This window comes from Pseudomonas sp. R151218B TE3479, from assembly GCF_053629195.1.
The window spans coordinates 2,398,209-2,455,686 of the sequence record NZ_JBRJHV010000001.1 but is presented as its reverse complement, the minus strand read 5'-3'; the positions used below and the strand labels follow the sequence as shown (position 1 = coordinate 2,455,686).

Annotated in this window: 51 protein-coding genes (2 of these 51 only partly in view); 25 read left to right on the top strand and 26 right to left on the bottom strand. The window is 61.4% G+C overall.

The window, feature by feature from the left end; all coding sequences use genetic code 11:
• A protein-coding gene (locus tag AB7M32_RS10990; RefSeq protein WP_072409711.1) for a YihY/virulence factor BrkB family protein crosses the window boundary here: on the bottom strand, nt 1-221 show its start. The gene continues 730 nt to the left of window position 1, outside the view; 221 of the gene's 951 nt are visible here — the first part of the coding sequence; the start codon lies at nt 219-221; the stop codon falls past the left edge of the window.
• A gap of 173 nt (nt 222-394) precedes the next feature.
• The gene (locus AB7M32_RS10985; RefSeq protein ID WP_025212262.1) at nt 395-586 is read right to left on the bottom strand and encodes a CsbD family protein; all 192 of its coding nucleotides are present in this window, start codon (nt 584-586) and stop codon (nt 395-397) included.
• A gap of 195 nt (nt 587-781) precedes the next feature.
• Between AB7M32_RS10985 and AB7M32_RS10980 the strand changes: the two genes are divergently transcribed.
• Nucleotides 782-1,159, top strand: coding sequence for a hypothetical protein (locus AB7M32_RS10980; protein WP_060738853.1), 378 nt, complete (start codon nt 782-784; stop codon nt 1,157-1,159).
• A 208-nt stretch (nt 1,160-1,367) separates the two neighbouring features.
• Here the strand turns inward: AB7M32_RS10980 and fadD1 are convergent, their stop codons facing one another.
• Both fadD1 and fadD2 read right to left on the bottom strand, forming a co-directional pair.
• The gene (gene fadD1 / locus AB7M32_RS10975; RefSeq protein WP_454249899.1) at nt 1,368-3,059 is read right to left on the bottom strand and encodes a long-chain-fatty-acid--CoA ligase FadD1; all 1,692 of its coding nucleotides are present in this window, start codon (nt 3,057-3,059) and stop codon (nt 1,368-1,370) included.
• Between the two features lie 364 nt (nt 3,060-3,423).
• On the bottom strand, nt 3,424-5,112 hold the full coding sequence (gene fadD2, locus AB7M32_RS10970; RefSeq protein ID WP_454249898.1) for a long-chain-fatty-acid--CoA ligase FadD2: 1,689 nt from the start codon (nt 5,110-5,112) through the stop codon (nt 3,424-3,426).
• 224 nt (nt 5,113-5,336) lie between these two features.
• On the opposite strand from fadD2, the gene AB7M32_RS10965 reads away from it, so the two are divergent.
• Together AB7M32_RS10965 and AB7M32_RS10960 are read left to right on the top strand one after the other, a co-directional pair.
• Nucleotides 5,337-6,281: an alpha/beta hydrolase gene (locus AB7M32_RS10965; RefSeq protein WP_454249897.1), complete on the top strand. Its 945-nt coding sequence runs from the start codon at nt 5,337-5,339 to the stop codon at nt 6,279-6,281.
• A 40-nt stretch (nt 6,282-6,321) separates the two neighbouring features.
• Nucleotides 6,322-6,792 (top strand): MaoC family dehydratase, encoded by a 471-nt coding sequence (locus AB7M32_RS10960; protein WP_060738857.1) that lies wholly within the window; start codon nt 6,322-6,324, stop codon nt 6,790-6,792.
• 107 nt (nt 6,793-6,899) lie between these two features.
• Here AB7M32_RS10960 and AB7M32_RS10955 read toward each other — a convergent pair whose 3' ends face one another.
• The 4 genes from AB7M32_RS10955 to AB7M32_RS10940 all read right to left on the bottom strand — a co-directional run bounded on the left by AB7M32_RS10955 (nt 6,900) and on the right by AB7M32_RS10940 (nt 10,674).
• Entirely contained in the window at nt 6,900-7,763 is an 864-nt protein-coding gene (locus AB7M32_RS10955; RefSeq protein ID WP_060738858.1) for an efflux RND transporter periplasmic adaptor subunit, read from the bottom strand.
• Between the two features lie 9 nt (nt 7,764-7,772).
• A complete protein-coding gene (locus AB7M32_RS10950; RefSeq protein WP_003198565.1) occupies nt 7,773-7,979 on the bottom strand; it encodes a DUF1656 domain-containing protein in 207 nt (68 codons plus the stop codon).
• Nucleotides 7,966-9,966 (bottom strand): FUSC family protein, encoded by a 2,001-nt coding sequence (locus AB7M32_RS10945; protein WP_454249896.1) that lies wholly within the window; start codon nt 9,964-9,966, stop codon nt 7,966-7,968. The genes AB7M32_RS10950 and AB7M32_RS10945 overlap by 14 nt, the downstream gene beginning before the upstream one ends.
• 240 nt (nt 9,967-10,206) lie before the next feature.
• Nucleotides 10,207-10,674: a PA2169 family four-helix-bundle protein gene (locus AB7M32_RS10940; protein ID WP_072409698.1), complete on the bottom strand. Its 468-nt coding sequence runs from the start codon at nt 10,672-10,674 to the stop codon at nt 10,207-10,209.
• A gap of 206 nt (nt 10,675-10,880) precedes the next feature.
• On the opposite strand from AB7M32_RS10940, the gene AB7M32_RS10935 reads away from it, so the two are divergent.
• Both AB7M32_RS10935 and AB7M32_RS10930 read left to right on the top strand, forming a co-directional pair.
• Entirely contained in the window at nt 10,881-11,117 is a 237-nt protein-coding gene (locus AB7M32_RS10935; protein WP_454249895.1) for a DUF3820 family protein, read from the top strand.
• A gap of 12 nt (nt 11,118-11,129) precedes the next feature.
• Complete coding sequence (locus AB7M32_RS10930) at nt 11,130-12,317, top strand: aminotransferase class V-fold PLP-dependent enzyme (protein ID WP_454249894.1); 1,188 nt, start codon at nt 11,130-11,132, stop codon at nt 12,315-12,317.
• Between the two features lie 114 nt (nt 12,318-12,431).
• On the opposite strand, the gene AB7M32_RS10925 is transcribed toward AB7M32_RS10930, so the two are convergent.
• From AB7M32_RS10925 to zwf, 3 genes are read right to left on the bottom strand one after another with little or no spacing between them, the layout of a single operon-like run.
• Nucleotides 12,432-13,097, bottom strand: coding sequence for a bifunctional 4-hydroxy-2-oxoglutarate aldolase/2-dehydro-3-deoxy-phosphogluconate aldolase (locus AB7M32_RS10925; protein ID WP_060738863.1), 666 nt, complete (start codon nt 13,095-13,097; stop codon nt 12,432-12,434).
• Between the two features lie 17 nt (nt 13,098-13,114).
• Nucleotides 13,115-13,828 (bottom strand): 6-phosphogluconolactonase, encoded by a 714-nt coding sequence (gene pgl / locus AB7M32_RS10920; protein ID WP_072409692.1) that lies wholly within the window; start codon nt 13,826-13,828, stop codon nt 13,115-13,117.
• Nucleotides 13,815-15,284, bottom strand: a complete 1,470-nt coding sequence (gene zwf, locus AB7M32_RS10915; RefSeq protein WP_060738865.1) for a glucose-6-phosphate dehydrogenase — start codon at nt 15,282-15,284, stop codon at nt 13,815-13,817. The genes pgl and zwf overlap by 14 nt, the downstream gene beginning before the upstream one ends.
• Nucleotides 15,285-15,480: 196 nt before the next feature.
• On the opposite strand from zwf, the gene AB7M32_RS10910 reads away from it, so the two are divergent.
• Complete coding sequence (locus AB7M32_RS10910; protein ID WP_170842276.1) at nt 15,481-16,341, top strand: MurR/RpiR family transcriptional regulator; 861 nt, start codon at nt 15,481-15,483, stop codon at nt 16,339-16,341.
• Between the two features lie 125 nt (nt 16,342-16,466).
• On the opposite strand, the gene AB7M32_RS10905 is transcribed toward AB7M32_RS10910, so the two are convergent.
• From AB7M32_RS10905 to edd, 11 genes are all read right to left on the bottom strand, one after another.
• A complete protein-coding gene (locus AB7M32_RS10905) occupies nt 16,467-17,321 on the bottom strand; it encodes a D-hexose-6-phosphate mutarotase (protein WP_072409690.1) in 855 nt (284 codons plus the stop codon).
• 266 nt (nt 17,322-17,587) lie between these two features.
• The gene (locus AB7M32_RS10900; RefSeq protein ID WP_454249893.1) at nt 17,588-18,934 is read right to left on the bottom strand and encodes a carbohydrate porin; all 1,347 of its coding nucleotides are present in this window, start codon (nt 18,932-18,934) and stop codon (nt 17,588-17,590) included.
• 132 nt (nt 18,935-19,066) lie between these two features.
• Nucleotides 19,067-20,227 carry an ABC transporter ATP-binding protein gene (locus AB7M32_RS10895; RefSeq protein WP_060738868.1) on the bottom strand — a complete coding sequence of 387 codons (1,161 nt, stop codon included), beginning with the start codon at nt 20,225-20,227 and terminating at the stop codon, nt 19,067-19,069.
• 2 nt (nt 20,228-20,229) lie between these two features.
• Nucleotides 20,230-21,075, bottom strand: coding sequence for a carbohydrate ABC transporter permease (locus AB7M32_RS10890; protein WP_003198539.1), 846 nt, complete (start codon nt 21,073-21,075; stop codon nt 20,230-20,232).
• Nucleotides 21,068-21,976 (bottom strand): carbohydrate ABC transporter permease, encoded by a 909-nt coding sequence (locus tag AB7M32_RS10885; protein ID WP_092203916.1) that lies wholly within the window; start codon nt 21,974-21,976, stop codon nt 21,068-21,070. Before AB7M32_RS10885 ends, AB7M32_RS10890 begins: the two co-directional genes overlap by 8 nt.
• Before the next feature lie 148 nt (nt 21,977-22,124).
• Entirely contained in the window at nt 22,125-23,426 is a 1,302-nt protein-coding gene (locus AB7M32_RS10880; protein WP_060738870.1) for an ABC transporter substrate-binding protein, read from the bottom strand.
• Between the two features lie 116 nt (nt 23,427-23,542).
• Nucleotides 23,543-24,802 carry a D-mannose isomerase gene (locus tag AB7M32_RS10875; protein ID WP_454249892.1) on the bottom strand — a complete coding sequence of 420 codons (1,260 nt, stop codon included), beginning with the start codon at nt 24,800-24,802 and terminating at the stop codon, nt 23,543-23,545.
• Nucleotides 24,803-25,030: 228 nt separating this feature from the next.
• Nucleotides 25,031-26,500 (bottom strand): ATP-binding protein, encoded by a 1,470-nt coding sequence (locus AB7M32_RS10870; protein ID WP_072409680.1) that lies wholly within the window; start codon nt 26,498-26,500, stop codon nt 25,031-25,033.
• The gene (locus AB7M32_RS10865; RefSeq protein WP_212797267.1) at nt 26,490-27,221 is read right to left on the bottom strand and encodes a response regulator; all 732 of its coding nucleotides are present in this window, start codon (nt 27,219-27,221) and stop codon (nt 26,490-26,492) included. Before AB7M32_RS10865 ends, AB7M32_RS10870 begins: the two co-directional genes overlap by 11 nt.
• Nucleotides 27,222-27,406: 185 nt before the next feature.
• A complete protein-coding gene (locus AB7M32_RS10860) occupies nt 27,407-28,366 on the bottom strand; it encodes a glucokinase (protein ID WP_454249891.1) in 960 nt (319 codons plus the stop codon).
• Nucleotides 28,363-30,189, bottom strand: a complete 1,827-nt coding sequence (gene edd / locus AB7M32_RS10855; RefSeq protein WP_092166020.1) for a phosphogluconate dehydratase — start codon at nt 30,187-30,189, stop codon at nt 28,363-28,365. Before edd ends, AB7M32_RS10860 begins: the two co-directional genes overlap by 4 nt.
• Before the next feature lie 230 nt (nt 30,190-30,419).
• Between edd and gap the strand changes: the two genes are divergently transcribed.
• The 7 genes from gap to AB7M32_RS10820 all read left to right on the top strand — a co-directional run bounded on the left by gap (nt 30,420) and on the right by AB7M32_RS10820 (nt 38,596).
• Nucleotides 30,420-31,421, top strand: coding sequence for a type I glyceraldehyde-3-phosphate dehydrogenase (gene gap, locus AB7M32_RS10850; protein ID WP_072409674.1), 1,002 nt, complete (start codon nt 30,420-30,422; stop codon nt 31,419-31,421).
• Between the two features lie 202 nt (nt 31,422-31,623).
• Entirely contained in the window at nt 31,624-32,130 is a 507-nt protein-coding gene (locus AB7M32_RS10845) for an RNA polymerase sigma factor (protein ID WP_092166018.1), read from the top strand.
• 142 nt (nt 32,131-32,272) lie between these two features.
• Nucleotides 32,273-33,178 (top strand): FecR family protein, encoded by a 906-nt coding sequence (locus AB7M32_RS10840; RefSeq protein ID WP_454252122.1) that lies wholly within the window; start codon nt 32,273-32,275, stop codon nt 33,176-33,178.
• Between the two features lie 118 nt (nt 33,179-33,296).
• A complete protein-coding gene (locus AB7M32_RS10835; RefSeq protein WP_454249890.1) occupies nt 33,297-35,891 on the top strand; it encodes a TonB-dependent receptor in 2,595 nt (864 codons plus the stop codon).
• 169 nt (nt 35,892-36,060) lie between these two features.
• Nucleotides 36,061-36,651 (top strand): biliverdin-producing heme oxygenase, encoded by a 591-nt coding sequence (locus AB7M32_RS10830; RefSeq protein ID WP_454249889.1) that lies wholly within the window; start codon nt 36,061-36,063, stop codon nt 36,649-36,651.
• Nucleotides 36,652-36,771: 120 nt separating this feature from the next.
• Entirely contained in the window at nt 36,772-37,215 is a 444-nt protein-coding gene (locus AB7M32_RS10825) for a YbaN family protein (protein WP_454249888.1), read from the top strand.
• A gap of 34 nt (nt 37,216-37,249) precedes the next feature.
• Nucleotides 37,250-38,596: a CoA transferase gene (locus AB7M32_RS10820; protein WP_454249887.1), complete on the top strand. Its 1,347-nt coding sequence runs from the start codon at nt 37,250-37,252 to the stop codon at nt 38,594-38,596.
• A 117-nt stretch (nt 38,597-38,713) separates the two neighbouring features.
• Here AB7M32_RS10820 and arcD (AB7M32_RS10815) read toward each other — a convergent pair whose 3' ends face one another.
• Nucleotides 38,714-40,141, bottom strand: a complete 1,428-nt coding sequence (arcD, locus tag AB7M32_RS10815) for an arginine-ornithine antiporter (RefSeq protein WP_454249886.1) — start codon at nt 40,139-40,141, stop codon at nt 38,714-38,716.
• Nucleotides 40,142-40,533: 392 nt separating this feature from the next.
• On the opposite strand from arcD (AB7M32_RS10815), the gene arcD (AB7M32_RS10810) reads away from it, so the two are divergent.
• From arcD (AB7M32_RS10810) to AB7M32_RS10785, 6 genes are all read left to right on the top strand, one after another.
• Nucleotides 40,534-41,961 carry an arginine-ornithine antiporter gene (gene arcD / locus AB7M32_RS10810; RefSeq protein ID WP_454249885.1) on the top strand — a complete coding sequence of 476 codons (1,428 nt, stop codon included), beginning with the start codon at nt 40,534-40,536 and terminating at the stop codon, nt 41,959-41,961.
• Between the two features lie 30 nt (nt 41,962-41,991).
• Complete coding sequence (arcA, locus tag AB7M32_RS10805; protein ID WP_454249884.1) at nt 41,992-43,248, top strand: arginine deiminase; 1,257 nt, start codon at nt 41,992-41,994, stop codon at nt 43,246-43,248.
• Between the two features lie 70 nt (nt 43,249-43,318).
• Nucleotides 43,319-44,329 carry an ornithine carbamoyltransferase gene (locus AB7M32_RS10800; protein WP_454249883.1) on the top strand — a complete coding sequence of 337 codons (1,011 nt, stop codon included), beginning with the start codon at nt 43,319-43,321 and terminating at the stop codon, nt 44,327-44,329.
• 149 nt (nt 44,330-44,478) lie between these two features.
• Nucleotides 44,479-45,408 (top strand): carbamate kinase, encoded by a 930-nt coding sequence (gene arcC, locus AB7M32_RS10795; RefSeq protein WP_454249882.1) that lies wholly within the window; start codon nt 44,479-44,481, stop codon nt 45,406-45,408.
• 63 nt (nt 45,409-45,471) lie between these two features.
• Nucleotides 45,472-45,831 carry a DUF5064 family protein gene (locus AB7M32_RS10790; RefSeq protein ID WP_072409642.1) on the top strand — a complete coding sequence of 120 codons (360 nt, stop codon included), beginning with the start codon at nt 45,472-45,474 and terminating at the stop codon, nt 45,829-45,831.
• Nucleotides 45,832-46,065: 234 nt separating this feature from the next.
• Entirely contained in the window at nt 46,066-46,242 is a 177-nt protein-coding gene (locus AB7M32_RS10785; RefSeq protein WP_162843733.1) for a hypothetical protein, read from the top strand.
• 7 nt (nt 46,243-46,249) lie between these two features.
• Here the strand turns inward: AB7M32_RS10785 and AB7M32_RS10780 are convergent, their stop codons facing one another.
• A complete protein-coding gene (locus AB7M32_RS10780; protein ID WP_454249881.1) occupies nt 46,250-47,143 on the bottom strand; it encodes a helix-turn-helix domain-containing protein in 894 nt (297 codons plus the stop codon).
• A 175-nt stretch (nt 47,144-47,318) separates the two neighbouring features.
• Here AB7M32_RS10780 and pobA point away from each other — a divergent pair, with 175 nt between their 5' ends.
• Together pobA and AB7M32_RS10770 are read left to right on the top strand one after the other, a co-directional pair.
• On the top strand, nt 47,319-48,509 hold the full coding sequence (gene pobA / locus AB7M32_RS10775; RefSeq protein ID WP_454249880.1) for a 4-hydroxybenzoate 3-monooxygenase: 1,191 nt from the start codon (nt 47,319-47,321) through the stop codon (nt 48,507-48,509).
• Nucleotides 48,510-48,560: 51 nt separating this feature from the next.
• Entirely contained in the window at nt 48,561-50,096 is a 1,536-nt protein-coding gene (locus AB7M32_RS10770; RefSeq protein ID WP_454249879.1) for an MDR family MFS transporter, read from the top strand.
• A gap of 133 nt (nt 50,097-50,229) precedes the next feature.
• Here AB7M32_RS10770 and AB7M32_RS10765 read toward each other — a convergent pair whose 3' ends face one another.
• Nucleotides 50,230-51,579 carry a spinster family MFS transporter gene (locus AB7M32_RS10765; protein WP_454249878.1) on the bottom strand — a complete coding sequence of 450 codons (1,350 nt, stop codon included), beginning with the start codon at nt 51,577-51,579 and terminating at the stop codon, nt 50,230-50,232.
• A gap of 359 nt (nt 51,580-51,938) precedes the next feature.
• Here AB7M32_RS10765 and AB7M32_RS10760 point away from each other — a divergent pair, with 359 nt between their 5' ends.
• Complete coding sequence (locus AB7M32_RS10760) at nt 51,939-54,116, top strand: hypothetical protein (RefSeq protein ID WP_072409632.1); 2,178 nt, start codon at nt 51,939-51,941, stop codon at nt 54,114-54,116.
• A gap of 288 nt (nt 54,117-54,404) precedes the next feature.
• Here the strand turns inward: AB7M32_RS10760 and AB7M32_RS10755 are convergent, their stop codons facing one another.
• The gene (locus tag AB7M32_RS10755; RefSeq protein WP_053119051.1) at nt 54,405-54,710 is read right to left on the bottom strand and encodes a DUF2288 domain-containing protein; all 306 of its coding nucleotides are present in this window, start codon (nt 54,708-54,710) and stop codon (nt 54,405-54,407) included.
• Nucleotides 54,711-55,050: 340 nt separating this feature from the next.
• Between AB7M32_RS10755 and AB7M32_RS10750 the strand changes: the two genes are divergently transcribed.
• The 3 genes from AB7M32_RS10750 to AB7M32_RS10740 form a co-directional block, all read left to right on the top strand.
• Complete coding sequence (locus AB7M32_RS10750; protein WP_072409628.1) at nt 55,051-56,178, top strand: branched-chain amino acid ABC transporter substrate-binding protein; 1,128 nt, start codon at nt 55,051-55,053, stop codon at nt 56,176-56,178.
• 230 nt (nt 56,179-56,408) lie between these two features.
• Nucleotides 56,409-57,332: a high-affinity branched-chain amino acid ABC transporter permease LivH gene (gene livH, locus AB7M32_RS10745; protein ID WP_014336891.1), complete on the top strand. Its 924-nt coding sequence runs from the start codon at nt 56,409-56,411 to the stop codon at nt 57,330-57,332.
• On the top strand, nt 57,329-57,478 hold the 5' portion of the coding sequence (locus AB7M32_RS10740) for a high-affinity branched-chain amino acid ABC transporter permease LivM (RefSeq protein ID WP_454249877.1). It continues 1,107 nt past the right edge of the window; only the first 150 of its 1,257 coding nucleotides appear in the window; the start codon lies at nt 57,329-57,331; the stop codon falls past the right edge of the window. Before livH ends, AB7M32_RS10740 begins: the two co-directional genes overlap by 4 nt.

Sequence of the window (57,478 nt, the reverse complement as noted above, 5' to 3'; positions counted from 1 at the left end):
GGCAGCACCAGCTCCGATTGCAGGCGCAACCACGAGAAGAAGTCCGGCAGGTGCAGGAAACCGATCAAGGCAATCAGGAAGAGAATGAAGGGGAACAGCGAAAACAGCATCTGGTAGGCCAGTGCCGAGGCGTAGGTCGACATCTCGTCGTCGAGAAACTCGGTCACGGTACGCATCATCACACGATGCAAAGGTAAGCCTTTCAAGGCCGGAAACATCATGTGCGTCTCCTTTCGCCGCAAAAAAGGAAGGTCGCCTGGCGACTCATGGGGTTGTTATCCAAGACAAAGTAACCTGTTTGGCGACTTTGGAACAATTTCCCCGGCGCAAGTTCGAGCCGACATGAAAACGGCCACCCGCAGATGACCGTTCCAATCGCGTTACTACAGGCAGGTTATGCCTCGTCGACGCCTTTCTTGACCGCATCCTTGGCCTTGCCCACGGCTTGTTGGGCCTCGCCTTTTTTCTCCTGGACCACGCCCTCGGCGCGCATGCGGTCATTGTCGGTGGCCTTGCCGACGCCTTGCTTGATGTTGCCAACGGCTTCGTTGGCAACGCCCTTCACTTTATCGCTCGTGCTACCCATGATGTCTCTCCTGTGAAAAACAGTACGAAAACTCATTACATAAGGGTTGACCGGGGCCGTTCGCGGGGAGTTTCATTTTTTTAGCGGCACATTTCATCGTCGAATGCAGGTTGCACTTTATGTTTGTCGATCAACCCCCGAGAATGCCCCACGTATTCAAGCTGCGGCTTGAAGCTCCAACCCCGTAGGAACGTTATGAAACTCGATAAAAAACAGGCCATCGCCCGCAGGAACCAAGAACTGGGCGGCGCCGTACTGGGCGTCAACAACTGCCACTTCAGCGAATTGAACCGCAACCGCAACATCTTCTGGTTCGATATCCCGGTGGCGCGCCTGGCCATTGGTCAATATGAATGGATCCACCTGCTGCTGCACACGCCGGCCACCGATGAGCTGCTGCACTTGAAGGTGCCGACCGTGTTCCTGCGGGAAAAAATGGAAGGCCTGGAAGTGCGCAACCAAGGCAAGCGCAAGGCAGCCCTGAGCCTGGAACTGAGCGCCGACAAGGACGCCTACCTGCAGGACATGCGGCCGGGTGGCACCAACCTGGATTTTGCGCAGTTCCGGTTGTAACCGGACCTGGGAAGCACCGGTTCCCTGTGGCGAGGGAGCTTGCTCCCGCTGGGCTGCGCAGCAGCCCCCTTCGATCTGACTGACACACCGCAAGGGGCCGCTGCGCGTCCAGCGGGAGCAAGCTCCCTCGCCATACAAGCTTTCTTGCCCAGGAAATCGCAGCCAACAAAAAGCCCCGCATCAGCGGGGCTTTTCATGGGTAACGGTCTTACTTCTTCAACCCCAACTTCCTGAGCTCTTCATCCCGCAACTCGCGACGCAGGATCTTGCCCACGTTGGTGGTCGGCAAGGCATCGCGGAACTCCACGGCCTTGGGCACCTTGTAGCCGGTGACGTTGGCACGCATGTGTTCCATCACCTGCTCCTTGGTCAACGTGACACCCGGCCGTGCGACGATGAAAATCTTGATCGCCTCGCCAGACTTCTCGTCCGGTACGCCGATGGCCGCGCATTGCAGCACGCCCGGCAGGGTTGCCAGCACATCTTCCAGTTCATTGGGGTACACGTTGAAACCGGAGATCAGGATCATGTCCTTCTTACGGTCGACGATGCGCATGTAGCCGTCCGGCTGGATCACCGCGATATCACCGGTCTTGAGCCAGCCTTCGCTGTCGAGGATCTCGTCGGTGGCTTCCTGACGCTGCCAGTAGCCCTTCATCACCTGCGGACCTTTCACGCACAACTCGCCGATTTCGCCCAATGGCTGTTCGACGCCCGCATCGTTGATCACCTTGCACAGGGTCGAGGGTACGGGAATGCCGATGGTGCCGATCTGGATGTGCTGGATCGGGTTGACGGTGGCCACCGGGCTGGTTTCGGTCATGCCATAACCTTCGCAGATCGGGCAACCGGTCACCTCTTTCCAACGCTCGGCCGCGGCCAGTTGCAAGGCCATGCCACCGGACAGGGTGACCTTCAGTGCCGAGAAGTCCAGCTTGCGGAAGGCTTCGTTGTTGCACAGGGCCACGAACAGCGTATTGAGGCCGACAAAACCGCTGAACTTCCACTTCGACAGTTCCTTGACCATCGCCGAAAGGTCGCGGGGGTTGCTGATCAGGATATTGTGGTTGCCGATCAGCATCATCGCCATGCAATGAAAGGTAAAGGCATAGATGTGGTACAGCGGCAGCGGCGTGATCAACACCTCGCAACCTTCATTGAGGTTGGAGCCCATCAGCGCCTTGCACTGCAGCATGTTCGCCACCAGGTTGCGGTGGCTGAGCATCGCGCCCTTGGCCACGCCAGTGGTGCCGCCGGTGTATTGCAGCACGGCCACATCGTCGCTGGTGGGGTTGGCTTCGTTCACCGGCTGGCCGTGGCCTTTGCTCAGCACGTCGTTGAACTTGACGGCCTTGGGCAAGTGATAAGCCGGGACCATCTTCTTGACGTACTTGATCACGCTGTTGATCAACAGGCGCTTGAGCGGTGGCAGCAGGTCGGCGACCTCGGTGACGATGACGTGCTTGACGCCCGTCTTCGGCACCACGGCTTCCGCCAGGTGCGCCATGTTCGCCAGGCACACCAGCGCCTTGGCGCCGGAGTCGTTGAACTGATGTTCCATTTCCCGCGCGGTGTACAACGGGTTGGTGTTGACCACGATCAGCCCGGCACGGATCGCACCGAACACAGCCACCGGGTACTGGAGGACGTTGGGCAACTGCACGGCGATTCGATCGCCCGGCTGTAAATCGGTATGCTGTTGCAGGTACGCGGCAAACGCCCCGGACAACTCGTAGAGCTCACCGTAGGTGATCGTCTTGCCGAGGTTGCTGAATGCCGGCTTGTTGGCAAAGCGTTGGCAGGACTGCTTCAACACCGCCTGAATATTCGGATACTCGTCTGGATTGATGTCGGCAGCAATCCCAGCTGGGTACTTATCCTTCCAAAAGTCTTCGATCATGGAAGCCCACTCCTCAGCAACGCGAATTCTCACCGCATTTGATGCGATTATTATTGGTGTGTGTTTATTGGTGAATCTGGCTTGAATCAAGGCCGAGAAGTCACAAAGCGCGCCGAGAGTAGCAGCTTTGCCAAGGGTCGCCTAGAGCCAAAAACAACCCCTACAGTCATAAACATGACTCTTGAATATTTTATGGTCATTTTTAGAGTAAAAATTCTAAGCTCTGGATAATGACCCCGAATACATAAAAAACCATGGGAGCGAGCTTGCTCGCCATGGCGGTGTATCAGCCAACATCTCTGTCACTGACCTACCGCCATCGCGAGCGAGCTCGCTCCCACAGGGTTTCCACGAGGCAGGCGCCTCAGGCGATATCCCGCAACTCCCGCCGCAGGATCTTGCCCACCGGCGTCATCGGCAATGAGTCCCGCAACACAATGTGCTTGGGGATCTTGTAGCCGGTGAAGTTCTCCTTGCAGTAAGCCTTGAGTTCTTCAAGGCTGACTCCGGTTTCCCGCGCCACCACGAACAATTTCACCGCCTCCCCCGAACGCTCGTCCGGCACGCCGATCACCGCGCAGTTGGCCACCTTGGGATGGGCCATCACCACATCTTCGATCTCGTTGGGGTACACATTGAAACCCGAGACGATGATCATGTCCTTTTTACGGTCGACGATTCGCACGAATCCATCAGGGTCGATCACCGCGATATCGCCAGACTTGAACCAGCCCTCGCTGTCCAGCACTTCGGCCGTGGCCTCGGGCTTGTTCCAATAGCCTTTCATGATCTGCGGCCCCTTGATGCACAGCTCGCCGCGCTCGCCCAAGGGCTGCTCGACGCCATCGTCGTTGATCACTTTCATCAGCGTACCCGGCACTGGCATCCCCACCGTGCCCAACCGAGACTTGCCACCATACGGATTGGCACTCGCCACCGGTGAGGTTTCGGTCAGGCCATAGCCCTCGGTAATGCCGCAACCGGTGAGCTGCTGCCAACGCTCGGCGGTGGCCTTGATCAACGCGGTACCGCCGGAGTTGGTGACCTTGAGGTGGGAAAAATCCAGGGTCTTGAAATCCGGATGGTCCATCAATGCCACGAACAGCGTGTTGAGCCCCAACAGCAACGAGAAGCGCCAGTTCTTCAGTTCCTTGATGAAGCCGCCGATGTCCCGTGGATTGGTGATCAGCACGTTGTGATTGCCGGTCACCATCATGCACATGCAGTTCGCCGTGAACGCATAGATATGGTACAGCGGCAGTGGCGCGATCATGACCTCCTGGCCTTCGCGCAGCAGCGGCTGGCCGTCATCGCCGAGCTGTCCCAGACAGGCCCGGGCCTGTTGCATGTTGGCCACCAGGTTGCCGTGGGTCAGCATCGCGCCCTTCGCCAACCCGGTAGTGCCGCCGGTGTATTGCAATACCGCAATATCGTCGAGGCTGACGTTCAGCGGCTTGATGCCCTGCCCACGTCCCAGGCGCAAGGCGCTTTTGAAGGAAACGGCCTGGGGCAGCGAATAGGCCGGCACCATTTTCTTGACCTTGCTCACCATCGTGTTGACCAGCCAGCCCTTGGCGGTGGGCATCAGGTCGCCCATCTTCGCTTCGATCAGGTACTGCAGGTCCGTATCGGGCAACACCTCCTGGACTTTCTGCCCGAACATGTTCAGGTACACCAGCGCCCGGGCACCGGAGTCCTTGAACTGATGACGCATTTCCCGCGCGGTGTACAGCGGGTTGGTGTTGACCACGATCAGCCCGGCGCGCAAGGCACCGAACACGGCGATCGGGTATTGCAGGATGTTAGGCATCTGCACCGCGATACGATCGCCAGGCGCCAGGTCGGTATGGGTTTGCAGGTAGCCGGCGAAGGCCGCGCTGTAGCGCTCGAGCTCGGCATAGGTGAGGGTCACCCCCATATTGCTGAACGCCGGACGGTCGGCAAATTTCTTGCAGGAACGCTCGAACACCTCGATCACCGACTTGTAGGCGCCCAAGTCGACGTCCAGGGGCACGCCGGCCGGGCGTTTGTCATTCCAGAAATCAGGCTGCATTGTTTTTGTCCTCTTTACCTGAGCATGTCCGGGCCGCGTCTGTATCGCTTGCAGAGGCGGAGCTCTTGGGACACTAGCAGCTATGGCCAATCAGGCAAATATGGCAACCTGCGTCATAGATTGTGTGAATCTTCTTGCCATGGCGTGGCCTGATCAGGCGAGACGCAACGGATGCGCTATACAATGCAGCGACGCTGCGTCTGACTTTGTGCAAAGGAATCGCCATGATCCACCAAACGTTCTGGCTGACCGCGACCGACCATAGCCGCCTGTTCGTCAACCAGTGGCTGCCCGAAACCGCCCCGTTGGCGGTGATCATGCTGGCCCACGGCATGGCCGAGCACAGCGGCCGCTACGCCCGCCTGGCCCAGGCGCTGTGCGACGCAGGCTACGGTGTCTATGGGATGGACCTGCGCGGCCATGGCAAGACCGGCGAGGAAGCGATGCTCGGCCACTTTGCCGACGAAGACGGCTGGGCCAAGGTCGTGGGTGATTTGGCCAGCCTCAACCATCACATCGGCCAGCAACATCCCGATACGCCCATCCTGCTGCTGGGTCACAGCATGGGCAGCTACATCGCCCAGGGATACCTGCTGCATCACAGCGCCAGCCTGCACGGGGCGATTCTCAGTGGTTCGAACTTCCAGCCGGTGGCGCTCTACCGCAGCGCGCGCCTGATCGCTCGCTTCGAACGCCGGCGCCAGGGTGCGACGGGGCGCAGTGCCTTGATCGAGTGGCTGTCGTTCGGCAGTTTCAACAAGAAATTCAAACCGACACGTACCCCTTTCGACTGGCTCAGTCGCGATCCGGCCGAAGTCGACAAGTACGTCCAGGACCCGCTGTGCGGCTTTCGCTGCACCAATCAACTGTGGGTCGACCTGCTCGGCGGCTTGCAGCAAATCAGCAAAGCGTCCAATCTCGCCCAGATCGATCCGGGCCTGCCCCTGCTGGTGATCGGTGGCGAATGTGATCCGGTGAGCGAAGGCAAGCGTCTGAAGGATCTGGCCGACGCCCTGCGCGACGCCGGCAGCCAGCTCCTGCAATTGACGATTTACCCGCAGGCCCGGCACGAATTGTTCAATGAAACCAACCGCGATGAAGTGACCGCCGACGTGCAGGCCTGGATTGCCCAGGCCCTGGACCACAAGCGGCCGCCACGCAGCGAGTAGGCTTGCAGCGTTTTCCTTTATTCCACAGGATCTGAAACAGATGACCCAGGTTACCAACACCCCTTACGAAGCCCTCGAAATCGGCCAGACCGCCAGCTACAGCAAAACCGTCGAAGAGCGCGACATCCAGCTGTTCGCGGCGATGTCGGGCGATCACAACCCGGTGCACCTGGACGCCGAATTCGCCGCGGCGAGCATGTTCAAGGAGCGCATCGCCCACGGCATGTTCAGCGGGGCGCTGATCAGCGCGGCGGTGGCGTGCGAGCTGCCTGGGCCGGGCACGATCTATATCGGCCAGCAGATGAGCTTCCAGAAACCGGTGAAAATCGGCGACACCCTGACCGTGCGCCTGGAGATCCTGGAAAAGATGCCGAAGTTTCGCGTACGCATCGCCACGCGTGTATTCAACCAGCGCGACGAGCTGGTGGTGGACGGCGAAGCCGAAATCCTCGCACCGCGCAAGCAACAGACCGTGACCTTGCCGACGTTGCCGGCGATCAGCATTGGCTAACAGCTTCTGCGTGACCTTGTGGGAGCGAGCTCGCTCGCGATGAGTCGGACCGTCGACCTCGATGGAGAATGTCAGGCCGCCATCGCGAGCAAGCTCGCTCCCACAAGTTATTGCTGGCCCTCCTGCACCTGCACGCTCGCCGTCATCCCGGCGCTCAGGTTCACGCCCTCCGGCACCTTGTCCAGCTTGATCCGCACCGGGATCCGCTGGGCCAGGCGCACCCAGTTGAAAGTCGGCTCCACCTCCGCCAGCAACTGCGCATCGGGGTTGGTGTTGCGGTCGGTAATGCCGCGGCTGATGCTTTCGACATGCCCCTCTAGCGCATGGCCTGCACTCATCAGCCAGATCTTGACCGGATCGCCCACACGAATCCTGGGCAACTTGGTTTCTTCGAAATAGGCCTGCACATAGAACGTCGAGTCGTCGATCAGCGCCATGACCGGCTGCCCGGCATTCACGTAGTTGCCTTCAGCCAGGCGCAGGTTGGTGATGTGGCCGCTGCGAGGGGCCAGGACCTGGCTGCGGGCCAGGTTGAGCTCGGCGACCTTGGCCTCGGCCTGGGCTTCGCGCAATTCGCCGCGGGCGATGCCGGCGTTGATCTGGGCGTTTTCCCGCAGTTCGGCACTGATGGCCTGGGGCCCCAGGGCGGCGCGGCGACTGGCTTCGTGTTCGCGCAGGCTCAGTTGCTGCTGGCGTGTCTGGACCACAGCCCGGGCCTTCTCCACCGCCGCCTCGAAACGCTCGCGGTCGATGCTCAACAATAGATCACCGGCCTTGACCTGCTGGTTATCCACAGCCTTGAGCTCGCGCACCCAACCCGACACGTCGGGTGCGATCACCACCACGTCGGCGCGGATCCGCGCATCGCGAGTCCAGGGCGTGAGCATGTAGTACTGCCACAGGTGAAAGCCGGCGAAGATCGCCACAGCCACCATGCACAGCGTGACGGCGACACGTACGGAAGTACGCATGTTCAACTCCTATAGCGGCCCGAGGACCACGGTAATAACAGTCAGGACACAGACATACAGGGCGCAGTCGAACAAGGCTTCATGCCAGATCCACCGCCCGGCCGGCACCAGGCTGAGCAACAGGCGCAGCGCGCCGGTCACCAGCAACGCCAGCACCACATAAATCAGGAACGGGCTGAGCAACACCCCGCCAATCGACCATTCACGCAAGCCCATGGCTGTGCTCCCGTCGTTCTGGTTCGTGCTGGCTGCACCAGGCGCGCCAGCTGTTTTGCAATTGCACCACCGCCCCCTGGGCCAGCTTCAGTGCATCGCTGGTCGGCTGGGTCGACAACACATTCAGGAATGCGGCGCTCGCCGGGGCCAGCGCATCGGCCTGGTCACCGGCCGGACCACGCTCGAGCACCCGCTCCAGCGCTTCGAAATAATGGCGCTGCGCCCGGGTATCGGGCACTTGGGCGACGGCCAGGCTCAGGCGCAAATGCAACAGCTCATCGCCGATGTCCAGGCCAAGCAAACCATCATCCCAACGGCTGCGCGACTGCACCGGCAGTTCAGGGTAATGCCTGGCCAGTTGCAACAGCCGGTCGGCCATGCGCCCGCCGAACCAACTCTCGGCCCCCGGCAGGCGGCGATGGGTCAGGCGCACCAGATCGTGAAGAGTCGCGGCCAGCAGACGGCGGCTATGCCAGGCCGGGTTGCGCAAAATCAGCAGATTGAAGGCCAGCACCGCCGCGCCCACGCCGATCATCATGGCCTGGGCGTTGTTGAAGAACGCTGCGACGTCGTATTTCATGGCATTGAGCGGTGAAATCAACACCACGAAATGCAGGCAGAACGACGTCGCCGTGGCGAAGATCTGCGGCTTGGCCATGCCCAATGCCCCGAAAAACAACGGCACGCCCATGGCCAGGCACAGCATCGCGAAACTGCTCCATTGTGGTAGCACGAGTTCGCCGATCACGAACGCCGTCGGCACGGCCAGAAAGATGCCCCGCAGAAAACTCATGCCGATCTGCGCGCCGTTTTCGCGACTGGCGAACAGGCTGCACACCACACACGTCAGTACCAGCGCACCCGATGCGGCGGGCCAGGCGGTCGCCAGCCAGAAACAGGCCACCGCCAGGAATGCCAGGGCGCTGCGCGCGCCGAAGACCATGGCCAGGGACAAGTCGCGATGGGGCGTCAAGGTGCGGGGTGGGTCCGCCGCCTCCCTGCCCTCCTGCACCGCCGTCAAGGCTGCGCAGGCGGCCAGGGCGGTATCGAGTAACAAGGCGAACCGCGCCAGGCAGTAGCTTTGCGCCGCACTGATCTGCGGATCGTGGGACGCATCCCACACCCTGGGGCGCAGGGCTTGCAGGGTCGCACTGTCGGCATCGAGGGCTTGCTGCACCTCGTTCATCCACGGCTGGAGCGCCACAGCTTCCTCGGGCTCGAGCTGCTTCCACTGTCGGCGCACCGAGCGCGAGATACGCAGCAGCATCAGCAATTTCTGGCTCAAGCCACTGATGGCCCGGGCTCGCTGTCGACCACGGCTGCCTTCGAACCAGGCATGTTCGCGCTGGGCATCCACCGCGACGATCCTGCCCAGAATTTCCAGCAACCCTTTACGGGCCTGGGCATCGCCCGCCAGGGTCGCACGGGCTGCCTGCATGCCACTCTGCCAGGCAGCCAGGGCCTGACCGGCCAGTTGCCGCTCGACCCGCAACGGCCAGATCAAGGCACTGGCCGCCGTGGCACAGACGATGCCCAGGCTGATCTCGGTGCAGCGCGCCACCGCTTGGTCAAACACCGCCAGCGGATGGGAAATGGCTGGCAGGGCAATGATCGCCACCGTGTAGCCGGCCAACACGAATGAATACGACCAGGCACTGCGCAGCAGCGTCGAACAGGCCGTGCAAAGGCCCAGCCAGAGCGCCAAGGCCAGCAGGAACAACCAGGGCGCCTGGGCAAACAGGCCCATGAACACCACCGACATGACGGTGCCCACCAACGTGCCGACCAATCGCGCCAACCCTTTCTGCACCACCATCCCGGACAGTGGCTGGGCGACGATGATCGCCGTCATCAGCGCCCACGACGGCTGCTCCAACCCCCAGCGCAACGCCAGCCACAACGCCAGCCCGGCGCCGAGCACGGTCTTGATGGCGAACTGCACAGCGAGGCGGTCGGGGGCGAACAAGGCCTGGAAGGTGATGGGCACGCGAAAAAACTCTTTGGGGGACGCCAATAACAATAGATGCAATGCGGAGGGATAGGTGGCGCAATTATTAGCTAGCTATCTATTAGAGTCCAGAGCTGATTATTGATGGATTCAACAACACACTTTTTCTGATTGAGGCTGAGTGAGCCAACCTGATTCGCCACAACAGCGTCACCTTCAATCCGAGCCCCAAACAAAAAAAACGCCAGGCAAGCTGGCGTTTTTTTAACTCAGGGCGTGTTAAGAGCGGGCACGCGCCTGGTTACGCAGAGCCTTGACCTGATCATGGTTGCGTTGCACACCATGGTACTGGCGCTCGACCAAGTCACGAATACCGACCAGGTTGTGCTTGTTGATTTTCTCCAGCGCCTCTTTGTAAGCCTTGAGCGCATGGTCCTCGCCTCGCTCGGCCTCGTTGAGCACCGCTTCTTCATCCTTCCCGGTGAACATGGATTTCACGTCCACCCAGCGACGGTGCAGGTCACCGGCGACGCTGGTGGAGGTTTCCGGATCACCGCCCAGCGAACGAACCGCGGCTTGCAGTTCGGCTGCCGCAGTAGCGCAATCGGCGGCACGCTGGACGAACAGCGTCTTGAGCTCTGGATGCTTGATGTCTTCAGCGCAGGTCTTGAACCCTTCCTGGCCATCCTTGCTGGTCTCGATCAGGTCGTTCAAGACGGAGATGGATTCTTTGTTGATGTCAGTCATTTTTCAGTTCCTTTGCTGGTGAATAAAAAACCTGCAAGGGATATTGCATCAGCCATGCCAGCCATCAATCGCAATATAATTACTTAAAAATCAAATAGTTAATAAACATCCTGAAATCTGTATCCGCGCTATTTGCATGATCTGTCATTTGGCCTGCATGCAGAATGCCTGTATTTTCAGGACAGGTTTGAATCAAGACGATTGCCATGAATCCAGAAAAGCTCGAGTTGCTCGTCACGCGTCAAATGCCCTTTGGTAAATACAAGGGCCGAATCCTTGCCGACCTGCCGGGTCAATACCTCAACTGGTTCGCTCGCGAGGGTTTCCCCCCCGGTGAACTCGGTGGTTTGCTGGCATTGATGCAGGAAATCGATCATAACGGTTTGTCCGACCTGCTGGACCCGCTGCGCGCCAAACATGGCCTGCCCAAACCTCGCCATTGACTGAGACCCACCATGCCCGAGAACACCCTGCGCGCCCACGATGAAGCCTTCTGGCGAACCTTCGTCGACCGCTACGACATCGACCCCGACGGGCCACTCAACCTGGAAAACGGCTACTTCGGGCGCATGTCCCGCACCGTGGTGGAGGAATACCAGCGCAACATCGAATTCATCAACCGCGGCAACTCGGTGTATGTCCGCCAGCGGTTCGACCGGGAACACGGCGAAGCCATTCGGCGAGAGGTGGCCCGGCTGATCCACGCCTCACCCCAGAGCGTGACGCTGGCCAACAGCGCGGTGGATGCCCTGCAAACGTTGATTCGCAACTACAACGGCCTCAAGCCGGGCGATCAAGTGCTGATCTGTGACGTGGAATATGCCTCGGTCAAAACCGCCATGCGCTGGCTGGCCCGCCAGCGTGGCGTGGAGGTGATCGAAATCGTCCACCAGCACCCCGCCAGTTTCGACAGCCTGGTGGGCACTTACCGCGAAGCGTTCATTCGCTACCCTCGCCTCAAGCTGATGGCGCTGACCTACGTCAACCACCTGACCGGGCTGGTGATGCCGGTCCAGGCCATTGCTGAGAACGCCCGGGAGTTTGCCGTCGATATCATCCTCGACGGTGCCCACGCCCTGGGCCAGATCGATTTCGACCTGAAGAAGCTCGGGATCGAATTTGCCGGCTTCAACCTGCAGAAGTGGATCGGCGGCCCGCTCTCCCAGGGTTTCCTGTACATCGCCCCGCAGCGGTTGGCCGACATCGACCCGGACATGGACGAAGACAACTACCCTGCCACCGACGTCCGCTCGCGCACGCCCCACAGCACGCCCAATATCCCGGCCTTGCTCACCCTGCCCCTGGTCTTCGAAGAACACCGGAGCCTGGGCGGCGCCTTGGCCAAAGGCGCGCGCCTCTGCTACCTGCGCGACCTGTGGGTGAATGCCGTGCGCGATCTGCCGGGCATTGAGGTGATGACCCCGGATGACCGACGGCTCTATTGCGGCATCACGGCGATGCGCTTCACCGCCCAGGCCGATCAACAGGCGATGGCCGATCGACTGCTCAATGAGCACGGGATCTTCACGGTGGTGCGCCATACCAGTGTCGGGCCGTGCATCCGCATTACCCCAGGGTTGATTACCTTGGCGAGTGATATCGAACGGTTGACCGAGGCACTGATCCATCTGAGCCGTACCTAGATCCCTGGCCACAGGAAATCTGTGCCAGCATAAAAACCCAGGCAAAAAAAAAACGGTGCGCCGACCAAGCGCACCGTAAAACCGTAGAACACCCAACGAGGTTCGGTAAAACAATCAGTCCAGCAGCGCCAAGGCCTCGGCGGTGCATTCCTGAATGCGGGCCCAGTCGCCGTTCTTGATCCACTCCGGATCAAGCATCCAGCTTCCGCCCACGCACATCACGTTTTTCAACGCCATGTAGCTCTTGATGTTGGCTGGGCTCACGCCGCCGGTCGGGCAGAATTTCACTTCGCCGAACGGGCCGCCCAAGGCCTTGATCGCCGCGACGCCACCGCTGACTTCGGCCGGGAAGAGTTTGAAGCGGCGATAGCCCAGGCTGTAGCCTTCCATGATGCCCGAGGCATTGCTGATGCCCGGCAACAGGGGGATGGAGCTGTAGACACTGGCTTCGAGCAGGTCACGGGTGATGCCCGGGGTGACGATGAACTGCGAGCCGGCCGCCTCGGCGGCGTCCAGCATGTGGCGGTCGAGCACCGTGCCGGCGCCGGTCACCAGTTCCGGACGCTGCTCGCGCAGCACCTGGATGGCCTTGAGGCCGTGTTGAGAACGCAACGTCACTTCCAGCGCCGTCAGGCCACCGGCGGCCAGGGCATCGGCCAGCGGCAGGATGTCCTGTTCACGGGCAATGGTGATCACCGGCAGGATCCGCGCCTTGGCGCAAAGGCTGTCGATCAGTGCAACTTTGTCCGCCATGGAAACGGTCGGGGATGGGTTTGTCATAGCGGCTGATCCTTGGTTCATGGGCACCAGTAAATCTCTAACGTAGGTTGCAAAAACGCACGGATCGGCATTTCGGCGACATCGTCACCTGCCACCGCAGCGTTCAGGGTGGTCAATTTCGACTGACCGGAAATCGACAGTACTTTGTGTTGCGCCGAAGCCAGCAAGGCGCGGCTCATGGTCAAGCGCTGGTGCGGCACGGTCGGTGCCAGCATCGGCCAGCATCGGCGTGCGCCATTGGCGTCCAGGGCTTGGGCCAGGTTCGGACTGTTGGGGAACAGCGAGGCCGTGTGCCCGTCATCGCCCATGCCCAATACCAGCACGTCGATGGGCGGCAATTCGGCCAGCAAACGATCGGCCTGCTCGGCAGCCGCTTCCAGGTGAGCGCTGGCGCTGTAGAGGCTCAGGAACTGGGCCTTGGCCGCCGCGCCTTGCAACAGGTAACGCTTGAGCAAACCGGCGTTGCTGTCGGCGTGTTCAACCGGTACCCAGCGCTCGTCGGCGAGGCTGACCACCACCTTGGACCAGTCCAGCGCCTGCTTGGCCAAGTGCTGGAAAAACGCCACCGGGCTGCGGCCACCGGACACCACCAGGGTCGCCGTGCCGCGTGCATCGATCGCATTGCGCAACTGCTCGGCCACGTTCAGCGCCAGGCCTTCGGCCAGCAGCACCGGGTTCTTGAATTCACGGGCGCTGACGCCCTGGGGCAGTTTCACTTCAGATATCGCCATACCATGACCTCCCATCCCGCGTGATCAGTGCAATGGAGCTCATCGGCCCCCAGGACCCAGCCGCATACGGCTTGGGCGCATCGCCGGATTTTTTCCACCCGGCAATCAACTGGTCACACCACGTCCACGCGGCTTCGATTTCATCTTTACGGACAAACAGGTTCTGATTGCCGTTCATGACTTCCAGCAACAACCGCTCGTAGGCATCGGGAATCCGCGCGCTGCGATAGGTGTCGGAGAAGTTGAGTTGCAGCGGACCGCTGCGCAATTGCATGCCCTTGTCCAGGCCCTGCTCCTTGGTCATCACCCGCAAGGAAATCCCTTCGTCCGGCTGCAGGCGGATGATCAGCTTGTTGCTGATCTGCAAACGCTGCTCGGGCGCGAAGATGTAGTGGGACGGTTCCTTGAAGTGGATGACGATCTGCGACAGCTTCTGCGGCATGCGCTTGCCGGTACGCAGGTAAAACGGTACCCCGGCCCAGCGCCAGTTGCGGATGTCGGCGCGCAGGGCGACGAACGTCTCGGTGTCGCTCTGGGTGTTGGAATTGGGTTCTTCGAGGTAGCCAGGCACCGACTTGCCCTCGCTGTGGCCAGCGATGTACTGGCCGCGCACCACCTGGGTGGTCAAGCCTTCCGGGCTGATCGGCGCGAGGGCCTTGAGCACCTTGACCTTCTCGTCACGGATGCTGTCGGCGGACAAGTCGGCCGGTGGGTCCATGGCGATCAGGCACAGTAGCTGCAGCAGGTGATTCTGGATCATGTCCCGCAGTTGGCCGGCCTTGTCGAAATAGCCCCAGCGGCCTTCGATACCAACCTTCTCGGCCACGGTGATTTCCACGTGGGAAATGTAGTTCTGGTTCCACTGGGTTTCGAACAGGCTGTTGGCGAACCGCAGCGCGATCAGATTCTGGACCGTCTCCTTGCCCAGGTAATGGTCGATGCGATAGGTCCGGTTTTCCGGGAAGAACTGGGCCACGGCGTCGTTGACCTTGCGCGACGACTCCAGGTCCGAGCCAATGGGTTTCTCCAACACGACCCGGGTGTTCTCGCTCAAGCCGACCTTCGCCAGGTTCTCGCAGATCGCCCCATACACCGCCGCCGGGGTGGCGAAATAGGCAATGACCTGCTGGGTCGAACCGGCCGCTTCGGCCAGGGCGACATAATCGTCGGCCTTGAGAAAATCCACGTGCAGGTAGGTCAAACGTGCCAGGAAGCGCTCGAGTACGGCTTCGTCCAGGTCCTTTTCGCCAACATAACGGCGCAGCTCGGCGGCGATGAATGCCAGGTGCTGCTGCTCGCCGCCGGGCTCACGGGCCAGCGCGATGATCCGCGTGTCCTCGTGCAACAATTGGGCGCCATCGAGCTGGTACAGGGCAGGAAAGAGCTTGCGCAAGGCCAGATCGCCCAGCGCGCCGAACAAGGCAAAGGTGCACGGTTCAACCGTAATCGAAGGCATGATGTTTGTTCTTTTATCAAGTTAAACTACAAATACCTTTTTTCAAGGTATCACTCAAGGAAAAATGTAGTAATAACCACAACATTTTTCGAAAATACCGATTCCGAGTGGTGGTCCGCCGGAGCCATCAGTAGGATAGGCCACCGCAAAGGGTCGTATCAAAGACCCGTCTTCCTAGGAATCTTGTATGGACCGCGTGCGAAACTTACTGGAACAGATCCAGAGTCGCCTTGAAGACCTGAACAAGGCCGAACGCAAGGTGGCCGAGATCATCCTGCTCAATCCGCAGCAGGCGACCCGCTTCAGCATCGCCGCCCTCGCCCAGGCGGCTTCGGTCAGCGAACCGACCGTCAACCGTTTCTGCCGCTCGTTCGGCGTCAGCGGTTACCCGGAACTCAAGCTGCAATTGGCCCAGAGCCTAGCCAGCGGCGCCGCTTATGTCAGCCGAGCGGTAGAAGCCGATGACAACCCGGAAGCTTATACCCGCAAGATCTTTGGCAGTGCCATTGCCTCATTGGACAGCGCCTGCCAGGCCCTTGATCCCAATTTGATCAGTCGCGCCGTGGACCTGCTGATCCAGGCCCGGCAGATCCACTTCTTCGGCCTCGGCGCCTCCGCCCCGGTGGCCCTGGATGCCCAGCACAAGTTTTTCCGCTTCAATCTGGCAGTGACCGCGCACGCCGACGTACTGATGCAGCGCATGATTGCGTCGGTGGCCCATACCGGCGAGCTGTTCGTGATCATTTCCTACACCGGCCGCACCCGCGAGCTGGTGGAAGTGGCACGCATCGCCCGGGAAAACGGCGCGTCGGTGCTGGGCCTGACTGCCGAAGGCTCGCCCCTGGCCAAGGCCAGTACCCTGAGCCTGAACATCCCCCTGCCCGAAGACACTGACATCTATATGCCGATGACCTCGCGGATCATCCAACTCACCGTGCTGGACGTGCTCGCCACCGGCATGACCCTGCGTCGGGGCGTGGACTTCCAGCCGCATCTGCGCAAGATCAAGGAAAGCCTGAATGCCAGCCGGTATCCGGTGGGGGATGAGTTCAACTGATTCGATCCAGAATCCTCGCCGCCTGATCGTCCGTCTTCGCGAGCAAGCTCGCTCCCCCATGGGTTTTGTGTGGGAGCGAGCTTGCTCGCGATGGGGCCAGCAGTCTCACCACCCTGCCCCCTGCATCAAGCCCCCACCCACGCCTGCAAACTCAAATGCGCCCGCTCCCCCGGTGCCAGGCAAAGGCTGTCAGTGCCACCACTGGCCGCCTCGACGCAGACAAATTCACTGACCTCGTCCCAACTCACCCCCAGCAACGGCCGCGCTCCCGGATGCCACACCACGGTGTCGGCACTGTCGCCGGTGTCGATACGCAATTCGCGCTGCCAGGCGTGGTCCTTGAGCTGCAATTCCCCCTCATGCTGGAACACCCGCTGGCAACCGCCCTCGACCCGCAACTCGCCTTCCTGCTGGCAAACCGCACGGCTCAACTGGTCGTAACCTTGGGCGCCTTCAAGCCCAGACAGCGCTACCTCACCGACGTCACCAATACGCCAATAGGCGTGCAAGGCCTGGCTCAACTGACACGGTTGGCTGTCCTGGTGCTCGGTGCTCAAGCGCAGTTCCATGCGCTCACCCAGGTCGGCGTGCAGGTCCACTTGCCAGTCGCACAATTGCAGTTGCCAGTGTAAATGCACACCGTCTTCATCACTGCGGCTGTCGAGCAGCTTCCAATCGATCAACCGCGCCCAACCGTGGGACGGCCAGGCGTTTTCGCTGGGATGGCGGCCATACCAAGGCCAACACACCGGCACTCCGCCGCGGATCGCACCGACGTGGGGCCATTTGGCCGCGCACCACAACCAGGGCTTCTGGCCTCGCGGCTGGAAGTGCAGCAACTGCGCGCCCTGGCGACTGAACACCGCTTGGCACAAGGGATGATCGATCACCAACACATCGCGTTGCCGATAGCGCTCCCACGCGAACACCGGGCGTTCGCGCAAGGATCTGAAAAAGCGTTGTAGCGGATGCTCATGCATGGGCCGCGGTCCTGGAGATCATTGAATACTCAACTAAGTACGACACTATTTTTGTGGCGAGGGAGCTTGCTGTGGGAGCAAGGCTTGCCCGCGACGAAGCTGACGCGGTTTGCCTTGGAACCGAGGCGCCTGTATCGCGAGCAAGCTTTGCTCCCACAGCTCCCTCGCCACAGGTTCCGCATTGACCATGCGCTTCCCAAAAAAAAGCGGACAGCCTTGGCCGTCCGCAAATATGCGCACATAGAGAGGAGCTTATCGCAACAGCGTTAGAACACCGACTGAATTTTCAGGCCGGCCACCAGCGCGTTGTCGACTTCATCCACACCGCCCGGGTGAGTGATGTACTGCAGGTTCGGACGCACGGTCAGCCAGTTGGTCACGTGGACACCGTAGTTGAGTTCGTAGTTGTACTCAGTGCTACGCAACGGTGCGAACAGCGGATCGTTATAGTCGCTGACACCATTGGCATCGTTGGTCAGCTCGGCGTTTTTCTTCACGTCTTCGTTGACATGGATGCGGGAGAAACCGATGCCGATGTCATCTTTTGGACGCGCATCGAATGGCCCCTTGTACACGAACATCAGCGACTGATAGTTGTCGACGACGTTGGTGTCCTTGTCGTGGAAGGTCGCGTTGGCGGCGATGTTCAAGCCGCGGGACGCGTCACCGTTGTGGGTGGTGAGTTGTTGCTGTGCCACGAACCAGTAGCCATGCTTGCTATCGTGGCTGCGATAGGCGTTACCGGTGGTTGCGGCATCGTCACCGTTGTCATCTTCACGGACGTCATCGGCATTGGCCGTGCTCTTGTAGTAACCCACACGGTACTCACCCGGCAGGTTGTTGACCTTCGGCGACCAGACCAATTCAACCGGGATCACGGTGCCCTTGGTACCACTGCCGCTGAGTTTGAAGCCGTTACCGTGTTCCAGTTGCGAGGGGTTCTGGTTGTACGCACCGATTTGCGCATAGAACTCAGGCGTGAGGTTGTACTTCACACGGATCGCGGCCTGGCTGACGGGCCAGTTGTACCAGATATTGGTAGCCCAGTTACCGACCTGGGAGCCGCAGAAGGCCAGGTTCTGGAACTCGCAAGGGAAGGTGTTGAAGTCCTCGCCTTCGCCGAAGTAACCGGCCTTGACGTCCAGCTTGCCGTCGAGGAACTGGTGCTTGATCCACAACTGGGTCAGACGAACCATGTGGCCACGGCCGTAGACTTCCTGGGAGGAGCTCAAGGTCCCGGCACGCGGATCGCCGACACGGTCGTTGGAGATGTTCTCGCCATTACGATTGGTCAGCTGGATCTTGGCCTGGGTGTTATCCCAACCCCACAGCTTTTGCAGGTCCAGCGCCACGCCCAGACCAAACTGGTCGGAGTAACGCGCGGTCTTGTCGTTGTTGTAGCCGCCATGCAGGTTGCCACCGACTTCACCGACGTAGTCGGCCTTGATGTCGATACCCTGCTCGATCAGCTCGGTACGCTTACCACCCCAGTCACCCGTCATCCACGGCGAGTCGGCGCTGAACGCGTCGGCTGCGTGTGCGCTACCGGCCAGCATCATCGCCGCAACGGCTGACAACTGGCAGATAAGCTGGGCGTTGTTTTTCTTTTTCATCCCTACATCCTCGTCTTTATTTATTGTTATTAACTGTTTTTATCTAACGCGGTTTACAACGATTGCGGCGAATGTCCCCATCCACCGCATACTCCTTTCCTGTGGGAGCAAACCTGCTCCCACACTTATTCTTCACCGGCCCTTGAACTGCGCTACGTTTGCAGTCCGGGCATCTGTCTGCGGCTGGCCGGCCACGCCCAGGCGTTCGCCGGACTGGGCATCGAACAGCAGCACTTTCGATGGATCGAATTGCAGCGTCAGGGTCTCCCCGACTTGCGGCGCCACGTCCGGCGCCAGGCGGCAGCAAACCTTGGTGTCGTTGAGGCTGACGAACACCAGGGTGTCCGGCCCGGTAGGCTCGGTGACCTGCACTTCGGCGCGAATGGTCGGCAAGCCATTGGGCTCGCTGCCCGCCAGCATGATCTGCTCCGGGCGCATGCCCAGGATCACTTCGCGGTCTTCCAGGCCGGCGTCCTGCATGCCCATCGGCAACTCGCAACGGGCCTGGCCGCTGTCGAGCAGCGCCAGCAGGCGGCCGTCCTTGCGTTGCAGGCGCAGCGGGATGAAGTTCATCGGCGGCGAACCGATGAAGCTCGCCACGAACAGGTTGGCCGGGTTGGTGTAGATGTCTTTCGGGGTACCGAACTGCTGGATGATCCCGTCCTTCATCACCGCCACTTTGTCGCCCAGGGTCATGGCTTCGATCTGGTCGTGGGTCACGTAGACCGTGGTGGTCTTCAGACGCTGGTGCATCAGCTTCATTTCGGTACGCATCTCGACCCGCAACTTGGCGTCGAGGTTGGACAGCGGTTCGTCGAACAGGTAGATCTTCGGCCGCCGCGCGAGCGCCCGGCCCATGGCAACGCGCTGTTGCTGGCCGCCGGAAAGCTGGCCGGGCTTGCGATTGAGCAGGTGTTCAATCTGCAGCAGCTTGGCCACGCGATTGACTTCTTCGTCGATGGCCGACTGATTCATCTTGCGGATTTTCAGGCCGAACTCGATGTTCTCGCGCACGCTCATGGTCGGGTACAGTGCGTAGGACTGGAACACCATGGCGATGTCGCGATCCTTCGGGCTCATGCCGCTGACATCCTGGTCACCGATCATGATCGCGCCGCCGGTAATGGTCTCGAGGCCGGCGATGCAGTTCATCAGCGTCGACTTGCCGCAGCCCGAAGGGCCGACGAGGATCAGGAACTCACCATCCTTGATCGACAACTCGATGTTCTTCAGGGTGTCCGGCAGGCCGGCACCATAGGTCTTGTTTACGTTGCGAAGTTCAAGCGTTGCCATGATTACCCCTTGACTGCGCCAGCCGTCAGGCCGCGCACGAAATACTTGCCTGCGACCACATAGACCAGCAGGGTCGGCAGCCCGGCGATCATCGCCGCCGCCATGTCCACGTTGTATTCCTTGGCCCCGGTACTGGTGTTGACCAAGTTGTTCAGCGCCACGGTGATGGGTTGCGAATCACCGCTGGAGAACACCACGCCGAACAGGAAGTCGTTCCAGATCTGCGTGAACTGCCAGATCAGGCACACCATGATGATCGGGGTGGACATCGGCAGGATGATCCGCCGGAAGATGGTGAAGAAACCCGCACCGTCCAGTCGCGCCGCCTTCACCAGTGCATCGGGAATGCTCACGTAGTAGTTACGGAAGAACAGCGTGGTGAACGCCAGGCCATAGACCACGTGCACGAACACCAGGCCCGTGGTGGTACTGGCCAGGCCCATCTTGCCGAGGGTGAACGAGGCCGGCAGCAGGACCGTCTGGAACGGCAGGAAGCACCCGAACAGCAACAGGCCGAAGAACAACTGCGAACCGCGAAAACGCCACATCGACAACACGTAGCCGTTCAAGGCACCGATGGCGGTAGAGATCAGCACCGCCGGAACGGTGATCTTGATCGAGTTCCAGAAGTAGCCATCCACCGTGGCCCAGGCCTTGACCCAGCCGATGCCGCTGACCACGGTCGGCCAGCTCAACAGGTTGCCGGTACTGATGTCTTCCGGCGTCTTGAAGCTGGTCAACAACATGACCACCAATGGCACCAGGTAAAGCAGTACGGCGAGGATCAGCACCGCGTAGATCGCGATGCGACTCAGGCTGATGGAAGGTTTGGCAGCGAGACTAGTCATGACGCTTGGTCCTCAGCTCGGAGTACAGGTAAGGCACGATGATTGCGAGGATCGCACCGAGCATCAGGATTGCACTGGCCGAGCCCATGCCCATCTGGCCGCGACTGAAAGTGAAGGAATACATGAACATCGCTGGCAGGTCGGAGGAATAACCCGGGCCACCGGCCGTCATCGCCGCCACCAGGTCGAAGCTCTTGATCGCGATGTGCGCCAGGATCATCACGGCGCTGAAGAACACCGGGCGCAGGCTCGGCAGCACCACTTTCCAGTAGATGCGCGGCATGCTCGCGCCATCGATCTGCGCGGCACGGATGATCGATTGATCGACACCCCGCAGGCCAGCCAGGAACATCGCCATAATGAAGCCCGAGGCCTGCCACACCGCCGCGATCACCAGGCAGTACACCACGCGGTCCGGGTCGATCAGCCAGTCCAGGCGGAAGCCTTCCCAACCCCAGTCACGCAACAATTTGTCCAGGCCCATGCCCGGGTTGAGCAGCCATTTCCAGGCCGTACCGGTGACGATCATCGAGAGCGCCATCGGGTACAGGTAAATGGTGCGGATGAAACCTTCGCGACGAATGCGCTGGTCGAGAAACACCGCCAGCAGCACGCCGATCACCAGGGTGATGCCGATGAACATGCCACCAAAGAGCACCAGGTTCTTGCTCGCCACCCACCAGCGGTCGTTGTCCATCAGCCGCGCGTATTGCGCCAGGCCGGCCCATTTGTAGTTCGGCAAGAACGTCGAGGTGGTGAACGACAGGACGAACGTCCACAAGATATAGCCATAGAAGCCCACCAGAACGATGAACATGCTCGGCGCCAGCACCAGTTTCGGGAGCCAGCGCTGCAATACATCGAACGGCGAGGCCTTGCTGAACACAGCAACAGAACTCATGGGAAGATCCAAAACAAGGTTACAAGGGCATCCCTTTGTGGGAGCGAGCTTGCTCGCGATGACAGTGTGTCAGTGACTCATCTGCTGCCTGACACTTCGCTATCGCGAGCAAGCTCGCTCCCACAAGGGACCGGGACCGCGGCGCAAATTACTTGGCAGACTGAACCGCTGCGCCCAGTTTCTTCGCAGCATCAGCCGGATCGGCTTTCGGGTCGTTGATGTAGTTGGTCACCACGTCAAAGAACGCACCCTGTACCGCCAGCGTGGTCGCCATGTTGTGCGCCATGCTCGGTTGCAGGCCGCCGGACTTGGCGTCCGTCAGGAAGTCCTTGGCCGCGGTCTGGGCGCAGGAATCGAAACCGTACTTGGCCATGTCGCCCAGCATGTCGTTGCGCACCGGGATCGAGCCCTTGTTGATGCTGAAGACCTTCTGGAAGTTCTCACCCAGCACGACCTTGGCGATATCCTGCTGGCCAGCCGCGGTGCCCGCGTCCTTCTGCTTGAACACCGCCAGGGAGTCGATGTTGTAGGTGAAGGCCTTGTCGGTGCCCGGGAAGGCCACGCACTCGTAGTCCTTGCCGGCGACTTTCTTCGCCGCGGTCCACTCGCTCTTGGCCCAGTCACCCATGATCTGCATGCCGGCCTTGCCGTTGATGACCTTGGCCGCTTCCAGGTTCCAGTCCTGGCCCTTGCCATCGGCGTCCATGTAGGTCGCGACTTTCTTCAGTTCGGTCAGTGCCTTGACCATTTCCGGACCGGTCAGGGCCTTGTTGTCCAGGTCGACCAAGGCCTTCTTGTAGCCATCGGCCCCCATCACCGAGAGCACCACGGCTTCGAACACGGTGCTGTCCTGCCAAGGCTGGCCACCGTGGGCGAGCGGAATGAAGCCCGCAGCCTTGAGCTTGTCGCCGGCCGCGTAGAATTCTTCGAGGGTGGTTGGGTTCTTGGTGATGCCGGCCTTCTTGAAGACTTCCGGGTTGATCCACAGCCAGTTGACGCGGTGGATGTTCACCGGCACGGCGACGTAGTCACCGTCGTACTTCACGGTATCGGAGACTTTCTTGTCGAGCAGGCTGTCCCACTTCTCGGCCTTGGCAACGTCCTTGAGGATGTCGGTGTCGAGCAGCCCGGTGGACGCCCATTCCTGGATGTCCGGGCCCTTGATCTGGGCGACACCCGGTGGGTTGCCGGCCACGGCACGGCTCTTGAGCACGGTCATGGCAGTGGAACCGCCACCACCGGCGACAGCGCCGTCCTTCCAGGTAAAGCCGTCTTTCTCTACCTGGGCCTTGAGCACATCGACCGCGGCTTTTTCACCACCCGACGTCCACCAGTGGACGACTTCCACGGAACCTTTGGATTCGGCGGCAAGGGTGGTGACAGGGAAGGCTGCGACGGGAAGCAGGGAAGCAAGAGAAATGACAGTAGCGAGGCGAGAAATCGCATTCATCTAGAATTACCTTTCTTGTTGTTATGCATGCAAGTCTGGTGCTTGCGCTGCATGGATTCTAATCAGAGGGAATCCCTTCGCAGGTAACGAAGGGACGTGCAAATGTCACGACATGGTTACACAGGCGCAGGGCTGGATAACCGCGCCAGGGCTGACGCCATGCTCGGTGCCAGGGGCAGGCGCGGGATCAGGACCGCCTGCCAGGCGTGATACAGGTCCGGCTTGCCCGGCCAGATATCGGCGCTGGGACGGTTTTGCGGATCGAGTTCGTGATGCCAGCTGCCGTTGCAGCGATCGATGAAATGTTTGTCACAAAACTCCCAGAAGCACCGGTACCAGGCTTCGTACTTCGCCTCGTCGGTGCGTTTGAGCAAGGCGCTGGCAGCCGCCGCCGCTTCGGCGTGGACCCAATGCAGGCGGTGACGAACCACCGCGCGGTTGTCCCAGTCCAGGGTGTAGACGATGCCCGGCGCGCCATCGACGTCCCAGCCATGGCGGCAGTTCTGGTCGAAGAGTTTTTGCGCGTCCTGGGCCAGCCACCCTGGGGTCAGCATGCCGATCTGGACCCGCGCGGCTTCAAGGTGCAGAAGCAGCCGCGCCCATTCGAAACCGTGGCCGGGAGTGGTGCCGTAGGGACGGAAACCATCGGCGGGATTATCGTGGTTGTATTCGCGCAGCGGCTGCCAGTGGCGGTCGAAATGCTCCACCACCAGGTAGTCATTGGCGGCGGCATGGCCGTGGATCACCCGCTCGACGATACGCAGGGCACGGGCCAACCAACGAGGATCGTCGGTAGCATCGGCCAGGGCAAGGAAGGCTTCGGTGGCGTGCATGTTGCTGTTGGCGCCGCGATAGGCCTCTTCCTCGCTCCAATCGCGGTTGAAGGATTCGCGCAACGCGCCCTCCTCCTCACACCAGAAATGCTCATCGATGATCCGTACCGCTTCGTCCAGCAACGCCCCAGCGCCAGGACGCTGGGCCACCACCGCGGAACTGGCCGCCAGGGCAACGAATGCATGCAGGTAGGCCGCCTTGCCAGCACCGTCTTCATCAGGCCGCGTCGTGGCGAACCAGCCACCGTGCTCGGCGTCGCGCAAACGGCCATTGAGTGCCTGGATACCGTGGTCCACCAACTCGGCAAAACCTGGCAGGCCCTGGATGTGAGCCATGGCGAAGCTGTGGGTCATGCGCGCGGTGTTCATGGTTTCGGCCCGGGCATCGGCCGGCAGGCGCCCAAGCTCATCCAGGTTGCCAAAGCCGTCCGGCAGCTTCGAGGCCTTGGCGAACGCCAGCAGCCGCAAGCCTTCATCGGCAAGCCATTGCTGGTGGGCAGGCGCATTCAGCCAACTGCTGAAGGCCGGTTGGAAGGTGTCCATCGAGGTACCTTTTTTGTTGTTTTGACGCAGGGAGTCTAAACAAGGGATGGCCGGCGACAGGTAACGAAAGGGGCGAGTTATGTCACCGACTTGTGACATTTGACTGAGGGAGATGGATTGAGACGACTGGCGCCATCGCGAGCAAGCTCGCTCCCACAGGGGTTTTGTGAACGCCGAAGATCCAGTGTGGGAGCGAGCTTGCTCGCGATGAACGATAACGCGGTCCGATCAATCCACACTGCGAGGCAACTGCAAGGTCACCCGCAATCCACCCTCACGCAGGTTCTGCAGGCTCACCTCACCCCCATGGCTGTGGGCGATGTTGCGGGCGATGCCCAGGCCCAGGCCATAGCCCTGCTGTTGCCCGGCGAGGCGGAAGTGCGGTTCGAAGACTTGCTCCAGGCGCTGTTCCGGCACCCCCGGCCCTTCGTCGTCAACGTGCAGGATGAACGCGGTTTCATCGTCGTCGATGTGCAAGTGGGCGTTCTGTCCGTACTTCAAGGCGTTGTCGATCAGGTTGCCGATGCAGCGCTTGAGCGCCAGCGGCTTGCCGGGATACGGCGCCAGCGCCCGGCCATCCTGGGTCACCCGGCCGTTGCCGTTAGGCGCCAGGTAAGGCTCGACCAGGCAATCGAGCACATGGTTGAGGTCCACCGGCTCGATGTTTTCGTGGATGTCGGTGTCCTTGACGCATTGCAGCGCACCTTTGACCAGCAGCTCCAGCTCATCCAGATCACGGCCGAACTTGGCTTGCAGGTTTTCGTCCTCCAGCAGCTCGACCCGCAGCCGCAATCGAGTGATCGGTGTGCGCAAGTCGTGGGAAATCGCGCTGAACAACTGGCTGCGCTCCGTCAGGTAACGGCTGATGCGTTCGCGCATGGCATTGAACGCTCGCCCCACCTCCACCACTTCGCTGCCACCGCCCTCGGCCACCGGTTCCACTTCGGCGCCCAGGGACATGTCGCGCGCGGCCCGGGCCAGACGCTTGAGGGGCCGGCTCTGCCAGTGCACCAGCAAACCGATGAACAGCAATAACAGGCTGCTGGTGAGCACGATGAAACCGACCTGTTGCTTGGGCAAGTCTTGTTCTTCGAGGCTGGTGTAGGGTTCGGGCAGCAGCGAGGCGATGTACAGCCATTCCCCCGGCGCCATCTGGATTTGCGTGACCAGCACCGGCGGATTCACCGGTTCCAACGTCAGGGCATAGTGGGCCCACGAACGGGGCAGCTCATCGAGCTTGAGCCCGGCGTTGAAAATCCGCAGGTCGTCGGGGCTGACAAACGTCACCGAGATGTCGGCGTTGGCGCCCAAGGAGCGACGCAGCACTTCATCCACGGCCTTGAGCACCGCTTGCTTGCGCGGCGTCACCGGTAGCACGTCCATGCCCAGGGGCTTGTCGTTGAGGGTGACGACGAACCGCGTACCGCCCATGCTGCGCAGTTGGTCCAGCACCAATGGCCGGTACGCCACTGGCAGCGAACGCAAGTAACTGACGCTGGCGGTCATCGAATGGGCCAGGCTACGGGCGCTGGTGACCAGGCCTTCGAGCTGGGTGGCGCGCAGTTGCGAGACCCAGATCAGGCTGGACAGGGTCTGGGCGAACAACACCACCAGCAAGGTCAGCAGCAGCATCCGGCCCAGCAACGAGTGCGGTACCGGCACCCGCCGGGCGATTTTCCTGACCCAGTCAATGCCCATTGCTGGCAACCACACTGGCCGCCAGTTGATAACCGCTGCCACGCACCGTGCGAATCAGCCGCGGTGGTTTGTCGGTGTCACGCAGGCGCTGGCGCAGGCGACTGACCGCCATGTCGACGATCCGGTCCAGGGGCATCAACTCACGACCACGGGTCGCATTGCCGATGGTGTCGCGGTCAAGGATTTCCTGGGGATGATCGAGAAACAGCTTGAGCAGGGCGAAGTCGGCACCGGAGAGGATCACTTCTTCACCGTCGGCGTGGAACAGCCGATGGCTGACCATGTCCAGCCGCCATTCATCGAAGGCCAGCACTTCGCCGCCGGAGCGTTCCTGGCCGAATTGCGCCCGGCGCAGCAGCGCCTTGATGCGCGCCTGCAATTCACGCGGGCTGAAAGGCTTGCCCAGGTAATCATCGGCGCCCAGTTCAAGGCCGATGACCCGGTCGGCCTCGTCGGAACTGGCGGTCAGCATGATGATCGGCACATGAGCCTGGCGTGGGTGCTGGCGAACCCAGCGGCACAGGCTGAAGCCGTCTTCATCGGGCAGCATCACATCGAGGATCACCAGGTCGCTCGGCGCATCGTTGAACGCCTGGCGAAACCCGGCGCCGTCGGGCGTGGTCCGCACCTGGAACCCCGCACGACTGAGGTAGGTGTCCAGCAGTTCGCGAATCTCCTGGTCGTCGTCGACCAACAAAATCGATTTGTTTACTGAACTCACGGGCCTCGTCCTTGTTGTTTGGATTGGGGCGATTATGCCTGATGGACAAGGCCTACAAACACACCACAAAAACTCTGTGGGAGCGGGCTTGCTCGCGAAAGCGGTGCAACAGTCAACCTCAATGGCGACTGACACTCCGTCATCGCGAGCAAGCTCGCTCCCACAGGTGGGGTACCTATCGAACCTCAGGCGGCGGCGGATTGCTCCAACGCCACGCCCGCGCCCATCAGGCCGGAGTATGGCGCGGTCACCAGCCAGACCGGAATGCCCTTGAAGTAATCGCTCATGCAACCCTTGTCGGCAAAGCAGCGGGCGAAACCGCTTTCGAGGAAGAAATCGGCAAAGCGCGGGACCACGCCACCGACGATGTAGACGCCGCCGCGTCCGCCCAGGGTCAACACGTTGTTGCCGGCCACGCGCCCCAGCCAGCGGCAGAACTGCTCGAGCACTTCCAGGGCGATGGGGTCGCCGGCCAGGCCGGCCGCGGTGATGGATTCGGGAGAATCGAGTACCGGCACATGGCCGTCCACTGCGCAAATGGCCCGGTACACCCGAGGCAAACCGCTACCGCTCAAGGCGGTTTCGGCGCTGACGTGGCCGATCTCGTTGTAGATGTGCTGCCACAGCTGGGTTTCCCGCGGACTGCTCATGGGCAGGTCGACATGGCCGCCCTCCCCCGGCAACGCGGCGAAACGGCCCTCCCCCAGATCCAACAGCGTGCCGACGCCCAACCCGGTACCCGGCCCGATCACCACCGCCGGACGCATCGGCTCCGGGGTGCCTTCGCACACGACCCGGTACTCATCGGGACGCAAGCAGGTCATGCCCAAGGCCATGGCCGAGAAGTCGTTGACCAGCAACAGCTGCTCCACCTGCAGGGTCTGGCAGAACGCCAGATTGCTCAGGCGCCAGTGATTGTTGGTAAAGCGAAACTCATCGCCGCTCACGGGACCGGCCACCGACAGGCACACCGAACCGATGGCGCCCGGTTTCAGACCCAGGCCGCCCAGGTACACCAGGATGGCATCTTCCGGGCAGGCGTAATCCGCCGTTGCCAGCACCTGGATGTTTTCCAGGGTGTGGTTTTTCCACAGCGCGAAGCGTGCGTTGGTCCCACCGATGTCACCGACCAAAGCCAGTTTCAATTAAGCGTCTCCAGGGCAGATGTGAAGGCGCTGGCGCCCTGCTCCGCCGAGCTGAAGGCCATGCGCATGAAACCGAACAGCTCGCGGCCGGTGCCGATGTTGTTGCCCAACAGGCCCTTGGCCGGCGTGCGCGCGGCGAACTCCTCGGCGTCCACCTTCAATTCCAAGGTGCCTTTGACGCCATCGACACGGATGATATCGCCCTCCTGCACCCGGGCCAACGCACCACCGACATAAGCTTCAGGACTGACATGGATGGCCGCCGGGATTTTCCCCGACGCGCCGGACATTCGGCCATCGGTCACCAGCGCCACTTTGAAGCCACGGTCCTGCAATACCCCCAGGAATGGCGTCATCTTGTGCAGCTCAGGCATGCCGTTGGAGCGCGGGCCCTGGAAGCGCATCACCGCGACAAAATCCTTTTCCAGCAGGCCGGCCTTGAACGCGTCCGCCAGGTCCTGTTGGTCCTGGAAGACCATGGCCGGGGCTTCGACAATCTGGTTTTCCAGGGCCACGGCCGAGACCTTCATCACCCCACGGCCCAGGTTGCCTTCCATCACGCGCAACCCACCTTCTGGCGAGAAGGCGCGGGCCACCGGGCGCAGGATGTTTTCGTCGAGGCTTTCAATCGGGCCGTCGCGCCACACCAACTCGCCATCCTCCAGGAAAGGTTCCTGGGTGTAGCGGCTCAGGCCGTGACCGAGCACGGTGTTGACGTTTTCATGAAGCAAACCGGCTTCGAGCAACTCACGGATCAGGAACGACATGCCGCCGGCTGCCTGGAAGTGGTTGATGTCGGCCTTGCCGTTCGGGTAGACGTGGCTCAGGGTCGGCACCACCTCGGAGAGGTCGGCCATGTCTTGCCAGGTCAACTGGATGCCCGCCGCCATGGCGATGGCCGGCATGTGCAGGGTGTGGTTGGTGGAGCCGCCGGTGGCATGCAGCGCAACGATGGAATTGACCAGCGAGCGCTCGTCGACGATTTCGCCGATGGGCATGAAATTGCCGCTTTGCTTGGTCATGCGCGTCACCTGGAACGCCGCTTCACGGGTCAGGGCATCGCGCAGCGGCGTGTTCGGGTTGACGAACGAGGCGCCCGGCAAGTGCAGGCCCATCACTTCCATCAGCAACTGGTTGGTGTTGGCGGTGCCGTAGAAGGTGCAGGTACCGGGACTGTGGTAGGACTTCATCTCCGATTCCAGCAGCTCTTCGCGGGTGGCCTTGCCTTCGGCGTAGCGCTGGCGCACGTCGGCTTTTTCCTTGTTGGAAATGCCCGAGACCATCGGCCCGCCTGGCACGAAGATCGTCGGCAAGTGACCGAAGCGCAGCGCGCCCATCATCAGGCCCGGGACGATCTTGTCGCAAATGCCGAGCATCAGCGCACCGTCGAACATGTTGTGGGACAGCGCCACCGCCGTGGACAGCGCGATCACTTCGCGGCTCGGCAGGCTCAGTTCCATCCCCGCCTCGCCCTGGGTCACGCCGTCGCACATGGCGGGCGTGCCGCCGGCGAACTGGCCGACCGAGCCAATCTCGCGCAGGGCTTTCTTGATCTGTTCCGGGAAGGTTTCGTAGGGCTGGTGGGCCGAGAGCATGTCGTTGTAGGACGACACGATGGCGATGTTGGCGGCGTTCATCATCCGCAGGTGGTGTTTGTCTTCGGTGCCGCAACCGGCCACGCCGTGGGCGAAGTTGGCGCACTGCAGCTTGCCGCGCATCGGACCGTCGCTGGCGGCACCACGGATCAATGCAAGGTAAGCCTGACGCGTGGCGCGGCTGCGGGCGATAAGCCGTTCGGTGACCTCAAGAACGCGGGGATGCATGTGTAGAACTCCAGGCTAACGGGTGTGGCGACCTGATTGTCTATGCTGGTCAAAAGCCCGCTGCACGCTGTGTGGAAGGCGAGGCGACAGACGGTTTTTGACCATTCGGACCAGTTGATTCAGGTCACTCGTTGTAGATAAAACAAAATATTGCCACTAAAAAGGCTTGTTTTCTATTTTTATGCGAATAATCTTGTAATTCCAACAACAAATCGACGGCGGCGCAGTTAATGACTCTTCGAATCGCAATCAATGGTTTTGGCCGCATCGGCCGCAACGTCCTCCGTGCACTGTATACCCAAGGCTATCGTCGCGACCTGCAGATCGTCGCCATCAACGACCTGGGCGACAGTGCAATCAATGCCCATCTGCTCAAGTTCGACACCGTGCATGGCACCTTCGACGCCGACGTCCAGCACGATCACGAAAGCCTGACGGTCAATGGCGACCGCATCTCGGTCAGCGCCATCCGCAACCCGGCCGAATTGCCTTGGGCGGCCGAGAAGATCGACGTGGTGTTCGAATGCACCGGCCTGTTTACCGACCGCAACAAGGCGGCCGCCCATATCAGCGCCGGTGCCCGCAAGGTGATCATCTCGGCCCCGGCCAAGGGCGCCGATGCCACCGTCGTGTATGGCGTGAACCACGATATCCTGCGCCAGTCCCACCAAATCATCTCCAACGCTTCGTGCACCACCAACTGCCTGGCCCCGGTGGCCCAGGTGCTGCACCGCGAGCTGGGCATCGAAAGCGGCCTGATGACCACCATCCATGCCTACACCAACGACCAGAACCTGACCGACGTCTACCACAGCGACCCGTACCGTGCTCGCTCGGCCACCCAGAACATGATCCCGAGCAAGACCGGCGCCGCCGAAGCGGTGGGCCTGGTGCTGCCGGAACTGGCCGGCAAGCTGACCGGCATGGCGGTGCGCGTACCGGTGATCAACGTCTCGCTGGTCGACCTCACCGTGCAGCTCAAGCGCGAAGCGTCGGCCGAAGAAGTCAACGAACTGCTGCGCCAGGCCAGCCAGCATTCGAAGATCCTCGGCTACAACACCCTGCCGCTGGTCTCCAGCGATTTCAACCACAACCCGCTGTCGTCGATCTTCGACGCCAACCACACCAAGGCCAGCGGCAAGCTGCTCAAGGTATTGGCCTGGTATGACAACGAGTGGGGTTTCTCCAACCGCATGCTGGATAACTGCCTGGCGTTGTGTAATGCCGAATAACTGACACGGCAGTATCGAGCTTCTGTGGGAGCGAGCTTGCTCGCGATAGCGCTGTATCAGCCAACATCGATGGCGACTGACACGCCATCATCGCGAGCAAGCTCGCTCCCACAAGACTTCAAATTCTTGAAATGAATGAAGGCTTGACCCGCGACGCAGATGATAAGCATTATCATCAACTCGAACCGGATCGGGCCCTACCGTGAGTCAATCGCGCTTTCATCACGTCTTCCTCGCCCAGCGCACGCCGCTGCTGCGCACCCTCGAGCGCATGGTCAGCAACCCCAGTACCGCCGAAGACCTGCTTCAGGAAACCTACCTGCGTGTCACCCGCGCATTGGCCGAACGCACGGTCGAGCACCTCGAACCTTTTGTTTTCCAGACCGCCCGCAACCTGGCGCTGGACCATTTGCGTGCCCGACGCATCCAGGCCCGGACCCTGCTGGATGACGTGCCGCTGGAAGTCGTCCAAAACGTCGTCGCCCCCCAGAGCAGCGCCGAGGACGCCGCCCATGCCCAGCAACTGCTCGAGCGCCTGAATGTCAGCCTGCAGGCCCTGAGCCCGCGACAACGGCAGATCTTCATCCTCAGCCGCCTGCATGGCCACAGTTACCAGGAAATCGCCGAACGGCTGGGCGTGTCCCTGAGTACGGTGCAAAAGGAACTGAAGCTGATCATGGCGATCTGTGTGGGACAACTTCAGCTATAAGATTCAAGCTGCAGTTGTGTGCAGGCTTGTGCTTGCGACTTGAAACTTGAAGCTTGTAACTTGCCGCTGAACCGAGAAACGAGAACCCACCGTGACGGACAACTCCCCTTCTCCTGCACCGACGCCGGAAACCGCCCATGCCATGGAGCAGGCGCTGGATTGGCTGATCCTGCTGGACAGCCCCAGCGAGGAACAGACACGGCAGTTCCAGGCCTGGCTGGCGGCCGATCCACGTCATGGCGAGGCGTTCGCCCGGGCCCAGGCGATCTGGAACGGGCCACAGGTGATGGAAAGTGCCCGCCAACTTGAAACCGCGCCCAAGGTCACCGCGCTGTCGCGCCTGCGTGCCCACTGGAAACCGCTGGCCACCGCCGCCGTGCTGTTTCTCGGCCTGTTCAACTTCAGCGACCTGCCCCTGCGCTTGCAGGCCGATCACCTGACCGTGGTCGGTGAGCGCCAGCGCCTGCAATTGGAAGACGGATCCAAGGTCCTGCTCAACACCGACTCGGCGTTCTCCAGCACGTTCAACGGACAACGACACGTGGCCCACTTGTACAAGGGCGAGGCCTTCTTCGAGGTCCCGGGCAACCGCACCCTGCCGCTGGAAATCGACGCCGGCCCGGTCACCGCCAGCGTCAGCGACACCACGTTCGCCGTGCGTTACCTCGACGGCGTGGCCCAGGTCCAGGTACAGCGCGGCGATGTGGATCTGCGGGCCAATCGCAACGACACCCATGTGCGGCTGTCGGCTGGGGAGAGCATCCGCATCGGCCCCAACGGCTTCGACCGTCCGGCCCGCCTCGATGCCAACACGGACCTGGCCTGGGTCCAGGGTCGACTGGTGTTCGAGAACCGGCCGCTGAGCCAGGTACTGGCCGAGCTGCGCCGCTACTACCCCGGCTGGATCATCAACAGTAACGAACAGTTGGCCAATGTCGCGGTGACCGGCAATTACCGCCTCGATCAGCCGTTGGACGTGGTCCGCTCCCTGGCCCATATCACCTCGGCGCGGCTTCAGGAGTTCCCGGCGCTGGTGATCTTGAACTAAATGAGAATTATTTTTACTCGATAGGCACCGCTGGTTCGTCTCGTTATAGCCAATGCAATTGATTCGCATCCAGCGATGCGATCTGCACCTATAACAGATGCGACACGGAGCGCTATCGATGTCCTCTCGCCTTACTTGCCGGTTTCTTGCCCCCTCTTGCACGCTGTCACTGCTCACCGCCGCTATTCTGATGGCCGGCACCGCGCCGCTCGCCCTGGCTGCCACGGCCGCGCAACCCCCTGCCCGCACCATGGGCGATTACACCTTCGCCATCGCCCGGCAGCCACTGGTCTCGGCCTTGAATGCATTCACCGCGGTCACCGGCTGGCAAGTCGGCATGCCGGCGGAACTGGCCGAAGGCGTCGCGTCGCCAGGGGTGAACGGCTCGCTGCCGCCTGAAAAAGCCCTGGAGCGCCTGTTGGTGGGGACCCACCTGGGCTACCGCAAGCTGGGCGACAGCAGCATCGTGCTGGAAAGGCGCAGCAGCGGCAGCGCGATGGAGCTGCAACAAGTGACCATCAGCGCCACCCGCCAGGAACAGGACATCACCAGCGTACCCAGCACGGTCACCGTCCACGATCGCCAGGAACTGGACCGCAACAACGTCAATACCCTCAAGGATCTGGTGCGCTATGAACCGGGCGTGTCGGTGGGCGGTGCGGGCCAGCGCGGCGGCATCAGCGGCTATAACATTCGCGGCATCGACGGCAACCGGATCCTGACCCAGGTCGACGGCGTGGAAGTACCCGGCGGTTTCTTCAACGGCCCCTACGCCAAGACCCAGCGCAATTACGTCGACCCGGAAATCATCAAACGCGTGGAAATCCTCCGCGGTCCGGCCTCGGTGCTGTACGGCAGCAATGCCATTGGCGGTGCCGTCAGCTACTTCACCCTCGATCCGGACGGCATCATCAAGCCCGGCCAGGACGTTGGCGCCCGCCTGAAGACCGGCTACAGCTCCGCCGACGAAAGCTGGCTCAAGTCCGCCACCGTCGCCGGCCGCAGCGGCCCACTCGACGGCCTGCTGCACTACAGCCAGCGCGACGGTCACGAAACCGAATCCTACGGCAGCCACAACGGCACCGGCCTGGACCGCACCGCGGCCAACCCGGAAGACGTGCGCGCCAACAACGTGCTGGCCAAGCTCGGCTGGAACTACAGCGATGACGCACGCCTTGGCCTGGTCTACGAGAAATACAAGGACGACCGCGACAGCGACCTGAAAAGCGCCTACGGCGGCCCCTACGCGAACGGCCAGCCGGCGATCCCCGATTTTGTACTGCCCGGCGGCATGTACCAGTGGCGTACCGGCAACGACACCATCACCCGCGAGCGTTTCGGCCTGGAGCACAGCTTCGCCCTCGACAGCCTGCTGGCCGACCACGTCAAGTGGAGCCTGAACCACCAGGTCGCCAAGACCGACCAGAGCACCGCCGAGTTCTATTTCCCGATCACCCGCCAGGTCCTGCGCACCCGGGACACCCTCTACGAAGAAAAGCAGTGGGTCTTCGATGCGCAACTGGACAAGGCCTTCAGCATCGCCGACACCGATCACTCGCTGACCTACGGCACCACGATCAAGCAACAGAAAGTCACCGGCTCGCGCAGCGGCAATGGCGTGTGCCTGGCGGTCGGGGTCGGTTGCTCTGCGGTGGGCGCCATCAGCACCCGGGACGTGCTGGCAAAAGCCAGTGACTTCCCCGATCCGACCATCAACAGCTACGCCCTGTTCGCCCAGGACCAGATCAGTTGGGATAAATGGACCTTCACGCCCGGCCTGCGCTACGACTACACCCAGCTCAAGCCCCATCTGACCGAGGAATTCCTCAACACCGTGGACCCAACCGGCGGCGGTGAAGTCAGCGACAAGAACAAGACCTGGCATCGTGTCTCGCCCAAATTCGGCCTGACCTATGCCCTGAACGATGAGTACACCTGGTATGGCCAGTACGCAGAAGGCTTCCGCACGCCGACCGCCAAGGCCTTGTATGGTCGTTTCGACAACCCCAACGCCGGCTATAGCGTGGAACCCAACCCCGACCTGGAACCGGAAAAAAGCAAAAGCTACGAGACTGGCCTGCGTGGGCGTTTCGACTCCGGCTCGTTCGATGTGGCGGTGTTCTACAACAAGTACCGCGATTTCATCAACGAGGACGCCATCACCCCCGGCGCCAACCAGTTGACCTTCCAGAGCAACAACATCAAGCACGCCACCATCAAGGGCGCCGAGGTCAAGGGACGCCTTGAGCTGGATGTGCTGGGTGCGCCAAAGGGCCTGTACACCCAAGGTTCGGTGGCCTACGCCTACGGTCGCAACAACGACACGGGCGAGCCGCTCAACAGCGTCAACCCGCTCACCGGCGTGTTTGGCCTGGGCTACGACCAGGAGCAGTTCGGCACGTTGCTCAGCTGGACCCTGGTCAAGAAAAAGGAACGCGTCGACGACAGCAACTTCAACTCGCCCGATGGCGTGAGCAGCCAGTTCAAGACACCAGGCTTCGGCATCCTCGACCTGACGGGTTTCTACAAGGTGACCCGCGACGTGACCGTCAGCGGCGGCCTCTACAACCTCACCGACAAGAAGTACTGGCTGTGGGATGACGTGCGCGGCTACGACAGCGTGGGCGAAGCGGCGGTGCTGAGCCCCGCCAACCTCGATCGCCTGACCGCGCCCGGGCGTAACTTCGCGGTGAACCTGATCTGGGATATCTGACCCGATTTCCCAGGCAACACAAACACCTGTGGCGAGGAGAGTCATGTGGGAGCAAGGCTTGCCCGCGATGAAGGCGATGCGGTCTTTCAGAGATCGAGGCGCCTGTTTCGCGAGCAAGCTTTGCTCCCACAGCCCCTCGCCACAGCGATCTAATTCAAAGGAATTGTTCATGACCACACAACGTCCCGCTTCACGCTCCCAACGCCTGAACCAGATCACCCACGAGCCTCACAGCAAGCTCGACGCCCTGGTCAAGGCCCACGCCCCGTTCGAAACCCCGGCCAGCTTCGCCCGTTTCGTCGTCGCCCAGTACTTGTTCCAGTCGGAACTGGTGGCGCTGTACAACGACGCCGAGCTGTCCGCCCTGATTCCCGATCTGCCGGCCCGTTGCCGGGCCGACGCAGCCAAGGCGGATCTCGCCGACCTGGACACCGAAGTCCCGGCGCCGGTGGCCGGTGCGGTGAACAACCCGACCCAAGCCGAAGCCCTGGGCTGGCTGTTCGTCTCCGAAGGTTCCAAGCTCGGTGCCGCGTTCCTGATCAAGCGTGCCGTGGGCCTGGGGCTGAGCGAAACCTTCGGCGCCCGGCACCTGGCGGAACCTGCCGGCGGGCGCGCCGAAGGCTGGAAAACCTTCACCCGCACCCTCGACGGCCTGGTCTTCACCGAACAGCAGGAAGCCGAGGCGGATAAAGGCGCGCTGGACGCCTTCAACCGCTTTACCGTGCTGCTGGAACAGGCTTATGCGACCGAGCCGGCTTGATCTGTGGGAGCGAGCTTGCTCGCGATGGCGGACTTTCAGCCACCTTATTGGCCGCCTGATACACCGCCATCGCGAGCAAGCTCGCTCCCACAAGGTAAAGTGCATTTCGGATAGAAGTACATGAGCCGCACGCCCTCCAAACTCACCCAACTGCTCTTCGCCCTGCTCGCCTACACCAGCCTGGCCATCGGCCTGGTCGCCATCGTCGTGCCCGGCCTGCCGACCACCGAGTTCATCCTGCTGGCTGCCTGGGCCGCGACCCGCAGTTCACCGCGCCTGAGCGCCTGGCTGGAGAGCCATCGGTTGTTCGGGCCGATGCTGCACAACTGGCGCAACGGCAAGGTCATCCCGCGCCGGGCCAAGGTGGCTGCCACCGTCAGCATGCTGCTGTGTGCCGGACTGATGCTGGTAATGCTCGACCACGGCTGGCCGGTTTGCCTGGCGCTCGCGGGCATGGGCCTGGGCAACCTGTGGATCTGGTCGCGGCCGGAACAGGCACAGGTCACTTGTGGCGAGGGAGCTTGCTCCCGCTGGGGCGCGAAGCGGCCCCCAACGGATTTTTGATCTATGATCGCCCTCTCGTACTGGAGGGCTTTCGATGTCAGATCTGCTCACGTCCATGCAAACCGCACTCGGCTTGCCCACGACCCCAATCACCTTCAGCGGCGAAGGCGCCCTGCCCTCGGCGTTCGCCGTCACGGAGCTGGCCAGCGCCAGCATCGCCGTGGCGGGCCAGGCGACCGCCGCGCTCATCCACCAGCAAACCGGCCGCCTGCCGCCCGCCGAGGTCGACCGGCGCCTGGCGTCGTTCTGGTTCTCCACTTCCCTGCGCCCCATCGGCTGGAGCGTGCCGCCGATGTGGGACCCGGTGGCCGGCGACTACGCCAGTGCCGACGGCTGGATTCGCCTGCACACCAACGCGCCGCATCATCGCCTGGCCGCGGAAAAAGTCCTCGGCACCTGCACCGACCGCACCGACATGGCGGCGAGGGTGGTCCGTTGGAACAAGGCCGAGCTGGAACAGGCCGTGGTCGACGCCGGCGGTTGCGCCGCCCAGATGCGTTCGTGGCAGGCCTGGCAGGCCCACCCCCAAGGCATGGCGGTGAATGCCGAACCGCTGGTGCATCTGAGTGAAACGACTGCAGAACAGCGCAAGCCCTGGCTCGGCTCCGTGACCCAGCCACTGGCGGGCCTCAAGGTGTTGGACCTGACCCGCGTGCTGGCCGGCCCCGTCGCCAGCCGCTTCCTCGCCGGCCTGGGGGCCGACGTGCTGCGCATCGACCCGCCGACCTGGAACGAACCCGGCGTGGTCCCGGAAGTCACGCTGGGTAAACGCTGCGCCCGCCTCGACTTGCATCGGCCCGATGATCGCGCGGTGTTCGAGGCACTGCTCAAAGACACCGACATCCTCCTGCACGGCTACCGTGCCGATGCCCTGGAGCACCTGGGCTATGGCGCCGAACAGCGTCGACAACTGGCCCCGGGCCTGATCGACGTCAGCCTCAACGCCTACGGCTGGAGCGGCCCTTGGCAGAACCGGCGCGGCTTCGACAGCCTGGTGCAGATGAGCAGCGGCATTGCCGAGGCCGGCATGGCCTGGAAACACACCGACAAACCGACACCGCTGCCGGTGCAGGCGCTGGACCATGGCACCGGCTACCTGATGGCGGCCAGCGCCCTGGTGCTGCTGTCTCGGCGCCTGGAAAGCGGTCACGGCGGCTCGGCACGCCTGTCACTGGCACGCACGGCGAAGCTGTTGATCGAGCGTGGCCCAGGAGACCCTACGCCATTGCGCGCCGAGAACGACGATGATCAGGGCCTGGTGGTCGAACAAACGCCATGGGGGCCAGCCCACCGCTTGCAGGTGCCGTTGAAAATCACCGGGACGCCCCTGCAATGGACCTTGCCGGCGGCAGAACTGGGCGCCCATCGCCCGCAGTGGTGAAGAAGGCCTGTGGCGAGGGAGCTTGCTCCCGCTGGGGCGCGTAGCGGCCCTGTTTTTTTGGGGCTGCTGAGCAGCCCAGCGGGAGCAAGCTCTCTCGCCACAGGAACCGCACGAGCCTTACAACACCAGCACGCCAACGTACAACCCATAAGCCGCCACCCCCGCCCCCGCCATCACACATGCAAAGACGCCTTTCTCCACAGGGGTGAACAAGGGTAGGCGCTGCTCGCGCTTGGCCTGGGCAAACAGGATCACCCCCGGCGCGTACAACAGCGCCGACAGCAGCAGGTATTTCACGCCGCCGGCATACAGCAGCCACACCGCATAGCACAGCGCAACGCCACCCATGCACAGGTCCTTCATGCGCCCGGCCGAGGCCTGCCCATAGGTTTCGCCCCGTGCGCAAAGCAACACCGCATAGGCTGCCGACCACAGGTACGGCACCAGAATCATCGATGATGCGAGGTAGATCAGGCTGGTATAGGTGCCTGCGGAAAACAGGGTAATCAGCAAAAACAACTGGATCATGGCATTGGTCAGCCATAACGCGTTGACCGGCGCACGGTTGGCGTTTTCCTTGGTCAGGAACGCCGGCATCGTCTTGTCCCTGGCGGTGGCATAGAGAATTTCGGCGCACAACAGCGCCCAGGACAACAGCGCACCCAACAACGACACCGCCAGGCCGAGACTGATCAACACCGCGCCCCAAGGCCCGACGATATGTTCCAGCACGCCGGCCAGGGACGGGTTCTGCAGTTGCGCCAAGGCAGGCTGGCTCATGATCCCCAGGGACAACACGTTCACCAGCACCAGCAGCGCCAGGACCCCGAGAAAACCGATCACCGTCGCACGTCCGACGTCCGCACGTTTTTCCGCCCGCGCCGAGTAGACACTGGCGCCTTCGATGCCAATGAACACGAACACCGTGACCAGCATCATGTGGCGCACCTGGTCCATCACGCTGCCCAGGTCCGGGTTCATCTCGCCCCAGATGTCCCGGGTGAACACCTCGACTTTGAACGCCACCGCGGCGATGACAATGAACATCACCAGCGGCACCACTTTGGCGATGGAGGTCACCAGGTTGATGAACGCCGCCTCCTTGATCCCGCGCAATACCAGGAAATGCACCGCCCACAGCAGCAACGATGCACAGGCGATGGCCACCGGCGTGTTGCCCTGGCCGAACACCGGGAAAAAGTAGCCCAGGGTGCTGAACAGCAACACGAAGTAACCGACGTTGCCCATCCAGGCACTGATCCAGTAGCCCCACGCGCAAGAGAAGCCCATGTAGTCGCCGAAACCGGCCTTGGCGTAGGCATAGACACCCGAGTCCAGCTCGGGCTTGCGATTGGCCAGGGTCTGAAAGACAAAAGCGAGGGTCAGCATGCCGACGGCGGTGATCGTCCAACCGATCAGCACTGCCCCCACGTCGGCCCGGGCCGCCATGTTCTGCGGCAGGGAAAAGATCCCGCCGCCGATCATCGACCCCACGACCAGCGCGACCAGCGCACCGAGTCGTAACTTTTCAATCGACTGCGGCATCTTTTTCGCTCATTAAGTAAATAATGCGACATAACGTTTTTGAATAACGTCATGCGCGTATAGCCCAAGGGATTATTACCTGGATCATTGTCCAGAACAGCAATAAGAAAGACCAAGACAGCCGATTATTTTTTTGCCAGAAAGCCACCTTCAAAATAGTTGCGATCCAGTGGAAATCAACTAGCTTGAATAGTCCTACGGGGACAGATCCCGTCTCGCCTCGCCTTCCAGGGCCTCTAAAACGGGGCTCCTGCCAATTTATGGACGTGAAGGAAAGTATTTAACTCCTTCATTAACAACGTAATGTTGTCATGTACTGATCCAGATCAGCTATTTAACTTTCAAATCGACTTAGTCTGTTGACTCTCTTCTCCTGCATTGGAGTCTCGTAAATGTCTGATACCCCCGGAAAACTTCGATTGGGTGCGCTAGTTGCACTGGTTGTCGGTTCCATGATCGGCGGCGGGATCTTTTCCCTGCCACAAAACATGGCCGCCAGCGCCGACGTCGGTGCGGTGCTGATTGGCTGGGCGATTACCGCCGTCGGCATGCTGACCCTGGCGTTCGTGTTCCAGACCCTGGCCAATCGCAAGCCCGACCTGGATGGCGGCGTGTATGTCTACGCCAAGGCCGGGTTCGGCGACTACATGGGCTTCTCGTCGGCCTGGGGCTACTGGATCAGCGCCTGGCTGGGCAACGTCGGCTACTTCGTACTGCTGTTCAGTACCCTGGGCTACTTCTTCCCGATTTTCGGTGAAGGCAACACCGTTGCCGCGGTGATCGGTGCCTCGGTATTGCTGTGGGCGGTGCATTTCCTGGTGCTGCGCGGCATCAAGGAGGCGGCGTTCATCAACCTGGTGACCACCATTGCCAAGGTCGTGCCGTTGCTGCTGTTCGTGTTGATCGCAGTGTTCGCCTTCAGACTCGACATCTTCACCGCCGACATCTGGGGCGTGAAAAACCCGGACCTGGGCAGCGTGATGAATCAGGTGCGCAACATGATGCTGGTCACCGTATGGGTGTTCATCGGCATCGAGGGCGCCAGCATCTTCTCGGCACGGGCCGAGAAACGCTCCGACGTCGGCAAGGCCACAGTCATCGGTTTCATCACCGTGCTGCTGTTCCTGGTGCTGGTCAACGTGCTGTCGCTGGGCATCATGACCCAGCCGGAACTGGCCAAGCTGCAGAACCCGTCGATGGCCGCCGTGCTGGAGCATGTCGTGGGCCACTGGGGCGCGGTGCTGATCAGCGTCGGCCTGATCATCTCGCTGCTTGGCGCCCTGCTGTCCTGGGTGCTGCTGTGCGCCGAGATCATGTTCGCCGCCGCCAAAGACCACACCATGCCCGAGTTCCTGCGCCGGGAGAACGCCAACCACGTACCGGCCAACGCCCTGTGGCTGACCAACGCGATGGTCCAGCTGTTTTTGGTCATCACCTTGTTCTCGGCCAGCACTTACCTGTCACTGATCTACCTCGCCACCTCGATGATTCTGGTGCCGTACCTGTGGTCGGCGGCCTACGCCGTGCTGCTGGCGGTGCGCGGCGAGACCTACGAAGGCTTCGCGGCCGAACGGCGCAAGGATCTGGCCATCGGCGCCATCGCCCTGATCTACGCGGTGTGGCTGCTGTACGCCGGCGGGATCAAGTACCTGCTGCTCTCCGCCCTGCTCTATGCCCCCGGCGCGATTCTGTTCGCCAAGGCCAAGCGCGAGTTGGGCAAACCGGTTTTCACCTCTGTCGAGAAGCTGATTTTCGCCGCAGTGATCGTAGGCGCCCTGGTGGCCGCCTATGGGCTCTACGACGGCTTCCTGACCTTGTAGCTGGCTGATTGTTTAACAGGAGGATTTGTAATGACCACGGAAAAAGTGAAGTACGGCGTTCATTCCGAAGCCGGTAAATTACGTAAAGTCATGGTGTGTTCCCCAGGCCTGGCCCATCAACGCTTGACCCCGAACAACTGCGACGAGCTGCTGTTCGACGACGTGATCTGGGTCAACCAGGCCAAGCGCGATCATTTCGACTTCGTCACCAAGATGCGCGAGCGTGACATCGACGTGTTGGAAATGCACAACCTGCTGACCGACATCGTCGCCATCCCCGAAGCCCTGGACTGGATCCTGCAGCGCAAGATCACCGCCAACTCGGTGGGCCTGGGCCTGGTGAACGAAGTCGGTTCCTGGCTGCGCAGCCTGGAGCCGCGCCATATCGCCGAGTTCCTGATTGGCGGCGTCTCGGCCGACGACCTGCCGGACAGCTTCGGTGGCAAGACCATCCAGATGTTCCGCGACTTCCTCGGGCACTCCAGCTTCATCCTGCCGCCGCTGCCCAACACCCAGTTCACCCGTGACACCACTTGCTGGATCTACGGCGGCGTGACCCTGAACCCGATGTACTGGCCGGCGCGCCGCCAGGAAACCCTGCTCGCCAGCGCCATCTACAAGTTCCACCCCGAGTTCACTCAGGCTGACTTCCAGATCTGGTACGGCGACCCGGACCTGGAGCATGGCAACGCCACGCTTGAAGGCGGCGACGTGATGCCCATTGGCAACGGCGTGGTGTTGATCGGCATGGGCGAACGTTCGTCCCGCCAAGCCATCGGCCAACTGGCGCTGAACCTGTTCAAGCACAAGGCCGTGGAGCGGGTGATCGTCGCCGGCTTGCCGAAGTCCCGCGCCGCCATGCACCTGGACACAGTGTTCAGCTTCTGCGATCGCGACCTGGTCACGGTTTTCCCGGAAGTGGTGAACCAGATCGTCGCCTTCTCCCTGCGCCCTGACGAGAGCAAGCCCGGCGGCATCGACGTGCGCCGCGAAGAAGGCAGCTTCCTCGACACCGTGGCCGCGGCGCTCAAGCTGCCGGCGCTGCGAGTGGTGGAGACCGGCGGCAACAGCTTCGCCGCCGAACGCGAGCAATGGGACGACGGCAACAACGTGGTGGCGCTGGAGCCAGGCGTGGTGATCGGTTATGACCGCAACACCTACACCAACACGCTGCTGCGCAAGGCCGGGGTGGAAGTCATCACCATCAGCGCCAGCGAGCTGGGCCGCGGCCGCGGCGGTGGCCATTGCATGACCTGCCCGATCATTCGCGACCCGATCGACTACTGACCTTCGAGCCTGGGCCAGTGTTTATCGAACGCAGCCCAGGGGATAACCGAAACCCAAGGAGATCCATATCATGGCGTTCAACATGCACAACCGCAGCCTGCTGAGTTTGATGCACCACACCAACCGCGAGCTGCATTACCTGCTGGACCTGTCCCGCGACCTCAAGCGTGCCAAGTACACCGGCACCGAACAGCCGCATCTCAAGGGCAAGAACATCGCGCTGATCTTCGAGAAGACCTCGACTCGCACCCGCTGTGCCTTCGAAGTCGCGGCACATGACCAAGGCGCCCACGTCACCTACATCGACCCTGTGTCGTCGCAGATCGGTCACAAGGAAAGCATGAAAGACACCGCCCGGGTCCTGGGGCGGATGTTCGACGCCATCGAGTACCGAGGCTTCGAACAGGAAATCGTCGAGGAACTGGCCAAGTTCGCCGGGGTGCCGGTGTTCAACGGCCTGACCGCCGAATTCCACCCCACCCAAATGATCGCCGACACCCTGACCATGCGCGAGCACAGCGACAAGCCGTTGCATGACATCAGCTACGCGTACCTGGGCGACGCGCGCTACAACATGGGCAATTCGCTGCTGATGATCGGCGCCAAACTGGGCATGGACGTGCGCATCGGCGCACCGAAAGCCCTGTGGCCGCATCAGGATTTCATCGACCAGTGCCAGGCTTTCGCCGCCGAAAGTGGCGCGCGTATCACCATCACCGAGGATCCGAAAGAAGCGGTCAAGGGCGTGGACTTCATCCACACCGATATCTGGGTGTCCATGGGCGAACCGGTGGAAGCCTGGGATGAACGCATCGAGCAATTGCTGCCCTACCAGGTCAACGCGCAAATGATGAAAGCCTCGGGCAACCCACGGGTGAAATTCATGCATTGCCTGCCGGCGTTCCACAACAGCGAAACCAAGGTCGGCAAGGACATCGCCGCCCGCTATCCGAACCTGGCCAATGGCGTGGAAGTGACCGAGGAGGTGTTCGAGTCCCCGGCCAACATTGCTTTCGAGCAGGCGGAAAACCGCATGCACACCATCAAGGCGATCCTGGTATCGGCGCTGGCGGATATCTGAATGCCCGACGCGAATCACTGTGGGAGCGAGCTTGCTCGCGATGGTGCAGGAACAGGCAACATTGATGTCGACTGACACACCGCTATCGCGAGCAAGCTCGCTCCCACAAGGGACCGCGTTGTTCGTCCATTTTTTTGAAGGACAACACCATGCGCATCGTCGTTGCCCTGGGCGGTAACGCCCTCCTGCGTCGGGGTGAACCCCTGACCGCTGCCAATCAACGCAGCAACATCCGCACCGCGACTGAACAGATCGCCAAGATCCACCCCGGCAACCAACTGGTCATCGCCCACGGCAACGGCCCGCAGGTCGGCCTGCTGTCGTTGCAGGCGGCGGCCTACACTGCGGTCACGCCGTATCCACTGGACGTGCTCGGCGCCGAAACCGAAGGCATGATCGGCTACATCATCGAACAGGAACTGGGCAATCTGCTGGACTTCGAAGTCCCCTTCGCCACGCTGCTGACCCAGGTCGAAGTGGATGGCAACGACCCGGCCTTCCAGAACCCTACCAAACCCATCGGCCCGGTCTACAGCAAAGCGGACGCGGAACGACTCGCTGCCGAGAAAGGCTGGGCCATCGCCCCGGACGGCGACAAGTTCCGCCGAGTGGTCGCAAGCCCCAGGCCCAAGCGCATCTTCGAGATCCGCCCGATCAAGTGGCTGCTGGAAAAAGGCAGCATCGTGATCTGCGCCGGCGGTGGCGGCATTCCGACGATGTACGACGCCGACGGCAAGCTGCAGGGCGTGGAAGCGGTGATCGACAAGGACCTGTGCTCGGCGCTGCTGGCCGAACAGCTGGAAAGCGATCTGCTGGTGATCGCCACCGACGTCAACGCCGCGTTCGTCGACTTCGGCAAGCCGACCCAGAAAGCCATCGCCCAGGCCCACCCCGACGAACTGGAACGGCTCGGTTTCGCCGCCGGCTCCATGGGGCCGAAGGTGCAGGCCGCCTGTGAGTTCGCGCGCAACACTGGCAAGGTCGCGGTGATCGGGTCGCTGTCGGACATCGATGCTATCGTCCAGGGCCAGGCCGGCACCCGTATCAGCACGTCGACACCTGGCATCGCTTATCGATAACAGGAAACTTGCAGGGCGGATCCGGGGTCTGCCCTACACCCACGCCTTCGAGGAGAGTCGTTTATGGCCATGTTCGAACCCGGTCACCTGCACATGGAACGCCATGCGCTGAACAAGGAAGATTTCAGCTACAACCTGTGCATCGACTACGAGGTCGCACAGGACCCCAAGGAAGGCACCGGCATGTCGTTCCGGGTGCATGGCACGGTGGAGGACAAGTCCTTGGACGAGACCTTCTTCCTGGCCAAGGACCAGGCCTTCGACTTCGCCCGCCACGCCACGCGTATCGCGCAGCAATATGGCTTGCCCAAGACCGCCAGCATCGGCTCGATGCACAAGTATTACGACGAAATGTTCGAAGACGTGCGCAAGCAACTGGACGTCAAGCCGGGCGATCCGATGAAGCCAGAACACCTGGCATAACCCGGCTAAAAGACCACCCCAATCCCCTGTGGGAGCGAGCTTGTTCGCGATAGCGGTAGATCAGCCGAGACACGGAGTGACTGACCCACCCTCATCGCGAGCAAGCTCGCTCCCACAAGGGCTATCAATGTTCTGAATAGTGGGTTAAACACACTCACTGCCTGGCTGGCAACCCGCCACGGCTGACCTATGCTGAAAGTAGTACCCCAGGGTATTCGTTCAGAGGTCACCGCCATGAACATCAAAACAAGAAGACGCCTCGCCATTTTCGTCACCTGCGCCGCCACGCTTGCGCTGTATGGCACTGCGGCCTACCGGGTCGAGCAGGCCAGGCAACTGCCCCGTGAATACGCCAGTTGCAACTTCGAACGCTGCATCCCCCACAGCGCGACCCTGAACGCCCTGCGCTGAGGCGTGGTCAGTCGTCCTGTTGATCGGTCTTGAGCCGGTCCCGGAACGCCTTGGGCGAGATACCGACGCGCCGGCGGAACAGCCGGGTGAAGTTGGTCGGGTCGGAAAACCCGAGCAGTTCGGAAATCTCGTAGATAGTCATGCCGGTGTAGGTCAGCAGGCGCTTGGCTTCCAACAACTGGCGCTCGTGCATGATCTGCAACGCCGGTTGGCCCGCCAGTTCCCGGCAGGTGCCGTTGAGGTGCGACACGGAAATGCCCAGGCGATGGGCCAGGTCTTCGACCTTGACATGCTCGCGATAGGTTTCTTCCACCAACTGAATGAACCCGTTGAGGTATTCCCGGGCCCGTTGCGGGCGCTGGGCCTGGGTATGTCGCTGCATCACCTGGCGGCTGACCCAGACCATGATCACGCTGACCAGCGCATGCATCAGCATTTCCCGAGCCGGCTGATGCCCCATGTATTCATTCTGCAGGGCGCTGAACAGGCTGTTGAGGTACTCGGCGTTCTCGAGGGCGGGGTAGCTTTCGGCCTGGGCCAGCACATTGACCGAATGCCCCAGTTGCCCTTGCAGGTGCGTGACCAACGGCGCCGCCAGGGTCACCACGTAACCTTCCACATCCTCGGAAAAACGAAAGCCATGGACCGACAGCGGCGGCAGGATCTGCACGGCCGGCTCGGTGAGCTGCGTGCGTCGGCCTTCGATTTCCAATTCCGCCTGGCCCTTGAAGACAAACAACAACTGACACAGATCGGCGTGCCGATGGGGTTTGATTTCCCAGTGATGCTCGCGGCTGCGCTTGGAGATGGTTTCGCAGTGCAGCAGGTCCGGGGTCGGCCATTCCTGGCTCTCACCGTAGAGCTTGAACACCGGGATCGAAGGCAGATCAGGTTTTTTCATAACGTGGATCCGGGCCTGGGGTTGCGGGCGATAATCGCACCAATTGGTAGAAAGTACAGGTATCGGCTCAGTTTTCCCCTTCAACTGACAGGTCCGCAAGCGAAAAATGTAGGCACTCGATTTCTAATAATCAACACCGACCCTGGTCGCGTGCTTCGTGCGAGTCATAAGAACAATGAAAACCCTCAAGACCCAAGTCGCTATCATCGGTGCCGGCCCCTCTGGCCTGCTGCTCGGCCAGTTGTTGCACAACGCCGGAATCGACACTGTCATCCTCGAACGCCAGACCCCCGACTATGTACTGGGCCGCATCCGCGCCGGCGTGCTGGAGCAAGGCATGGTCGAACTGCTGCGCCAGGCCGGCGTCGGCCAACGCATGGACGCCGAGGGCCTGCCCCATGACGGCTTTGAACTGGTGCTCAACGACCGGCGGGTGCACATCGACCTCAAGGGCCTGACTGGTGGTAAAAACGTCATGGTCTACGGCCAGACCGAAGTGACCCGTGACCTGATGGCCGCCCGCGAAGCCGCCGGCGCCCGCACGTTGTACCTGGCCAGCAACGCCCAGCCCCACGACATGCAAACCGAGCACCCTTTCGTGACCTTCGAGCATGAAGGGCAAACCTTGCGCCTGGACTGCGACTACATTGCCGGTTGCGACGGTTTCCACGGCGTGGCGCGACAGTCCATTCCGGCGGAAAAACTCAAGGTTTTCGAGCGTGTCTACCCGTTTGGCTGGCTCGGCGTGCTGGCCGACACCCCGCCGGTTCACGAAGAGTTGGTCTACGCTCGGCACGCCCGCGGTTTTGCCCTGTGCAGCATGCGCTCCAAGACCCGCACCCGTTACTACCTGCAAGTCCCCGCCGAGGAGCAAGTGGCCGACTGGTCGGACGAGCGTTTCTGGCATGAACTGAAAAACCGCCTGCCCACCGACCTGGCCGAGGCCTTGGTGACCGGCCCGTCCATCGAGAAAAGTATCGCGCCGCTGCGCAGCTTCGTGGTCGAGCCGATGCAGTACGGACGGATGTTCCTGGTGGGCGACGCGGCCCACATCGTCCCACCGACCGGGGCCAAGGGGCTGAACCTGGCCGCCAGCGATGTCAGCACGTTGTTCAACATCCTGCTCAAGGTCTATCGCGACGGTCGTGTGGACTTGCTGGAGCAATATTCGGCCATCTGCCTGCGGCGCGTCTGGAAAGCCGAACGGTTCTCGTGGTGGATGACTTCGATGCTGCACCGCTTCGACGACGATGCCTTCAACCAGCGCATCAGCGAAGCCGAGCTGGAATACTTCCTCGACTCCGAGGCCGGCCGAAAAACCATTGCGGAAAATTACGTCGGACTCCCTTACGAGGCTATCGAATAGCCGCCTACCGACTTAAACTGCGGGCTTCATCCCATTCGCCTCTTCGGCGCAATGCCCGCAGGTTCTGTCGTGACTCAGCTCGATACGCTCCAAGCCCCGAAACCGGCCATCCGCAGCGTGCTGGTGGCCCTGATGCTGGCGATTTTCCTGGGTGCCCTGGACCAGACCATCGTCGCCGTCTCGATGCCGGCCATCTCCGCACAATTTGCCGACGTCAGCCTGCTGGCCTGGGTAATTTCCGGCTACATGGTCGCCATGACCGTGGCGGTGCCCATCTACGGCAAGCTCGGCGACCTCTACGGACGCCGGCCGCTGATGCTGTTCGGCATGGGTCTGTTCACCCTGGCCTCACTGTTCTGTGGCCTGGCGCAAAACATGGAGCAACTGGTGCTGGCGCGGATTGTCCAGGGCATCGGCGCCGGCGGGATGATTTCGGTGAGCCAGGCGATCATCGGCGACATCATCCCGCCCCGCGAGCGGGGTCGCTACCAAGGGTATTTCAGCAGCATGTACGCGGTGGCCAGCGTGGCCGGGCCGGTGCTTGGTGGCTACATGACCGAATACTTGTCGTGGCGCTGGGTGTTCTGGATCAACCTGCCGCTGGGCCTCACGGCCTGGTGGGTGGCCCGCCGCACCCTGGTGGGGCTGCCAGTGCCGCAACGCACGCCGATCATCGATTACCTGGGCACCGTGTTGCTGATCATTGGCCTGACGGCGTTGCTGCTGGGGATCACCGAGGTCGGCCAGGGCCATGCCTGGCACAGCCGTGAAGTGCTGGGATTACTGGGTTGCGCGGGGATAGCCCTGGGAGCGTTCGCCTGGTACGAGCGCCGGGCGCGGGAACCGTTGCTGCCGATGCATCTGTTCGCCAACCGTAGCGCGGTGCTGTGCTGGTGCACGGTGTTCTTCACCAGTTTCCAGGCGATTTCCCTGACGGTGCTGATGCCGTTGCGCTTCCAGAGCGTGACCGGCGCCGGTGCCGACAGTGCGGCGTTGCACCTGTTGCCGCTGGCCATAGGGCTGCCGATCGGTGCGTATTTCGCTGGCCGCCGGACCTCGGTCACGGGGCGCTACAAACCGATGATCCTGAGCGGTGCCCTGCTCTTTCCCTTCGCCATCCTCGGCATGGCCTTCACTGCGCCTGACGCGTTCTGGCTCAGCAGCCTGTTCATGCTGCTCAGCGGCATCGCCTCGGGCATGCAGTTCCCCACGTCGCTGGTGGGTTCGCAGAACTCCGTACACCAACAGGACATTGGCGTCGCCACCAGCACCACCAACCTGTTCCGTTCCCTTGGCGGCGCGGTGGGCGTGGCGTTGATGTCGGCCTTGCTGCTGGCCTTGCTGCAGGATTCAAACTTCGCCCAGCTCGCCGGCTCGTCGCTGCTCGGCGAGGGGCATAGCGGCAATGTCTTGCTGGACGGTCTGAACGCCGCCCCGGGCGAGGCACAGGAGGCCTTGCGCCAGGCATTGCAGGTGACATTCCGGCATTTGCTGGTGATCAGCGCGGCGGTATCGCTGTTGGGGCTGGCGGCCGCGGTGGCGATGCCCAATCGCTTGCTGCGTGGGCGGGATGAGAAGGCTGGGTAACCTATATCGGTGAAGAAGGATTGTGGGAGCAAAGCTTGCTCGCGAAACAGGCACCTCGGTTTTTTGAAAGACCGCATCGCCTTCATCGCGGGCAAGCCTTGCTCCCACACAAGTCTTGCTCGCACAAATGCTATCAAGCCGTCGCTGCCACACCCCCCGGCTCCGCCACCACGCTCATCCCGTCCTTCATCCGCTTGGCATCGCGCACGAAACAGCGTGACGCCAGGAACAGGAACACCATGGTCAAGAGCAGCGCCACCGGGATCAGGTACATCGCGTCATGCAGGCCGATGGCCTTGAATGCTTCGGTCATCTGATCGACACCCGCGCTGGCCATGGCCGTGCGGGCGAAGTAGTCGGACAAGCCGCCCACCACCACCGGCCCCAAGCCGCCGCCAAGCAAATACAGCCCGGCAAAGTACAACGCCATCGCCGTGGCGCGCAGGCGCGGCTCCACTACGTCCTGGATGGCGGTGTAGACGCAGGTGTAAAAGTTATAGGCAAACAGCCAACCAACGCTGAATACCGCCACGAACACGCCGATTTCAATGCGCCCGGCATGCAGGGCCCACGCCGTGGTAACCGTCGAGATCGCCAGGCTGAACGCTGCAAACAGCAGGCGGCCGTTGGGCACGCGCTGGTGGATCTTGTCCGCGACCCAGCCGCCCAGGGTGAGCCCGAACAACCCCGTCACGCCCACCATGATGCCGGTGGCCACAGCCGCCTCGTGCAGCGGCATCAGGAAATAACGTTGCAGCATTGGTACCAGGAAGGAGTTGCAGGCATAGGTGGCGAAGTTGAAGCACAGCCCCGCCAGCACCAGCCACAGGAAGGTGGGAATCGCCAGCACCCGGCGAACCGGCTTGTCGATCTTTTCCTGGGAGACCTGCACGGTTTCCGCCGCGCCGCGCTTGGGCTCCTTGATGAAAAACATGAACACCGCCAGCACCAGCCCCGGTACCGCCGCGATGAAGAACGGCGCTCGCCAGCTGTCGAACGCCTTGACCATCGCGCCAATGGTGAAAAACGCCAACAGCAGGCCCAGCGGCAGGCCGAGCATGAAGATACCCATCGCTCGAGCCCGGCGGTGGGCCGGGAACAGATCGCCAATCAGTGAGTTGGCGGCTGGTGCGTAGCTGGCCTCGCCGATACCGACGCCCATGCGCACCACCAGGAACGCCCAGAAACTGCCCACCAGGCCGTTCACCGCCGTCAGTCCGCTCCAGGCCGCCAGGCCCCAGCCCATCAACTTGCTGCGCGAACCGGTATCGGCCATGCGCCCCAACGGCAAGCCGGCAATGGCATAAACGATGGTGAAGGCGGTGCCGATGATGCCGATCTGGAAGTCGCTGAGGCTCCACTCCATGCGGATCGGCTCGATGATGATCGCCGGGATGGTGCGGTCGAAGAAATTGAACAGGTTGGCCAGGAACAACAGGAACAGAATGCGCCAGGCATTCGCCGCTTGGGTCGAGTTCTGCATGGGTCCGTCTCTTTTATTGTTATGGGCCAACGGTCCGTGGCCTGGATATGCAATCTAGACAGCGGTACGGGCGCTGTCTCCAATCATTCGCAAGACTGATACCCACCCATGGGACGCGGCGTATTTCTTGATGCCAATCAAACTCCTGTAACAATTGCCACCATTTTGCCTTTTGCTGGTTAAAGATCGAAGTCCGGTGGCCGATCCAACGTGATCAGAAAAAGAATATCCCGAGCGCTGCTCAGGCCGCAGTCCTGACCGCTTGGACCGATTTTCGCGTTTACCCAGGCGCGAATTCCCATCCGCGAGCGTTCGATGACCGCACTCGTCGAGCCACCAGTTCAGGCACATGGCGCACAATGACTTCAAAAAAAACAGCCACTGCGGTATCCGATCTGACCTTGAGCCCCGCCGCCAACGGCCCGGAAGTCTCGAAGCCGTCGAGCCCCCCGCGCCCTCTGTCGACCCAGCAATATCTGTATTTCACCGAAACCAACACCGACCGTATCCTCGATAACCTCGACGGCCTGCGTGACACCGTGTTCCCGCGTCCGCCGCACCTGGTGGACGACGAATACGACCGCGCCCAGCAGGAGTTCCCGTCGGTGTGCCTGATCGGCCTGGGTCGCTGCGGCTCCAACATCGCCCTGGACGTGGCCGAGCTGGTGTACAACGCCCGCAAGTTCTACCTCAACGAATTCAACGCCGAAGACAAAGGCTACAGCGACAAGGGCTACAGCCCCGCACAATGGATCCGCAACAACCTGCGCCTGGGCACCAGCAAGGCCAGCAAGCCGGTATTCCTGGTGGAGCCGCTGGTGATGCTCGGCGATCTGGACAAGGACATCGCCGGGCGCATCCGTTTCTCGCGCAAGGGCGAAAAAAGCGGCTTCTTGCGCGACTACAGCAAAATGAAAATCATGGACCTGTCGGAAGTCCACGCCGGTGGCGCCGGTAACGCGCCGATCCTCGGCCAGTACCTGGCCAAGATCATCCTGAACAAGGACACCCAGCGCTTCTCCAGCCCCGATTGGAAAATGATCCACTCGTACCTGATCGACAGCTGCGGCATCAAGGCCAACCAGTCGCGCCTGTACTTCTCGATCTTCAGCGCCGGCGGCGGTACCGGTTCGGGCATGGCCTCGGAGTTCGGCCTGGCCCAGCAGTACTCGTACATGAACAAGACGTTCGACACCAAGCCGATGGACGAACACGACAGCAAAAGCGGCCACTCCTTCGTCTTCGAGCCGATCTTCACCAGCGGCATCTGCGTACTGCCGAACATTTCCGACCACCGCAGCGAAATGTCCGAAGCCTTGCACATCAACGCCGGGCGCCTGCTGTGCAAGTACCTGTCGGAAGAATGGGATTTCTCGTACAACTTCGCCAATGAAGACAGCAGCGAAGCCAGCGTGATGGGCCGTATCCGCCCGTGGAACGCGATGATGCTGATCTCCAACGACATCATGCGCTACGCCGAAGAAAGCGATGACGGCAACATCCAGAACATTGATGTCAATGCCATGGAAAAGCACGCCAACCAGTACATCTCCCAGCAGATCTTCAACATCCTGACGGCCCAGGCCGTCACCACCGACTACGACCAGAACTACTTCCGCCGTGCCGGCATCGACATCGGCGAAACCATTCGCCTGGACGCCAACGACCTGTTCATGAGCCTGGCCGGCCCGGTGGCAATCGCCTACGCCGAGTCTGTCGTCCCGGAAACCCCGGCGCCGAGCGGCGACAAGTTCAAGGTATTCGAGAAAGAGCCGCCGCGCCTGAACATCGACGACCTGTTCTTCCGCTCCATCGACCTGCCGCACTTCAACAAAGTCACCCAGGCCATCGAAGGCATCAGCCTGTTGCCGATCGAATCCAAGCGCTACCGCGCCTCGCTGGAGCAATACAAGAATTCCGGCTACGACGCCGCGGCCCTGCATGACCTGCACTTCTTCAAGAACTGCTCGTCGGTGGTGTCCATCGTCTCCTTGCCCAAGGACTACAAGCTGTCCTACATGGACCTGAACCGGCTCAAGACCCACCTCAACAGCCTGTTCCCCAACACCACGCTCAAGCGTTACGCATTGGTGATCGGCGCCTCGGCGAACCTGTCGCTGACCACCCTGATCGCCAAGAGCCCGTGCCTGTCGGATGATTTCCTGACCCTGATCGTGGCCTTCATCAAACGCTGCTTCGCCCGCACCCCGTACCGATTCGACGACACCCTGGACAACTCGATCCTGGACTTCATCATCAATGAAGACTTCGACGAAGCACGCATCGACGACCTGCTCAACGAGTTCGAAAACCCGGCGAAGATCCTCGACACCAACTGGTACGCGATCAAGCCGATGTACGAGAAGAAGTACCGCGAGCTGATCAGTGACAAGGACAAGTTCGTCTCGATCAACGACATCCGCCTGTCCCGCGACTGCGTGAAGAAATCCATCAAGTACCTGCGCGAGATCTACCGTCACCGCATTGGCAAGACCAAGGTCATTTCCTTGAATAACCATACTGGCAGGACTTACTGAGGCTAGTGCAGGGACCGCATCGCCTCGATCGCGAGCAAGCTCGCTCCCACAAGGGTTTTGTGTACACAGGCCCACTGTGGGAGCGAGCTTGCTCGCGATAGCGGTCCTGAATCCTGCACCTGAACAACATCCAGAAACAATTGAGCAGCCCAAAGGCTGCTCCATGAACTGTTCCCGTTACGTATACGTCACCCTGCCCTGTGGCGTTTCGCCACGGCAGGGTGCCATCACGCTACTCACCTACACACTTTTTCAAACACACAAACACGAACCAACTTGGCGCACCGATCAATTCGACGCCCTTTCCTGGATCATAATCCACGGCGAAACCACCACCGCCCAAAGCTGCGGATCGCGCTCCAGAAAATCCAGCGCCCGCGTTTCAGACAGCTTGGCGAGCTGGTCGGCGGCCAGCCAGGCGGCGACTTTGGTACCTTCGTCCTGGGCAACGGCCTCGGCGGCGGCGATCAAATCCAGTGCCGGATCGACCCACAATAGGGCACCCTTGGCAAAGAACGGCTCCAGCTCTTTCCAGGTGATGGATGCGGTTTCTCCAAGCAGCTTGGCATAGAGGGTGCTAGGTTCTTGATTCATGGGACCTGTCCGGAAAAGAAATCGGCGCGAATGATAACGTCGGTGGTCTGGCAGAAAAACCCGGTAGCAAATTGCGGTACCGATTGAAAAGCGCAGGAAAGCCAAGGATTGCCGAAACGACCGGACAAGCCCCGCCGCTATTCTGTCTTTTTCTTTCAATTAAGCGACACCCCCAGGTTTTGCCCCCAAGCGCCAGCTTCCCTTGCCAACAATCGGCGCTCTACACTGTACCGGTACAGTTGCCGGGGGCATTTTCCGCGAGGGTATCCAAGATATCTGACCCGGTTCTGCTGCTACGGCGCCAGGACTATAAAAACTACAACAGCATGAGTGGAGCACTATGACTAAGGCTACTAAGCAGATTTCCAAACTGTTTGCCGCTATGGTTCTGGCCGGGGTTGCCAGCCATTCGTTTGCCGCCGACACCATCAAGATCGCCATCGCCGGCCCGAAGACCGGCCCTGTAGCCCAATACGGCGACATGCAGTTCAGTGGCGCGAAAATGGCCATCGAACAGATCAACGCCAAGGGCGGCGTCGACGGCAAGCAGCTCGTCGCCGTCGAATACGATGACGCCTGTGATCCAAAACAAGCGGTCGCGGTCGCGAACAAAGTCGTCAACGACGGCGTCAAGTTCGTGGTCGGCCACCTGTGCTCCAGTTCCACCCAGCCAGCTTCCGACATCTACGAAGACGAAGGCGTGATCATGATCACCCCGGCGGCTACCAGCCCGGACATCACCGCTCGCGGCTACAAGATGATCTTCCGCACCATCGGCCTGGACAGCGCCCAAGGCCCTGCGGCCGGCAACTACATCGCCGACCACGTCAAGCCAAAGGTCGTTGCGGTCTTGCACGACAAGCAGCAGTACGGTGAAGGCATCGCCAGCGCCGTGAAGAAAACCCTCGAAGGCAAAGGCGTGAAAGTGGCCGTCTTCGAAGGCGTGAACGCCGGCGACAAAGACTTCTCCTCGATGATCGCCAAGCTCAAGCAAGCCAACGTCGACTTCGTCTACTACGGCGGCTACCACCCGGAGCTGGGCCTGATCCTGCGTCAATCCCAGGAAAAAGGCCTGAAGGCCAAGTTCATGGGTCCGGAAGGCGTGGGTAACGACTCCATCTCGCAAATCGCCAAGGAGTCCTCCGAAGGCCTGCTGGTGACCCTGCCGAAATCCTTCGACCAGGATCCGGCCAACGTTGCCCTGGCTGACGCGTTCAAGGCCAAGAAAGAAGATCCGAGCGGTCCGTTCGTGTTCCCGTCCTACTCCGCTGTCCAAGTGATTGCCCAGGCCATCACCGCAGCCAAGAGCGAAGACGCAGGCAAAGTGGCTGAAGCCATCCACGCCGGCACGTTCAAGACGCCAACGGGCGACCTGAGCTTCGACGCGAAGGGCGACCTGAAGGACTTCAAGTTCGTGGTCTACGAGTGGCATTTCGGCAAACCTAAAACCGAAGCTTCGCCTCAGTAAGGCCTGGCCTGACTGACTGCCAATAAAGCCCACGGCGTGCCGTGGGCTTTGTTTTAAATGTATTGGGCCGCGCTGGCGTGATCCGCCAGTCTCCCCACCTGAAAATCTCAAAACCGTCATCAGCGGTTCGCTGGCAAACCTCGTGTTCGAAGTGGATGCAGATCCACGGGGCCCGGGCGGGAAAATGACTCCACCAGTGAAATGCGTATCAGGTTTTTAGGAGCGCTGTAATGCCTGACATCTATCACTTCTTCCAACAGCTGGTTAACGGTCTGACCGTTGGCAGCACGTATGCCCTGATCGCCATCGGCTATACGATGGTCTACGGCATCATTGGAATGATCAACTTCGCCCACGGCGAGGTGTACATGATCGGCTCCTACGTGGCGTTTATCGCCATCGCCGGGCTGGCCATGATGGGACTCGACAGTGTCCCGCTGTTGATGACCGCGGCGTTCATCGCGAGCATCGTGGTAACCAGTTCCTATGGCTACAGCATCGAACGGATTGCCTACCGCCCCCTGCGCGGCAGCAACCGTCTGATCCCGCTGATTTCCGCCATCGGTATGTCGATCTTCCTGCAGAACACGGTACTGCTTTCGCAAGACTCCAAGGACAAATCCATTCCCAACCTGATCCCGGGCAACTTTGCCATCGGGCCAGGCGGGGCACATGAAGTGCTGATTTCCTACATGCAAATCGTGGTGTTCGTGGTGACCCTGGTCGCCATGCTCGGCCTCACGCTGTTCATCTCCCGTTCCCGCCTCGGTCGCGCCTGTCGCGCCTGTGCCGAGGACATCAAGATGGCCAACCTGCTGGGCATCAACACCAACAACATCATCGCCCTGACCTTCGTCATTGGTGCGGCCCTGGCGGCCATCGCCGCGGTGCTGTTGAGCATGCAATACGGCGTGATCAACCCCAACGCCGGCTTCCTCGTCGGCCTGAAAGCCTTCACCGCCGCGGTACTGGGCGGCATCGGCAGCATCCCCGGGGCGATGCTCGGCGGGCTGGTGCTGGGCGTGGCGGAAGCCTTTGGCGCCGACATCTTCGGCGACCAGTACAAGGACGTCGTGGCGTTCGGCTTGTTGGTTCTGGTTCTGTTATTCCGGCCGACCGGCATCCTGGGCCGCCCGGAGGTTGAGAAAGTATGACTAGGCATCTCAAATCGGCGCTTTTCAGCGCCCTGCTGGTGTGGGCCGTGGCCTACCCGGTACTGGGTCTTAAACTGACCATCGTCGGCATCAACCTGGAAGTGCACGGCACCAGCCCGGCGATCCTGGCGACCATCGCCGTGTGC

What these genes read in the sequence shown, in the direction of transcription:
- AB7M32_RS10800 (WP_454249883.1), top strand. Translation starts at nt 43,319, where the DNA reads ATGGCGTTCAACATGCACAACCGCAGCCTGCTGAGTTTGATGCACCAC.
- AB7M32_RS10785 (WP_162843733.1), top strand. Translation starts at nt 46,066, where the DNA reads ATGAACATCAAAACAAGAAGACGCCTCGCCATTTTCGTCACCTGCGCC.
- arcA (WP_454249884.1), top strand. Translation starts at nt 41,992, where the DNA reads ATGACCACGGAAAAAGTGAAGTACGGCGTTCATTCCGAAGCCGGTAAA.
- gap (WP_072409674.1), top strand. Translation starts at nt 30,420, where the DNA reads ATGACTCTTCGAATCGCAATCAATGGTTTTGGCCGCATCGGCCGCAAC.
- fadD1 (WP_454249899.1), bottom strand. Translation starts at nt 3,059, where the DNA reads ATGATCGAAGACTTTTGGAAGGATAAGTACCCAGCTGGGATTGCTGCC.
- AB7M32_RS10880 (WP_060738870.1), bottom strand. Translation starts at nt 23,426, where the DNA reads ATGAATGCGATTTCTCGCCTCGCTACTGTCATTTCTCTTGCTTCCCTG.
- AB7M32_RS10905 (WP_072409690.1), bottom strand. Translation starts at nt 17,321, where the DNA reads ATGCATGAGCATCCGCTACAACGCTTTTTCAGATCCTTGCGCGAACGC.
- AB7M32_RS10750 (WP_072409628.1), top strand. Translation starts at nt 55,051, where the DNA reads ATGACTAAGGCTACTAAGCAGATTTCCAAACTGTTTGCCGCTATGGTT.
- AB7M32_RS10935 (WP_454249895.1), top strand. Translation starts at nt 10,881, where the DNA reads ATGAATCCAGAAAAGCTCGAGTTGCTCGTCACGCGTCAAATGCCCTTT.
- zwf (WP_060738865.1), bottom strand. Translation starts at nt 15,284, where the DNA reads ATGCCTTCGATTACGGTTGAACCGTGCACCTTTGCCTTGTTCGGCGCG.
- AB7M32_RS10790 (WP_072409642.1), top strand. Translation starts at nt 45,472, where the DNA reads ATGGCCATGTTCGAACCCGGTCACCTGCACATGGAACGCCATGCGCTG.
- pobA (WP_454249880.1), top strand. Translation starts at nt 47,319, where the DNA reads ATGAAAACCCTCAAGACCCAAGTCGCTATCATCGGTGCCGGCCCCTCT.
- AB7M32_RS10900 (WP_454249893.1), bottom strand. Translation starts at nt 18,934, where the DNA reads ATGAAAAAGAAAAACAACGCCCAGCTTATCTGCCAGTTGTCAGCCGTT.
- AB7M32_RS10930 (WP_454249894.1), top strand. Translation starts at nt 11,130, where the DNA reads ATGCCCGAGAACACCCTGCGCGCCCACGATGAAGCCTTCTGGCGAACC.
- AB7M32_RS10885 (WP_092203916.1), bottom strand. Translation starts at nt 21,976, where the DNA reads ATGAGTTCTGTTGCTGTGTTCAGCAAGGCCTCGCCGTTCGATGTATTG.
- AB7M32_RS10770 (WP_454249879.1), top strand. Translation starts at nt 48,561, where the DNA reads ATGCCCGCAGGTTCTGTCGTGACTCAGCTCGATACGCTCCAAGCCCCG.
- AB7M32_RS10925 (WP_060738863.1), bottom strand. Translation starts at nt 13,097, where the DNA reads ATGACAAACCCATCCCCGACCGTTTCCATGGCGGACAAAGTTGCACTG.
- AB7M32_RS10985 (WP_025212262.1), bottom strand. Translation starts at nt 586, where the DNA reads ATGGGTAGCACGAGCGATAAAGTGAAGGGCGTTGCCAACGAAGCCGTT.
- arcD (WP_454249885.1), top strand. Translation starts at nt 40,534, where the DNA reads ATGTCTGATACCCCCGGAAAACTTCGATTGGGTGCGCTAGTTGCACTG.
- AB7M32_RS10940 (WP_072409698.1), bottom strand. Translation starts at nt 10,674, where the DNA reads ATGACTGACATCAACAAAGAATCCATCTCCGTCTTGAACGACCTGATC.
- AB7M32_RS10825 (WP_454249888.1), top strand. Translation starts at nt 36,772, where the DNA reads ATGAGCCGCACGCCCTCCAAACTCACCCAACTGCTCTTCGCCCTGCTC.
- AB7M32_RS10765 (WP_454249878.1), bottom strand. Translation starts at nt 51,579, where the DNA reads ATGCAGAACTCGACCCAAGCGGCGAATGCCTGGCGCATTCTGTTCCTG.
- AB7M32_RS10780 (WP_454249881.1), bottom strand. Translation starts at nt 47,143, where the DNA reads ATGAAAAAACCTGATCTGCCTTCGATCCCGGTGTTCAAGCTCTACGGT.
- AB7M32_RS10965 (WP_454249897.1), top strand. Translation starts at nt 5,337, where the DNA reads ATGATCCACCAAACGTTCTGGCTGACCGCGACCGACCATAGCCGCCTG.
- AB7M32_RS10835 (WP_454249890.1), top strand. Translation starts at nt 33,297, where the DNA reads ATGTCCTCTCGCCTTACTTGCCGGTTTCTTGCCCCCTCTTGCACGCTG.
- AB7M32_RS10950 (WP_003198565.1), bottom strand. Translation starts at nt 7,979, where the DNA reads ATGGGCTTGCGTGAATGGTCGATTGGCGGGGTGTTGCTCAGCCCGTTC.
- edd (WP_092166020.1), bottom strand. Translation starts at nt 30,189, where the DNA reads ATGCATCCCCGCGTTCTTGAGGTCACCGAACGGCTTATCGCCCGCAGC.
- arcD (WP_454249886.1), bottom strand. Translation starts at nt 40,141, where the DNA reads ATGCCGCAGTCGATTGAAAAGTTACGACTCGGTGCGCTGGTCGCGCTG.
- pgl (WP_072409692.1), bottom strand. Translation starts at nt 13,828, where the DNA reads ATGGCGATATCTGAAGTGAAACTGCCCCAGGGCGTCAGCGCCCGTGAA.
- AB7M32_RS10980 (WP_060738853.1), top strand. Translation starts at nt 782, where the DNA reads ATGAAACTCGATAAAAAACAGGCCATCGCCCGCAGGAACCAAGAACTG.
- AB7M32_RS10960 (WP_060738857.1), top strand. Translation starts at nt 6,322, where the DNA reads ATGACCCAGGTTACCAACACCCCTTACGAAGCCCTCGAAATCGGCCAG.
- AB7M32_RS10890 (WP_003198539.1), bottom strand. Translation starts at nt 21,075, where the DNA reads ATGACTAGTCTCGCTGCCAAACCTTCCATCAGCCTGAGTCGCATCGCG.
- AB7M32_RS10830 (WP_454249889.1), top strand. Translation starts at nt 36,061, where the DNA reads ATGACCACACAACGTCCCGCTTCACGCTCCCAACGCCTGAACCAGATC.
- AB7M32_RS10875 (WP_454249892.1), bottom strand. Translation starts at nt 24,802, where the DNA reads ATGGACACCTTCCAACCGGCCTTCAGCAGTTGGCTGAATGCGCCTGCC.
- AB7M32_RS10820 (WP_454249887.1), top strand. Translation starts at nt 37,250, where the DNA reads ATGTCAGATCTGCTCACGTCCATGCAAACCGCACTCGGCTTGCCCACG.
- AB7M32_RS10955 (WP_060738858.1), bottom strand. Translation starts at nt 7,763, where the DNA reads ATGCGTACTTCCGTACGTGTCGCCGTCACGCTGTGCATGGTGGCTGTG.
- AB7M32_RS10755 (WP_053119051.1), bottom strand. Translation starts at nt 54,710, where the DNA reads ATGAATCAAGAACCTAGCACCCTCTATGCCAAGCTGCTTGGAGAAACC.
- AB7M32_RS10840 (WP_454252122.1), top strand. Translation starts at nt 32,273, where the DNA reads ATGGAGCAGGCGCTGGATTGGCTGATCCTGCTGGACAGCCCCAGCGAG.
- AB7M32_RS10895 (WP_060738868.1), bottom strand. Translation starts at nt 20,227, where the DNA reads ATGGCAACGCTTGAACTTCGCAACGTAAACAAGACCTATGGTGCCGGC.
- fadD2 (WP_454249898.1), bottom strand. Translation starts at nt 5,112, where the DNA reads ATGCAGCCTGATTTCTGGAATGACAAACGCCCGGCCGGCGTGCCCCTG.
- livH (WP_014336891.1), top strand. Translation starts at nt 56,409, where the DNA reads ATGCCTGACATCTATCACTTCTTCCAACAGCTGGTTAACGGTCTGACC.
- AB7M32_RS10760 (WP_072409632.1), top strand. Translation starts at nt 51,939, where the DNA reads ATGACTTCAAAAAAAACAGCCACTGCGGTATCCGATCTGACCTTGAGC.
- AB7M32_RS10870 (WP_072409680.1), bottom strand. Translation starts at nt 26,500, where the DNA reads ATGGGCATTGACTGGGTCAGGAAAATCGCCCGGCGGGTGCCGGTACCG.
- arcC (WP_454249882.1), top strand. Translation starts at nt 44,479, where the DNA reads ATGCGCATCGTCGTTGCCCTGGGCGGTAACGCCCTCCTGCGTCGGGGT.